This window comes from Kocuria coralli (assembly GCF_008831305.1).
Classification (GTDB): domain Bacteria; phylum Actinomycetota; class Actinomycetes; order Actinomycetales; family Micrococcaceae; genus Kocuria; species Kocuria coralli.
The window spans coordinates 1-48,187 of record NZ_ML708628.1; the positions used below are offsets into that span (position 1 = coordinate 1).

The 48,187-nt window shown below is 66.6% G+C and carries 45 protein-coding genes; 13 read left to right on the plus strand and 32 right to left on the minus strand.

Going from position 1 to position 48,187, the window contains the following annotated elements; all coding sequences use genetic code 11:
- Both FCK90_RS13370 and FCK90_RS13375 read right to left on the minus strand, forming a co-directional pair.
- The coding region (locus tag FCK90_RS13370; protein WP_158034808.1) for an ATP-binding cassette domain-containing protein at positions 1-423 on the minus strand (423 nt) is incomplete at its 3' end.
- Positions 420-1,511 (minus strand): ABC transporter permease, encoded by a 1,092-nt coding sequence (locus tag FCK90_RS13375; protein WP_158034809.1) that lies wholly within the window; start codon positions 1,509-1,511, stop codon positions 420-422. The genes FCK90_RS13375 and FCK90_RS13370, both read right to left, overlap by 4 nt.
- 149 nt (positions 1,512-1,660) lie before the next feature.
- On the opposite strand from FCK90_RS13375, the gene FCK90_RS13380 reads away from it, so the two are divergent.
- Positions 1,661-2,857: a sensor histidine kinase gene (locus FCK90_RS13380; protein ID WP_158034810.1), complete on the plus strand. Its 1,197-nt coding sequence runs from the start codon at positions 1,661-1,663 to the stop codon at positions 2,855-2,857.
- Complete coding sequence (locus FCK90_RS13385) at positions 2,854-3,474, plus strand: response regulator (RefSeq protein ID WP_158034811.1); 621 nt, start codon at positions 2,854-2,856, stop codon at positions 3,472-3,474. The genes FCK90_RS13380 and FCK90_RS13385 overlap by 4 nt, the downstream gene beginning before the upstream one ends.
- 52 nt (positions 3,475-3,526) lie before the next feature.
- On the opposite strand, the gene FCK90_RS13390 is transcribed toward FCK90_RS13385, so the two are convergent.
- The 12 genes from FCK90_RS13390 to FCK90_RS13450 all read right to left on the minus strand — a co-directional run bounded on the left by FCK90_RS13390 (position 3,527) and on the right by FCK90_RS13450 (position 19,021).
- Positions 3,527-5,005 (minus strand): class I SAM-dependent DNA methyltransferase, encoded by a 1,479-nt coding sequence (locus FCK90_RS13390; RefSeq protein ID WP_158034812.1) that lies wholly within the window; start codon positions 5,003-5,005, stop codon positions 3,527-3,529.
- Positions 5,002-5,973 carry an Abi family protein gene (locus FCK90_RS13395; RefSeq protein ID WP_246180375.1) on the minus strand — a complete coding sequence of 324 codons (972 nt, stop codon included), beginning with the start codon at positions 5,971-5,973 and terminating at the stop codon, positions 5,002-5,004. Before FCK90_RS13395 ends, FCK90_RS13390 begins: the two co-directional genes overlap by 4 nt.
- 92 nt (positions 5,974-6,065) lie before the next feature.
- Positions 6,066-6,959 carry a GIY-YIG nuclease family protein gene (locus FCK90_RS13400; RefSeq protein WP_158034813.1) on the minus strand — a complete coding sequence of 298 codons (894 nt, stop codon included), beginning with the start codon at positions 6,957-6,959 and terminating at the stop codon, positions 6,066-6,068.
- Positions 6,960-7,601: 642 nt separating this feature from the next.
- On the minus strand, positions 7,602-8,192 hold the full coding sequence (locus FCK90_RS13405) for a restriction endonuclease subunit S (RefSeq protein WP_158034814.1): 591 nt from the start codon (positions 8,190-8,192) through the stop codon (positions 7,602-7,604).
- Positions 8,189-10,984 carry a type I restriction endonuclease subunit R gene (locus FCK90_RS13415; protein WP_181954323.1) on the minus strand — a complete coding sequence of 932 codons (2,796 nt, stop codon included), beginning with the start codon at positions 10,982-10,984 and terminating at the stop codon, positions 8,189-8,191. The genes FCK90_RS13405 and FCK90_RS13415 overlap by 4 nt, the downstream gene beginning before the upstream one ends.
- Before the next feature lie 141 nt (positions 10,985-11,125).
- Positions 11,126-12,103: a class 1b ribonucleoside-diphosphate reductase subunit beta gene (nrdF, locus tag FCK90_RS13420; protein WP_158034848.1), complete on the minus strand. Its 978-nt coding sequence runs from the start codon at positions 12,101-12,103 to the stop codon at positions 11,126-11,128.
- Between the two features lie 106 nt (positions 12,104-12,209).
- Complete coding sequence (locus FCK90_RS13425; protein WP_158034816.1) at positions 12,210-12,761, minus strand: dihydrofolate reductase family protein; 552 nt, start codon at positions 12,759-12,761, stop codon at positions 12,210-12,212.
- 126 nt (positions 12,762-12,887) lie between these two features.
- Complete coding sequence (gene nrdE, locus FCK90_RS13430; RefSeq protein ID WP_158034849.1) at positions 12,888-14,993, minus strand: class 1b ribonucleoside-diphosphate reductase subunit alpha; 2,106 nt, start codon at positions 14,991-14,993, stop codon at positions 12,888-12,890.
- A gap of 74 nt (positions 14,994-15,067) precedes the next feature.
- Positions 15,068-15,577 carry a class Ib ribonucleoside-diphosphate reductase assembly flavoprotein NrdI gene (gene nrdI, locus FCK90_RS13435; protein ID WP_158034817.1) on the minus strand — a complete coding sequence of 170 codons (510 nt, stop codon included), beginning with the start codon at positions 15,575-15,577 and terminating at the stop codon, positions 15,068-15,070.
- 183 nt (positions 15,578-15,760) lie between these two features.
- Entirely contained in the window at positions 15,761-15,997 is a 237-nt protein-coding gene (gene nrdH / locus FCK90_RS13440; RefSeq protein WP_158034818.1) for a glutaredoxin-like protein NrdH, read from the minus strand.
- Positions 15,998-16,401: 404 nt separating this feature from the next.
- Positions 16,402-17,892: an aldehyde dehydrogenase family protein gene (locus FCK90_RS13445; RefSeq protein WP_158034819.1), complete on the minus strand. Its 1,491-nt coding sequence runs from the start codon at positions 17,890-17,892 to the stop codon at positions 16,402-16,404.
- Positions 17,893-17,926: 34 nt separating this feature from the next.
- Positions 17,927-19,021, minus strand: a complete 1,095-nt coding sequence (locus FCK90_RS13450; protein WP_158034820.1) for an App1 family protein phosphatidate phosphatase — start codon at positions 19,019-19,021, stop codon at positions 17,927-17,929.
- Positions 19,022-19,235: 214 nt separating this feature from the next.
- Here FCK90_RS13450 and FCK90_RS13455 point away from each other — a divergent pair, with 214 nt between their 5' ends.
- Positions 19,236-20,228: a fatty acid desaturase family protein gene (locus tag FCK90_RS13455; RefSeq protein ID WP_246180377.1), complete on the plus strand. Its 993-nt coding sequence runs from the start codon at positions 19,236-19,238 to the stop codon at positions 20,226-20,228.
- On the opposite strand, the gene FCK90_RS13460 is transcribed toward FCK90_RS13455, so the two are convergent.
- Positions 20,225-21,025, minus strand: coding sequence for an alpha/beta fold hydrolase (locus FCK90_RS13460; RefSeq protein WP_220433342.1), 801 nt, complete (start codon positions 21,023-21,025; stop codon positions 20,225-20,227). The two genes, FCK90_RS13455 and FCK90_RS13460, sit on opposite strands and share 4 nt — an antisense overlap.
- A gap of 201 nt (positions 21,026-21,226) precedes the next feature.
- On the opposite strand from FCK90_RS13460, the gene FCK90_RS13465 reads away from it, so the two are divergent.
- Together FCK90_RS13465 and ppk2 are read left to right on the plus strand one after the other, a co-directional pair.
- Positions 21,227-22,528, plus strand: coding sequence for a condensation domain-containing protein (locus FCK90_RS13465; RefSeq protein WP_158034822.1), 1,302 nt, complete (start codon positions 21,227-21,229; stop codon positions 22,526-22,528).
- 138 nt (positions 22,529-22,666) lie between these two features.
- Entirely contained in the window at positions 22,667-23,539 is an 873-nt protein-coding gene (ppk2, locus tag FCK90_RS13470) for a polyphosphate kinase 2 (protein WP_158034823.1), read from the plus strand.
- Between the two features lie 52 nt (positions 23,540-23,591).
- Here the strand turns inward: ppk2 and FCK90_RS13475 are convergent, their stop codons facing one another.
- The 7 genes from FCK90_RS13475 to FCK90_RS13505 all read right to left on the minus strand — a co-directional run bounded on the left by FCK90_RS13475 (position 23,592) and on the right by FCK90_RS13505 (position 30,234).
- The gene (locus FCK90_RS13475) at positions 23,592-24,464 is read right to left on the minus strand and encodes a Cof-type HAD-IIB family hydrolase (RefSeq protein WP_158034824.1); all 873 of its coding nucleotides are present in this window, start codon (positions 24,462-24,464) and stop codon (positions 23,592-23,594) included.
- An 83-nt stretch (positions 24,465-24,547) separates the two neighbouring features.
- Entirely contained in the window at positions 24,548-25,066 is a 519-nt protein-coding gene (locus tag FCK90_RS13480) for a methylated-DNA--[protein]-cysteine S-methyltransferase (protein WP_158034825.1), read from the minus strand.
- A gap of 10 nt (positions 25,067-25,076) precedes the next feature.
- Positions 25,077-26,582, minus strand: a complete 1,506-nt coding sequence (locus FCK90_RS13485) for an AlkA N-terminal domain-containing protein (RefSeq protein ID WP_158034826.1) — start codon at positions 26,580-26,582, stop codon at positions 25,077-25,079.
- Between the two features lie 74 nt (positions 26,583-26,656).
- Positions 26,657-27,826, minus strand: a complete 1,170-nt coding sequence (locus FCK90_RS13490; protein WP_158034827.1) for an alanine racemase — start codon at positions 27,824-27,826, stop codon at positions 26,657-26,659.
- 63 nt (positions 27,827-27,889) lie between these two features.
- Positions 27,890-28,474, minus strand: a complete 585-nt coding sequence (locus FCK90_RS13495) for a TetR/AcrR family transcriptional regulator (RefSeq protein WP_158034828.1) — start codon at positions 28,472-28,474, stop codon at positions 27,890-27,892.
- A 150-nt stretch (positions 28,475-28,624) separates the two neighbouring features.
- The gene (locus tag FCK90_RS13500; protein ID WP_158034829.1) at positions 28,625-29,107 is read right to left on the minus strand and encodes an RDD family protein; all 483 of its coding nucleotides are present in this window, start codon (positions 29,105-29,107) and stop codon (positions 28,625-28,627) included.
- 50 nt (positions 29,108-29,157) lie between these two features.
- Positions 29,158-30,234, minus strand: coding sequence for a DUF998 domain-containing protein (locus tag FCK90_RS13505; RefSeq protein ID WP_158034830.1), 1,077 nt, complete (start codon positions 30,232-30,234; stop codon positions 29,158-29,160).
- 84 nt (positions 30,235-30,318) lie between these two features.
- Here FCK90_RS13505 and FCK90_RS13510 point away from each other — a divergent pair, with 84 nt between their 5' ends.
- Complete coding sequence (locus tag FCK90_RS13510; RefSeq protein ID WP_158034831.1) at positions 30,319-31,563, plus strand: MalY/PatB family protein; 1,245 nt, start codon at positions 30,319-30,321, stop codon at positions 31,561-31,563.
- A gap of 75 nt (positions 31,564-31,638) precedes the next feature.
- Positions 31,639-32,400 (plus strand): SDR family NAD(P)-dependent oxidoreductase, encoded by a 762-nt coding sequence (locus FCK90_RS13515; protein WP_158034832.1) that lies wholly within the window; start codon positions 31,639-31,641, stop codon positions 32,398-32,400.
- A 75-nt stretch (positions 32,401-32,475) separates the two neighbouring features.
- On the opposite strand, the gene FCK90_RS13520 is transcribed toward FCK90_RS13515, so the two are convergent.
- From FCK90_RS13520 to FCK90_RS13555, 8 genes are all read right to left on the minus strand, one after another.
- Positions 32,476-32,847 carry a PTS glucitol/sorbitol transporter subunit IIA gene (locus FCK90_RS13520; protein ID WP_158034833.1) on the minus strand — a complete coding sequence of 124 codons (372 nt, stop codon included), beginning with the start codon at positions 32,845-32,847 and terminating at the stop codon, positions 32,476-32,478.
- Between the two features lie 19 nt (positions 32,848-32,866).
- On the minus strand, positions 32,867-33,931 hold the full coding sequence (srlE, locus tag FCK90_RS13525; RefSeq protein ID WP_158034834.1) for a PTS glucitol/sorbitol transporter subunit IIB: 1,065 nt from the start codon (positions 33,929-33,931) through the stop codon (positions 32,867-32,869).
- 1 nt (position 33,932) lies between these two features.
- A complete protein-coding gene (srlA, locus tag FCK90_RS13530) occupies positions 33,933-34,487 on the minus strand; it encodes a PTS glucitol/sorbitol transporter subunit IIC (RefSeq protein WP_158034835.1) in 555 nt (184 codons plus the stop codon).
- A gap of 2 nt (positions 34,488-34,489) precedes the next feature.
- Entirely contained in the window at positions 34,490-34,918 is a 429-nt protein-coding gene (locus FCK90_RS13535) for a transcriptional regulator GutM (RefSeq protein WP_181954324.1), read from the minus strand.
- Between the two features lie 26 nt (positions 34,919-34,944).
- Positions 34,945-36,846 carry a BglG family transcription antiterminator gene (locus FCK90_RS13540; protein WP_158034837.1) on the minus strand — a complete coding sequence of 634 codons (1,902 nt, stop codon included), beginning with the start codon at positions 36,844-36,846 and terminating at the stop codon, positions 34,945-34,947.
- 114 nt (positions 36,847-36,960) lie between these two features.
- Positions 36,961-37,761 (minus strand): sorbitol-6-phosphate dehydrogenase subunit, encoded by an 801-nt coding sequence (locus tag FCK90_RS13545; protein WP_220433343.1) that lies wholly within the window; start codon positions 37,759-37,761, stop codon positions 36,961-36,963.
- Positions 37,762-38,266: 505 nt separating this feature from the next.
- The gene (locus FCK90_RS13550) at positions 38,267-39,367 is read right to left on the minus strand and encodes a FecCD family ABC transporter permease (RefSeq protein ID WP_158034839.1); all 1,101 of its coding nucleotides are present in this window, start codon (positions 39,365-39,367) and stop codon (positions 38,267-38,269) included.
- Positions 39,364-40,416, minus strand: coding sequence for a FecCD family ABC transporter permease (locus FCK90_RS13555; protein ID WP_246180379.1), 1,053 nt, complete (start codon positions 40,414-40,416; stop codon positions 39,364-39,366). The genes FCK90_RS13550 and FCK90_RS13555 overlap by 4 nt, the downstream gene beginning before the upstream one ends.
- A gap of 202 nt (positions 40,417-40,618) precedes the next feature.
- On the opposite strand from FCK90_RS13555, the gene FCK90_RS13560 reads away from it, so the two are divergent.
- Both FCK90_RS13560 and FCK90_RS13565 read left to right on the plus strand, forming a co-directional pair.
- Positions 40,619-41,497 carry an ABC transporter substrate-binding protein gene (locus FCK90_RS13560; protein WP_246180380.1) on the plus strand — a complete coding sequence of 293 codons (879 nt, stop codon included), beginning with the start codon at positions 40,619-40,621 and terminating at the stop codon, positions 41,495-41,497.
- Positions 41,498-41,502: 5 nt separating this feature from the next.
- Entirely contained in the window at positions 41,503-42,363 is an 861-nt protein-coding gene (locus tag FCK90_RS13565) for an ABC transporter ATP-binding protein (protein ID WP_425481714.1), read from the plus strand.
- Here the strand turns inward: FCK90_RS13565 and FCK90_RS13570 are convergent.
- On the minus strand, positions 42,360-43,208 hold the full coding sequence (locus FCK90_RS13570) for an alpha/beta fold hydrolase (RefSeq protein WP_158034842.1): 849 nt from the start codon (positions 43,206-43,208) through the stop codon (positions 42,360-42,362). The two genes, FCK90_RS13565 and FCK90_RS13570, sit on opposite strands and share 4 nt — an antisense overlap.
- Positions 43,209-43,338: 130 nt before the next feature.
- Between FCK90_RS13570 and FCK90_RS13575 the strand changes: the two genes are divergently transcribed.
- From FCK90_RS13575 to FCK90_RS13585, 3 genes are read left to right on the plus strand one after another with little or no spacing between them, the layout of a single operon-like run.
- Positions 43,339-44,301: an alpha/beta hydrolase gene (locus tag FCK90_RS13575; RefSeq protein ID WP_425481713.1), complete on the plus strand. Its 963-nt coding sequence runs from the start codon at positions 43,339-43,341 to the stop codon at positions 44,299-44,301.
- On the plus strand, positions 44,298-45,854 hold the full coding sequence (locus FCK90_RS13580; RefSeq protein ID WP_158034843.1) for an alcohol acetyltransferase: 1,557 nt from the start codon (positions 44,298-44,300) through the stop codon (positions 45,852-45,854). The genes FCK90_RS13575 and FCK90_RS13580 overlap by 4 nt, the downstream gene beginning before the upstream one ends.
- Positions 45,851-46,516: a DUF6320 domain-containing protein gene (locus FCK90_RS13585; protein ID WP_158034844.1), complete on the plus strand. Its 666-nt coding sequence runs from the start codon at positions 45,851-45,853 to the stop codon at positions 46,514-46,516. Before FCK90_RS13580 ends, FCK90_RS13585 begins: the two co-directional genes overlap by 4 nt.
- Before the next feature lie 60 nt (positions 46,517-46,576).
- Here FCK90_RS13585 and FCK90_RS13590 read toward each other — a convergent pair whose 3' ends face one another.
- On the minus strand, positions 46,577-47,263 hold the full coding sequence (locus tag FCK90_RS13590; protein ID WP_158034845.1) for a TetR/AcrR family transcriptional regulator: 687 nt from the start codon (positions 47,261-47,263) through the stop codon (positions 46,577-46,579).
- Between the two features lie 151 nt (positions 47,264-47,414).
- Here FCK90_RS13590 and FCK90_RS13595 point away from each other — a divergent pair.
- The coding region (locus tag FCK90_RS13595) for a sugar phosphate isomerase/epimerase family protein (protein ID WP_158034846.1) at positions 47,415-48,187 on the plus strand (773 nt) is incomplete at its 3' end.

Below are 48,187 nucleotides of genomic sequence, written 5' to 3' on the forward strand. Positions count from 1 at the left end.
GTTCCTTGCGCCCACCGCTTGAATCCGCCGTTCCTCGACGCGGTCGCCGATTTCCGCGCGCCGCCTCGCGCTGCTCCTCCCGCCGAGCCTGGCCATGACCTCCAGTTGCTCGCGCGCGGTGAGCGCGGGCAGCAGGTTGGGCTGCTGGAAGACGATGCCGATCCGTTCGCGGCGCAGTGCGGTCGCCTCTTTCTTGGACAGCTGCGAGGCGTCGACGGCTGTGTCGTCGCCGATGAGCACCGCACCGGAATCGGGCCGGATCAGGGTGGCGGCGACGGCGAGGATGCTGGACTTGCCCGACCCGGAAGGGCCCGTGATGCCCGTGACCGTGCCGTTGTCACCGCGGAGGGTCACGCGGTCGACGGCGGTGATGCGGTTCTGCCCGTCGGGGAAGGTCAGGGTGACGTTCTGCAGCTGGATCATCGGTTGCTCCCGAGTGCGGTCAGAGGGTCGGCTTTGGTGACGGAGCGCAGCGCGAAGGCTGCGCCAGCAAGGCCCAGCGCGGCCATCACGGCGGCGGGGGCGAGTGTGGTCAGGGGGCTGACCACGAACGGCAGCGCCTGCCCGGCAAGGGCACCGAGTCCGAGGACGGCGAGGAGTCCCGCACCGATCCCGGCTGCGAGGACGACGAGCGCTTGCCCGAGGGAGTCGCGCACGAGCGAGCCGTCAGTGGCCCCAAGGGCTTTGAGCACGGCGATGTCACCTGCGCGCTGCATCGTCCAGACGGTGAAGAACGCGCCGACCACCAGAGCGGAGATACCGAAGAGCATCGCGATCATCAGTCCCAGCGATCCGATCTCGGAGCGGAAGGCCTCCAGCGCGGTGAGGCTCGACAACGGTGTCTCCGCGACGGTCCCGGTCCGGGCGCCGACGGCATCCCAGTCGGGGTCGCCGGTCACGGCGAGCACGGTCGCTGCGCCGGTTCCCCCGACGCGCTTGCTCGCCTCGCTCCACGCCGTGTGCGTCATGACGACGACGGGGGTATGGCTGTACCAGAGGTCGTCCCCGATCACGGCGACGGAGAACCGGGTTCCCGTGACCGTCACCGTGTCGCCGACCTGGACGTCGAGCGCCTCCGCTGCGCCCTCGGATAGGCCGACCTGGTCATCATGTGCCGGTGCAAGCTCGAACAACGGGTTCGGCTCGGAGCCCGCTGCACCCTGTGGCAGCCCGTACAGTGCGACTCCGGCAGGGTCGCCGGCACCATCGGCAGAGGCGCGCGACTGCGCGATGCCGATGGAAACGACCGAGTCGACCCCCTCGGCACGCTCCCAAACCTGCACAGTGTCCTCCTCGAGGGAGGAGGTCGCGTAGCTGGGGGTACCGCTTTCCGGCTGCTGCAGCACCAGGCGGTCGCCGGGCAGTTGCAGCACGGAGGAGACGTTCTGAGCGGCGAGGCCACCGGTGAGACCGGAGAGGAAGCCGACGAGCAGGGTGATCAGGGCGACGACGGCCCCGATGAGCAGGAACCGGCCGCGGGCGAACCGCAGCTCTCTCCAAGCGACGAACACGTGATGCCTTTCCGCTCGCACTCTCTGTGCGAGCTACCCGTCAACACTCCTTGCAGGGGGCATGGGCGGGCATCGCCTGAACCACTGGATTCCCGATCCAACTTTCGGTTGATGGCCGATCTGGCGTGCTCCCCTAGGCTTGAACCGCCATGTCGCACTCCACCCTCGCCCCGGTGTTCACCGGGCTCCGTTTCGGCCTGCACGCTCTCCTGATCGGCCTCACCGCGTTCGCCGTCATCCGCGCCTTTCTCGTGTCGTCTTCAGTCGCGGGGTGGACGCTGGTCGTGGGAGTGGCGTTCGTGGCGGTCTATCTGACGGGTGCCTGGGCGGCCCGGATGAACAGTCGGCCGAGGTTCCCACGGCCCGGCTTCGCCGTCGGGTGGGTGGCTGCCCTCACGGCCCTGTGGGCCGTGCTGGTGTGGCTCAGCCCCGAGGGCGCCTATCTCGTCTTCCCCTTGTTCTTCCTCTACCTCCATCTGCTGCCGGGCGCGGGTGGCGTGGCGGCCATCGTGATCGCCACCGTGTTCGCGATCTGCGCGCTCGGTCTGCACCTGGGTTTCAGTGTGGGCGGAGTCGTCGGTCCGCTCGTCGGCGCCGGGGTCGCGGTGCTGATCGGGCTGGCCTATCGCGCGCTCACCCGGGAAGCGAAGGAACGCGAGCGGCTCCTCGCCGAGCTCCTCCGTACCCGGCGGCAACTGGCCGACACCGAACGCGAGCAGGGCGCCCTGGCCGAGCGCGCCAGGCTGGCCCGCGAGATCCACGACACCGTGGCCCAAGGGCTCTCGTCCATCCAGATGCTGCTGCGCGCCGCCGAACGCGAGGCATCAGGGCCCGCCGCCGGCTACCTGGAACTGGCGCGTGAGACGGCGGCCGACAGCCTCGCCGAGACCCGGCAGATCATTCGCGAGCTGACCCCTGCCCGCCTCGACGACGGCCTCGCCGCAGCCCTTCGCAGGCTCGGTGACGAACAGGCCAGCCGTACGTCGATTCCGGTCGAGGTCGCGGCGGAAGAAGCCGATCTGCCGATGGACATCCAGACCGCGCTGCTGCGTATCGCCCAGGGCGCCCTCTCGAACGCCGTTCGTCACGCGGATGCCTCGCACATCGCCATCGAACTCACGACCTCGGGGGGCTCGGCGACGTTGGTGGTCAGTGACGACGGACGCGGCTTCGATGTGCCCGGTGCCGCAGCCGTGACCCATCGAGCGGACTCTTTCGGGCTGCAGGCCATGCAGGTTCGCGTCGAGCAACTGGACGGCACTCTTGATATCGCGTCGGCCTCCGGACAGGGCACCACGATCACCGCCGTACTTCCCCTTCCCCCAGAATCATGGAGACAGCTGTGATCCGTATCGTGCTTGCCGATGACCATCCCGTGGTCCGCGCCGGGCTTCGTGCCATGCTCGCCGGCGACCCCGACCTCGACGTCGTCGGGGATGCAGCCGATCCCGACGAGGCGATCGCCCTTGCCACGGATCTCGCACCGGATGTGGTGCTGATGGATCTGCAGTTCGGCACGGAACGGACGGGAGCGGACGCCACCCGGGACATCCGATCCCTTCCGGAGCCGCCCGCGGTGCTGGTGCTCACCAACTACGACACCGACGGCGACATCCTCGGCGCCGTCGAAGCAGGCGCCAGCGGTTATCTCCTCAAGGACGCCCCGCCGGACGAGCTCATCGCCGCGATCCGCGCCGCCGCCTTCGGTGAGACCGCACTCGCCCCGGCGATCGCGGGTCGCCTGCTAGCACGGATGCGTTCCCCTCAGCCCAGTCTCAGCACCCGCGAGACCGAGGTCCTCCACCTCGTCTCCGACGGCGCCACGAACGTCGAGATCGCGGCGCGTCTGCATATCAGCGAGGCCACCGTGAAGTCGCACCTCGTGCACATCTATACCAAGCTCGGCGTCTCCTCCCGCACGGCCGCCGTCGCCACCGCCCGGCGCACTGGTCTCCTCCGATAGATCAGTCGCGTACTGGCTGCCAAACGGTAAGTCGAGGATTCGGTATTCCTGACTACTCCGAGGTGCTGCCTTCCAATGTTGCGGCCACCGCCTCGAATTCGGCGAGTGCAGCAGTGAGGTCTTCGACGATCTCGCGCGCGATAACCTCAGGTGCCGGTAGCGAGTCGAGATCTTCGAGAGAATCGTCGCGCAACCACGTGATATCGAGGTTGACCTTGTCGCGTGCGATCAACTCGTCGTAGGTGAACGCCCTCCACCGCTCCGATTCCACGCGGTTGTCACGAGCGTCACCCGCCAAGTACGACTGCACGAATTCATCGAGATGTGCCCGGCGCAGCGCGTTCTGCTTGAGGGTGAAGTGCCGGTTCGTGCGCAGATCGTAAACCCAGAGCTTACGAGTCCACGGCGTCTCGCTCGCGGGCTTTTTCTCGAAGAACAACACGTTCGCTTTAACGCCCTGGGCATAGAAAATGCCGGTGGGGAGACGCAGGATCGTATGCAGGTCGAAGTCTGCGAGCAGCTTGCGGCGCAGCATCTCTCCCGCACCGCCCTCGAAAAGCACGTTGTCGGGCAGAACAACGGCTGCTCGCCCACCGATGTCGAGAATCGTCATGATGTGCTGCAGGAAGTTGAGCTGCTTATTCGAGGTCGTGGTCACGAAGTCAGCACGCTCGATCTCGGTGTCTTCTTTCGACTCCCGCCCATCAGCTCCGACCATCGTCATCGATGACTTGCGGCCGAACGGAGGATTGGAGAGCACCATTGAATAGCGCTCACCGGGGTCGGCAATCAGCGCGTCGCGCACGTCGATGAGCGATTCCCCGTCAGGAGTACCGATACCGTGCAGCAGCAGATTCATGGCAGCGAGCCGGGCTGTGCCATCAACGAGCTCAGTGCCATGGGCGAAGGTGTCTCGCAGGTGGTCACGCTGGATGGGTGTGAGGTCTGCGGCGTGCTGGGAGGCGTAGTCGTGGGCGACCAGCAGGAAGCCAGCTGTACCGCAGGCCGGGTCGATCACAGTGTCATCAGCAGATGGCTGGATCACATCAACAATCGCTTGGATCAGGTCACGTGGCGTGAAGTACTGGCCTGCTCCTGCGCCCTTATCGGATGCGCCCTTCGCGAGAAGCTGCTCGTACGCGTCACCCTTGAGGTCGCTGCTAGTCGCCGACCATTGTTCCTTGTCGATCAGATCGACGATGAGGCGCTTGAGTTTTGCCGGGTCTTGGATACGATTCTGGGCCTTACGGAAGATCACGCCGAGTGTGCCGGGCTGTTGCGCGAGCCCGACCAGGATCTTCGTGTACTCGAGTTCCAGAGCGACGCCCTCGGCATCGAGCAGCCGCTGCCAGGAGTACTCTTCGGGCACGATCTGCTGCGGCTTGAGCTTACGGGTAGCGCGCTCGTGCGCCATCTTGAGGAACAGCAAATAGGTGAGTTGCTCGATGTAGTCGAGCACGCCCACACCGTCGTCGCGCAGCAGGTTGCGGAACGAATCGAGCTTGTCGACCAGGCGACGGGAATCGGTCATTGCGGCCTCCTCGACCAGAATGGATCGTCGAACCAGTTATCGGGCACTCCCATACCGCTCAGCGGAACGTCGGGGCTTGCCTCGAAGAGATCATGTAACCGCGTACCCCACGTGGATCGCGGGGGGATCGTATGCAGGATCGTCTGGATAGAGACGAGCACGGGATACAGGCGCTGGCGTCTCCACGGTTCACCGGTGATGACGGTGGGGTCGTCGAGCCACACGATCGACCTTGATTTCGGGAGCGCCGGGTACACGCCGAGGCCGCAGTTCCACAGGCGCCCATGGTGGGCACAGATATTGCGAACACGCTGATAGCTCTTCAACCATGAAGACAGAACGGGGGCGACGACACCGAGCGATCGAGCAACCTTGGACTGCAGATCGCGCGGCGCAAGCGCATCAAATACGGCCCGTATAGTGCCGAAGCTCAGTTCCTCGAATACGACCCATGTCGGTGGGCGAACAGGTTTGTCGAAGTGGCCGACGTAGTAGTCCAGCGCTGAGACGAATCGATCGCCGCTCAAGCCGCTTTCCGGCCGCCGTGCCCGCTGGAGCCGCAGTATCTCGTTAACATCCGCAAGCAATTTTGAGTGGGTGGTGCGGGTCGTGAAGTGTCGGGAGTTCTCGTACCAGTGCGGCCCGTCGATGCGTGCTAGGTGGTCGCTGATCGACGCACGTAATGCGACCTCGATGCGTTCGATCGCGTCGAGCACGAGCAGGCGGAGCTTGCGGTCGAACACGTAGAGGCCGAGGACGTCATCGAACGTCGTGCCGGGCCGAATAATATCCCGCTCGCCCCCTTCGAAGCTACGCACGTACGCCGAGAGCCGGTAGTACCCGATGTGGCGGAGATAACGTAACGCCCGCTGCTCATCGGGGAGCTCAAGCCCCCGCGACTGCCATCGCGCGAGCAGCTCGCCCTCGGTCAAGGCAGGCTTGGAGTAGAAGCGTGAGGCCTCAGACATGAGAAAATCCCCCGGTTGCGCATCGTGGAGAGGCTCGGGGGATATTGTGCTTCCACCCTACACGGCCGCACCGGCCTCCGCCATCGTTCGCACTACTCATCGTCCACCCCGCGGCTCTCCCAGACGCCGAACGATCCCTCTGCGCTTACCCAGGCGACCCGGCCATTGCACGCACTCCCGAGCGCAATCGCACCGGCCGCTGAGGGGGAAGGGAACACGATGTCACGGCTTGTCCGGGCCATCTCCCCGTCCACCACAATGGAGCCGTCGGCGATCAAACCCTCGTGCTGAGCCCGGTAACTCGCATAAGCCTTCTGAGTACTCAGCGCATTTCCCACCCCGTGCCAGGTAGGGACGACAACAGACCCAGCGAGCATGATGAATTCCCCGTCGACCTGCTGGGCTCGTGCATCGACGCTCTGGCGTCTGTTCGTCAGGCTGAACACTGGAGATTCGGTGGTCTCGAGGTTCTGCTTGACTGAGCGGGCCCTGATGACGTTGACACCGAGCACAGGAAGCACGATCTGCAACTGGCCGAGGAAGTACTCCATGTCGGAGACATCCGCCTCGGGCAGCCGCGGACGGGGCGGCTCCGTGCCGTTCTCCAGTGACACCCGGCCCGCTTGGGTGGCGAGCTCGATGAGCCGAGATTCCAAGTAACGCACGTGCGACTTAGTCAGGTTCGTGTCTTTCGACGTGACGAGCACGGCCTGGTTCCAGAACGGCTTCTCCTTCGCGTGACTTCGCAACCGTGTTGCGACGACGTCGGCCTCGCCGATATAGCCGCGCGTGTCACCTACTGCCTCTTCATCTTCCCCGAGCAGCATGTACACACCGGTGCGCCCAGCCTCTTCGCGCCTCAAGAGTTCAGCAAGGTCAGAACGCCGCGCCGAGAGCACGCTGCCTGTCCAGTTCGTGATCTCCGCGGTCGTCAATCCGCCAGGGGTGCCGTCTACAAGGAAGAGTTTGACCTGCTTGCCGTTCATGCTTCCATTCTTCCGTCGACCACTGACACCGGCTGCGGAGAGCCGGTGAGGCGGCCTGAGAACGCTGCGGTGAGCAGGGAGCGTCGGAGTGCGGACCGGCGTTACTGGAGTTGCACAATAGTGCTCCTCTGCCGCGCATAGGACTCACGAAGCTCGTCTACCTCCGTCACCAGCTCTCGCTGCCGCTCAACCGACGGAACCGGAACAGCAAGTCTCTTCAGCTTCGAGACGCTTAGGGTGTGGAGCCCGCTGCTTGAGCTGGCCACATTAGACAGCGTCCTACGATTCTGCGGTGAGTTCCACACAGCCTCCAAGTACTCAGGTAGTAGCCCCGAGCCCGGTCGCACTCGAATGAGATGATTCTGGTGCACGCAATCCTCGATACTGTCATTCCAAAGCGCAGCGCGTCCGATCTGCGATGAGCTGCCATTGCCCTCTACTACCAAAAGATCGCCACGTTCAAGACGCAGCTTTTCCAGTTCTCCGTTGAAGAGTTCGACCTGATGCACCTCATTGAGGTCAAGACCGTTGGCGGTGACATTCGCTACACGCAGAAAAGCGTACGCGTTCAGCTTAGGAACCCGCTTTGGCTGCTTCTAATTACCGCCTTGAATCAGCGCAATATCCTTCAAGGGAAGCAGTCTACCATCCCGGCATGCTTGATAGCATCACTTGGTCAAGCGTTTGCAATCGCCTCTCAACCATGGACAGCGCGCCATCAGCGGTGTCGAGGTGGGAAAGATGGTCTTGGAGGATCGCGACGATGCGGCGCTGCTCCTCCAGCGACGGCAAGGGGATTTCGGTCTCAAGTAATCGCTTCCTAGACACACTTGCCTGATTGACATGGTTCGAGCAGATGGCCTCAAAATATCCGCTCATTTGCTGAAAATGCAAATAGCTCGCCAAGAACCTTGAATCGAGCCGATGGGTCGGAGATCGAAGACGAGTCATATGGTTTGAATAGGCCAATTCTTGCGCTGCGTTGACCCATGCGGTCTTCCCAACCCACTTTGGGCTATTCGTATTGTTGAAGAGCACGTCCCCTCGCTCGACCCGTTGAATACCTGATTCCGCGTCTACAAACTTACTTCCATCTAACGTAAGCGCGCCATGCGGTGTAATATTCATTGGTCGCAAGTGAGGCAGTTCACCCACACCCGAGTGCTTTCCTGAAGCAAATCCTATCTGGGCCTCAACGCCCAGGGAACCCAACGTATCTCGCTCCCACGTCACGCCGTGAGCTCCCGGTTGAGTTCCTCGATGAGGTCGCCGGCCCCGTCGCCGAGGTCACGCAAAGCACCGTCGATACCGCCGCGCTCATCGAAGGGAGCGTTGTCGAGGTCATCGGCGTCGATCCCTGCTGAGGACGCAATGATGCGCATCATCCGATCCAGCCACCACCGCTGCGAATCGGTGAACACAGCCCCCGCCTGCTCCTGTCGCGCTAGCCAATTCTCATACCGTTTTTCCACCTGCTCAGCGTAGGGCACGAGCGCATCGTCGACCCCAGCTTCAAGGCGCAGCAGCGAGATCAGATCGGTTGCCGCATGCCGATCGCGGTTCTCTGGGCGGCCCCGATACTCCACCTCAAGCGAGAGGTAGGCGCTCCAGATGATGTCGACCGTCCAGTTGTGGGGCGGGCGGGCAATGCGATCGGCAAGTTCTTGAATCTGCTCGAAGCAGATGCCGCGGCCCTTGGCCTCGAACATCAGCTCAATGGCGCTGATCTCGCTACGGTGCTGGGCTAAATACTCACGCCAGGAGGTGATCGTGTGCTCCGCCTTGTCGGGGTCGATCACGCCATAGGCATCGAGCACCTCGTCACGACTCACTTCATCGATGATCTGATCCTTGGCGCGCCGCAGTTCGATGATCCTCGTACGCAGGCCGGGGTTGGCCGCAAGTGGCTCGGTCGCAGCATCTAGCAACTCCTGGACCACCTCGGCCGGGTCACGATCCGGTGCTGTCGCGCACGCCGCAGCCTGTGCATCGGGATCGACGGCGTTCACAAGTGCCTGCACGACCTGATGCATTGACACCTCAGCATCGAAGACACCCGCAACCTCGTCCAGCTCGGCACGCTCTGCTGGGGTGAGCTGCCGATCCAGCGCGGCGAGGCGACTCGCAAGGGTCGCAGTCTCGCTCTCGGTGAGATTCAGAGCAGCGGCCCTATCAAGCAGTTTCTTCAGGCTGATCGACTTGTCGCGATTCAGGGGTGGTTCTACGAAGTCGTGTTCGGTCACGCCGATGGCATCCACGATCACGAAACGGGTCTTCGCGATGGCGTCGTCGGTGACGGCGCGGAAATCGGCGGGATCAAGGGTGCGTGCACCTCGGCCCTTCATCTGCTCGAAGTACTGCCCGCCACGCACGTCACGCATGAAGAACACGCATTCAAGCGGCTTCACGTCGGTACCGGTGGCGATCATGTCAACCGTGACAGCGACGTGCATTGCTGGGCTTGTACGGAACGTCTTCAGATGCCCCTTCGCGTCTTTGACGGAGTAGGTGATCTTCGCGGCGAAATCGTTGCCTTTGCCGAACACTTCGCGCACTGTCTGCACGATCTCTTCTGCATGGTTGTCGTCCTTGGCAAATATCAGCGTTTTGGGCACGGTACGACGGCCGGGGAAGATCTCTGTAAATAGCTGATTACGGAACGTCTCCAGTACAAGCCTGATCTGGTGCTTCGCCGTTACCGCGCGATCAAGCTGACTCGGGGTGTAGTCAAGGTCGGCGTCTAGACGCAAGAGTTTTTCCTCACGGGTGCTGCGATCCACCGTGGGTACATAGGTGCCGGCTTTGATGGTTTCGCCCTGTTGCGTGATTCTCGTTCTGATGCGGTAGATGTCGAAGTCGACGTTCACGCCGTCGGCAACCGACTGGGGGTAGGTGTACTCCGACACCAGGTTCTGCTGGAAGAAGCCGAAGGTCTGCTTGCCCGGGGTCGCAGTGAGGCCGACGATATGCGCGTCGAAGTACTCCAGCACTCCGCGCCACACGCCATAGATCGAGCGGTGGGCTTCGTCCACGATCACCAGGTCGAAGGCCTCAGGCGGCAGATCGGAACTATAACGGACCGTGACCGGTTCCTTGGGGCGAAACTCGTCGAGCCCTTGGTCGTCGGTGTCGGGAACACCCTCGTTCTTGATCGCCTTGAACACTCGCTGGATCGTTGAGATCGCAACCCTGGTCGAGTCGGGCATGCCACCGCGAGTGAGTTTGGTGACGTTGTACAGCTCGGTGAAGCGGCGGCCGTCGTCAGGCGTGCGATAGTTCTGAAACTCGCCTATGGCCTGATCGGCGAGGTTATTGCGATCCACCAGGAACAGTACGCGCTTGAACCCACCCCACTTCAGCAGCCGATAGGCCTCAGTGACCGCCGTATAGGTCTTGCCGGCGCCAGTAGCCATCTGCACTAGTGAACGGCCGTATCGTTGCTCGACAAGGCTGCGTTCAATCCCGGTTATCGCTTCGACCTGAGCCGGCCGAAGGGATGCCGCATCAAGCGTTGGGAGCACGCGCACACGCCCACGCCACGTCGGCGCCTGATCCTGGTGCTCGCCCGCCGCACGAACCGTTGCTGCGAGCGTTTCAGGTCTCGGAAAGGCGAAGATGCGCCTGGCACGCGGCTCAGGATCGAAGCCATTTGCGAAGTGCGTCTCGGTGCCAGATGCCTCGAACACGAACGGCAGACGCCCCTCCGAGTCGAGCGCCTTACGCCGCACATCGTCAGGCAATCCGTTCGCGTACATCGCCGACTGCCACTCAACACCGGAGAGTGGCGTGCCCATGGGCTTGGGTTCGATGACGCCGACCACAGCTTTGTCGACATACAACAGGTAGTCGACGCGGCCGTGGCCGGGCTTCATGATGACCTCCCGTACCGCGATGCCTCGTTGCGGTACGAAAAGGTTGAGTGCCCCACGGTCCTGCACCGCCCAGCCAGCGTCCGCGAGCTGGCGGTCGATCAGCACCCGCGCCCTCTGCTCCGCTGCCAGGCGCTCGTCTCCGGTCTCAGTCATCAGCATCGATCTTATCGAAAGCACTAATTCGCATACTGATATGACGGAGGAGTGAATCGTCCAACGTCCCTGAACCGAGAAACCTGAATCAGAAGATCCCAGCCGGTTTTAGCCCCTGATCAGATGTCGGCGGCACAAGACTTAGAAGTCCCAGTCCTCGTCGTCGGTGTTCACGGCCTTGCCGATCACGTAGGAGGAGCCCGACCCCGAGAAGAAGTCGTGGTTCTCGTCCGCGTTCGGCGAGAGGGCCGAGAGGATCGCGGGCGAGACGTCGGTCATCTCCTTGGGGAACAGCGCCTCGTAGCCCAGGTTGTTGAGGGCCTTGTTGGCGTTGTAGTGCAGGAACTTCTTGACCTCTTCGGTCCAGCCCACGCCGTCGTAGAGGGACTCGGTGTAGGCGATCTCGTTCTCGTAGAGCTCGTCCAGCAGGTCGTAGGTGAAGTCCTTGAGCTCCGCCTGATGCTCGGGGCTCTCCTTCTCCAGGGCGCGCTGATACTTGTAGCCGATGTAGTACCCGTGCACCGCCTCGTCGCGGATGATCAGGCGGATGATGTCCGCGGTGTTGGTCAGCTTCGCCTGCGAGGAGAAGTGCATGGGCAGGTAGAAGCCCGAGTAGAACAGGAAGGACTCCAGCAGGGTGGAGGCCACCTTCTTCTTGAGGGGATCGTCGCCCACGTAGCGGTCCATGACGATGTCCGCCTTGCGCTGCAGGAACTCGTTCTCCCGCGACCAGCGGAAGGCCTCGTCGATCATCTTGGTCGAGGCCAGGGTCGAGAAGATCGAGGAGTACGACTTGGCGTGCACCGACTCCATGAAGGCGATGTTGGTGTAGACCGCCTCCTCGTGCAGGGTCACGGCGTCGGGGATCAGCGAGACGGCGCCCACGGTGCCCTGGATGGTGTCCAGCAGGGTCAGCCCCGTGAACACCTTCATGGTGAGGTCCTTCTCCTCATCCGTGAGCGTGTTCCAGGACTGGACGTCGTTGGACAGCGGCACCTTCTCCGGGAGCCAGAAGTTGGCGGTCAGCCGGTCCCACACCTCGTCATCCTTGGGATCCTGGATGCGGTTCCAGTTAATGGCCTCGACGTGGTGGTGAAGCAGCTCCACCTTTTCGCTCATCATCGCGAACGATTCTCCTTGCTCGGAACCGGGTCCCGGCCATGGGTGGTGGCCGGGGATGTCCGTGGATTGTTTTCTGTCTCGACTCTATCGACGACGACGGCGCTCACCGCCGCAGCGCCCACCCCGTGTACGTCACACCGTTGCCGAAGCGCATCGAGGCGATCAGGTCCGCACCGGCGGCGGGCACGTCGTCGGTGAACAGCCTGCGGCCCTCCCCCTGGACGACCGGGTAGGTGAAGAGCCGCAACTCGTCCACCAGGCCGGCCTCCAGCAGGGCGTGGCACAGAGTGATGGAGCCCGTGCACACGATGTCCTGCCCGGGCTGCTCCTTCAGCCGCCGTACGGCGTCCAGGACATCCCCGCTGATCACCGTGGAGTTCTGCCATCCGGGATCGGTCATCGTGGAGGACACCACGTACTTGGCCACCGCGTTGAGCTGATCCGTCACCCCGGTCTGGTCGTCCGTCTGCTCGGGCCAGTAACCGCGGAAGTCCTCGAAGGTCTGCCGCCCCAGCAGCACCGCGTCGCAGGTCTCGTCCTGGCGGTGCATCTCCGCCAGGACGTCGGGAGCCTCGTCGGCCGGGTCGAACCAGTCCCCCAGCATCTCGACGCGTCCGTCGATCGTGATGTTCTGCGTGATCGCCAGCGTGCGCATAGTCTTCAACCTTTCCTCGGGCCGTACGGCCGCTGTATCGGATGCCTCCAGCGTAGGAACGTGCTGTCGTGGAGGTGTGTCCGATCATGCGGTCGTACCGTCCCCTGCCACCAGGGGACGAGACCCTCAGAGCATGCAGGACACGCAGCCCTCGACCTCGGTGCCTTCCAGGGCCAGCTGGCGGATCCGCGAGTAGTACATCGTCTTGATGCCCTTGCGCCACGCGTAGATCTGCGCCTTGTTGACGTCCCGGGTGGTCGCGGAGTCCTTGAAGAACAGCGTCAGCGACAGCCCCTGGTCCACGTGCTGGGTGGCAGCGGCGTAGGTGTCGATGATCTTCTCGTAACCGATCTCGTACGCGTCCTGGAAGTACTCCAGGTTCTCCATGTCCATATGGGGCGCCGGGTAGTACACGCGGCCCAGCTTGCCCTCCTTGCGGATCTCGATCGCCGAGGCGATTGGGTGGATCGAGGAGGTCGAGTTGTTGATGTAGGAGATCGAGCCGGTGGGCGGGACCGCCTGCAGGTTCTGGTTGTACATGCCGTGCTCGGCCACCTGGGCCTTCAGCTCGCGCCAGTCCTCCTGCGTGGGGATCTGCACGCCCGCGGCGTCGAAGATCTCCCCGACCCGGGCCGTGGCGGGCTGCCACTGCTGCTCGGTGTACTTGTCGAAGTACTCCCCCGTCGCGTACTTCGAGTTCTCGAAGTTCACGAAGGTCGCCCCGCGCTCCTTGGCGATGAGCATGGAGGCGCGCACGGCGTGGAAGACGACGGTGTAGAAGTACATGTTCGTGAAGTCCACACCCTCCTCCGAGCCGTAGTAGATGTGCTCGCGGCCCAGGTACCCGTGCAGGTTCATCTGCCCCAGCCCGACGGCGTGGGACATCGAGTTGCCGCGCTGGATCGACGGGACCGAGTCGATCTCCGACATCTCGGAGACGGCGGTCAGGCCGCGGATGGCGGTCTCCACCGTCCGTCCGAAGTCCGGGGAGTCCATGGTCATGGCGATGTTCAGCGAGCCGAGGTTGCAGGAGATGTCCTTGCCGACGGTCGAGTAGCCGAGATCGGCGTCGTAGACCGAGGGCTCGGAGACCTGGAGGATCTCGGAGCACAGGTTGGACATGATGATCTTGCCCTGGATGGGGTTGGCCTTGTTGACCGTGTCCTCGAACATGACGTACGGGTAGCCGGACTCGAACTGGACCTCGGCGATGGTCTGGAAGAACTCGCGCGCGTTGATCTTCGTCTTGGAGATCCGGGCGTCGTTGACCATCTCGTAGTACTTCTCGGTGACGTCGACGTCGGAGAAGGGCTTGCCGTAGATGCGCTCGACGTCGTACGGGGAGAACAGGTACATGTCCTGGTTCTTCTTGGCCAGCTCGAAGGTGATGTCCGGGATCACCACGCCCAGCGAGAGGGTCTTGATCCGGATCTTCTCGTCCGCGTTCTCCCGCTTGGTGTCCAGGAACTTGTAGATGTCCGGGTGATGGGCGTGCAGGTAGACGGCACCGGCGCCCTGGCGGGCACCGAGCTGGTTGGCGTAGGAGAACGAGTCCTCCAGCAGCTTCATGACCGGGATGACACCCGAGGACTGGTTCTCGATCTTCTTGATCGGCGCACCGGCCTCACGCAGGTTGGTCAGCGCGAAGGCCACGCCGCCACCCCGCTTGGACAGCTGCAGGGCGGAGTTGATCGAGCGCCCGATCGACTCCATGTTGTCCTCCATGCGCAGCAGGAAGCAGGAGACCATCTCGCCGCGCTGCTTCTTCCCCGCGTTGAGGAAGGTGGGGGTCGCCGGCTGGAACCGGCCGGTGATGATCTCCTCGACCAGCTTCTCGGCCAGCTGCTCGTCGCCGCCGGCCAGGTACAGCGAGACCATGACCACGCGGTCCTCGAAGCGCTCGAGGTACCGGCGCCCGTCGAAGGTCTTCAGCGTGTAGGAGGTGTAGAACTTGAACGCACCCAGGAAAGTCTGGAAGCGGAACTTGTGGGCGTAGGCCTGCTTGGAGAGCTTCTTGACGAAGTCGAAGGAGTACTGCTCCAGCACCTCCGCCTCGTAGTACTGGTGGTCCACCAGGTACTTCAGCTTCTCCTCGAGGTCGTGGAAGAACACCGTGTTCTCGTTGACGTGCTGCAGGAAGTACTGCCGCGCGGCCTGCCGGTCGGCCTCGAATTGGATGTTGCCGTCGGCATCGTAGAGGTTCAGCACCGCGTTGAGCTCGTGATAACCCATGCCACGGTATTTCTCGGGCACGGTGGGGTCGTCGTGCCCGGACTCGGCGATGCCGATATGTGAGGTGTGGGTGGTTACTGCCACAGGTTCATCAGTCCTTCATTAACGGTGGTGACGTCCGTGCCGGTGCCCATGAGCTCGAACTTGTAGAGCACGGGCACCTCGCACTTGGCGGCTATCTTGTCGGCGGCGAGGCAGAACTTGTCGCCGAAGTTGGTGTTGCCGGCCCCCAGGACTCCGCGCAGGAGCTTCCGGTTGGTCTCGACATTGAGGAATTTGATCACTTGCGGTGGGACGGCCCCGGATCCTTCGGGCCGGCCATAGGTGGGCACGGCCAGGACGTACGGCTCCTCCATGACCGGAGGCTCCTCCCGGGTGCGCAGCGGCAGCCGGACCTTGCGCGCCCACAGCTTCTCCACGAACCGGTGGGTATTGCCCGAGACGGAGGAGAAGTAGACGACGACGGGGTCGCTCGCGCCGCGCGGGAGCTCCTCCCGCCGGTCGTCGTGCCCCTGATCCTGCCCGTGCTCCGGCGCCCCGTCGCGGTGACGGGCTTCCTCCAGGAGGGCTGACAGGGCGGACATACGAGATCACTTCCGTGGCTGCTGTATAGGTAAAGACATGAGGGACGGGCTTTGTACCCGCGATTGGGGTCCCCGGAGGCCGCCGCCGACGGGAGCCGGGGACGGCAACGGCCCGGATGCTCGTCCACCGCGCCATCATGCTCGGTTACGACTGCTGCACCGGGCCGGTCCGGAGATCCCTGGTCAGGCCGAGAGGCGCACGCGCAGCGAGGAGATCTTGTCCGGGCGGAACCCGGACCAGTGCTCGTCACCGGCGATGACGACGGGCACCTGCTGGTAACCCATGGCGACCACGCGATCGAAGGCGTCCTGGTCCTCGGTGACATCGATGACGTTGTAGTCGATATCGCTCTTCTTGAGTGCACGATAGGTGGCATTGCACTGGACGCAGGAGGGCTTGGAGTAGACGGTCACGGACATGTCGGGAGTCCCTTCCTGTGGGGGTGGTCTGTATCGCTGCGGGGAGAAGCCGGCCGGGGAAGTTACGTGCACCACCAGGGCTGGCAGGCGGACCGGTCCGCGTAGGTGGACCTCTCTCCTGTGCTGAGCACCGATACTACATCTAGTAGTGGGTACTGGTTACAACCCCTAGATGTCGTGTCTTGTTCCTCTTCTCGTCATCCTCATCCCATCCCCAGCCGGGCCCTCGTTCATCCACAGGGAGGGGCGTTGCCCTCCCGCGTGATCGCGCGCAACCGGCGCTACGGCACCCCCGTCATCCACACCTGTGGACGACCCGGCGAGGGCTCCTGTGCACCGGATTTTTGCTTTGGGAAACTTTTCCGCCAGCGTGTCGGGGCACCCGCCCGCGCCCCGATCGATACCTAGCGCTTTCCGCCCAGCAAGCGCCCGATCAGCCGCGACGGTGACGGCATTCCCATGGCCAGCCGTGCTCCGCGGGCCTTGAGTGCCGAGTACGGCGGATAGACCATCTTCAAGGTGTCCGGCTTGAGCGGCTTGTCCAGGACGGCGCGCTCGTGGCTGAAGGTCCTCAGGGAGTACTCGCCGTGATAACTGCCCATCCCGGACTCCCCCACACCGCCGAAGGGCAGGTGCGGGTGTGCCAGGTGGACCAGCGGCGCGCCGATCGCCATCCCGCCTGAGGAGGTATTCCGCCGGAAGCCGTCGCGCACGGCCTCATCCTCGCTCAGGACGTAGAGGGCCAGGGGCTTCTCCCGGGCGTTGACCGCGTCGATGGCCGCCCGGTGGTCTTCCACGGGCACCAGCGGCAGGACGGGGCCGAAGATCTCCTCCTGCATGAAAGGCCCGTCCTGCGAGCTGCGGATCACCGTGGGGGCCAGATAGCGCTCATCCTCCCGGCGTTGCCCGCCGGTCACCACGTCCTCCGGGTCCACCTGATCCAGGAGTTCCGTGAGCCTCCCGAGATGCCGGGCGGTGGCGATCCGCCCGTAGGAATCCGATATCGAAGGATCCGGCCCGTAGAGCCTGCCGATCGCCGCGATCAGCAGCGGTTCCAGCGCGGTCAGCACCTCCGGCGGTCCCATGACGTAGTCGGGGGCCACGCAGGTCTGCCCGGCGTTGACGAACTTGCCCCACGCGATGCGCGCGGCCGCTACCTCGAGATCGGCCGTGCCGTCCACCCAGGCCGGAGACTTCCCGCCCAGTTCCAGGGTCACGGGGGTGAGGTACTCCGCCGCGGCCCGCATGACCACCCGCCCCACCGTGGCATTGCCCGTGTAGAAGATGTGGTCGAACCGGTGCTGCAGCACCCGGGTGGTCTCGGGCACCCCGCCCGTGACGACGCCGACGCAGTCCCCCAGGAACTCGCGCAACCCGTCGGCCAGGACCTCCGCCACCGCCGGCGCCACCTCCGAGGGCTTGACCACCACCGTGTTCCCCGCCGCCAGCGCCCCGGCTAGGGGCGAGAGCACCAGCTGGACGGGGTAGTTCCACGGGGCGACGACCAGCACGGTGCCGAGGGGCTGCCGATCGGCCCAGGCCCGTGACGGCACCAGCGGCGCCGAGGACGGCACGGCACGCGGCCGCTGCCAGGACGGCAGGAGCTTGCGCAGGTGCGCGATCTCCCCGAAGACGGTGCCGATCTCCGTGCCCCAGGCCTCCGTGGCGGATTTGCCGAGGTCATCGGCCAGTGCCGCCAGGAGCTGATCCTCGCGATCGCGCAACATCGCCTCGAGCCGGTCCAGCCGGTCCAGGCGCAGTTCCAGCGCGCAGGGCAGGCCGAAGCCCTCCCGTGTCCGCCGGATGGTGGCGTCGATCTCCCGTCGCTCCGGTTCCCGCAGGCCGTCGACCGCGGCCAGTCGGGTGTCGGGCACGGTGCTGATGCTTTCTTCCATGCCCCCACGGTAAACGCGGGGGCGGACAACCGGGCTAGAGCAACCCGGCCTCGGAGAGCTTCTCGGAGATCGTGGCCCCGTCGTTCGCCTCGATCAGCGGGATTCCCTCCGGGATCCGCGGCCCGTCCTCAGCCAGGAACTGGCCCGAGGCCAGCACCGCTTCCGCCGTTGAGAGATTGCGGATCACGACGGCGGCCACGTGCTCCGGGTAGCGCTGGGCGAATCCGCCGTAGATCTGCGGATCGTGCTGCCCGTCGTCGCCGATCAGGATCCATTTGATGTCGGGGAAGTTCTGGGCCAGGTGCTCCAGGTTCTCCACCTTGTGCCGGGCACCCGAGCGGAACCACCGGTCCGTCGTCGGGCCCCAGTCCGTGAGCAGGAGCGATCCGGACGGATAGGCGTTGCGGGAGAGGAACCGGCGCAGGGTGGGGGCCACGTTCCACGCACCGGTGGAGAGGTAGATGAACGGCGCGCCGGTGTACCTCCTGGACAGCCGCTCCATCAGGACGGCCATGCCGGGCGTTGGGGCGCGGGCGTGCTCGTTGAGCACGAAGGAGTTCCACGCCGCGAGCATGGGACGCGGCAGGGCGGTGACCATGACGGTGTCGTCGACGTCGGAGACCACGCCGATCCGCTGCCCGTCCTCCACCACGGTCACCTTCGAGGTGGCCCAGGAGGAACCCTCCGTGCGCAGATGGGCCTCGTGGACGCCGGGTTCCAGGGAGATCGCCAGATCCGCGTCGATCACCCCGCCCTTGTCGGCCACCAGGCGGAAGTCCTTCCCGCCCAGGTTCACGTCCACGTGGGCGAAGGTGATGGGCAGGGAGGTGAACGACCGCCACCCGCGGATCGAGGACTCGTCCTCGTCCGTGGGATCCTCGGGACCCGTGGTCTTGAGCAGGGCGCGGCCCAGGATCCGCACGCGGGTGGTGGAGCCGTACCCGTCGAACGCGACCATCACGGGGATGTCCCCGCGGCGCTTGGCGCGCCGTTCCCGGCCCAGCGCGAACCGCTGTTCCAGGCGGTAGCCGAGGTTCAGCGCCTCCTCCGTGACCTGGTCGACGGTTTGCCGCAAATCCGTGGCCAAGTCCACAGGCTGTTGATCATGCTCTGGGCGAAAGTGCGACATGGCGAGCAGTCTTTCACATCCCCAGGCCCGTGACAGACTGAGGCCAGGTCGCGAACTCGCGCGTCCTTTCATGAATGAGGACGCCATGAACCACGCTATTTCTCCCTCGGGGAGTGCTCGAAGTTCCACTTCAAGTTCTACCTCTCGCCGCCGGCCCACCCCGCATCTCTCCGATTTCACGGAACTGACGGCCCGTGTCAAGGACAGGGGGCTCTTGCTTCGCAACTACCGGCACTATTGGACCAAGCTCATCCTGCTGCCCGCCCTCGGGCTAGGCCTCCTGGCACTGTTCGTCCTGCTGGGTGACACCTGGTGGCAGATGGCGTTGGCCGCCACCCTTGCCCTGCTCATGACGCAGATCGCCTTCCTGGGGCACGACGCAGCTCACCGGCAGATCTTCAAGTCACCGCGCTGGAACGAATGGACGGCCATGGTCTTGGCCAACCTGTTCGTGGGCATCGGGGTCAGTTCCTGGACGGGTAAGCACAACAAACATCATGCCGCGCCCAACAAGCTCGGATCCGATCCTGATATCTCCTCCGAGGTACTGGTCCTCAATCCGGAAGACACTCCGGAGCGGGGCTCCCGCACCATCAACCGCTGGCGGCGCGCCCTGGCCCGGCTCCAGGTGTGGTACTTCTTCCCTTTGCTGACCCTGGAAGGCCTGAACCTGCACTACAAGGGTTTCAAACGGCTCTTGAGCGCCGCCCCCGTCAAGCACCGCGGTGTGGAGCTCACCTTTTTGATCTTCCGCCTCGCCAGCTTCATCGCTATCGTCTTCATCGTGCTGCCCCCGGGTAAGGCGGCCTTGTTCCTGGCCGTCTCCTGGGGCCTGTTCGGGTTCTACCTCGGCATGGCCTTCGCCCCGAATCACATCGGGATGCCGATGGCTCCACGCAATGTGACCATCGACTTTCTACGCCGCCAGGTTCTCATGAGCCGGAACATCTCCGGCGGCCGGGTGACCTCGTTCCTAATGGGTGGTTTGAACTACCAGATCGAACACCATCTCTTCCCCAGCATGCCCCGGCCCAACCTTCGGCACGCAGCGCCTCTGGTGCGCGAGCACTGCCAGGGACTCGGCATCTCCTATTACGAGACACCTCTATGGCGCGCATACGGAGAGGTGGCCTCCTATATCAGGCAGGTCGGCCGAGGTGGAGTGGACGTGTGGCAGTGCCCCCTCTCCCAGCAGCTCGGCCGCTAGCCCGCGGGACGGCCCTCGATACTGGTGACGAACGTCCTCGCATAGTGCGGCCACAGCGCGAATTCCTCCGGCTGCGATGCGATGTGCAACGTATCACCGGGCAGGACCTCGCGCAGGATCCGGGAACTCGAGATCGGATGGGCGGCGTCATCGGACCAGGCCAGGATCAGGTTGGGCACCCGGATCCCGGCGAGCTCGCCGGGATCCGGCAGATCCGTAGCCGCAGCCCCTCGCAGCACCGCCGGCAGCAGGTGCTCCGGGATCCGCGGCGGGTGATGCTCGCGATCCTCGACGGCGGGCGGGCGCGGCACCGTGCGGGTGGCCCGGGTGTAGGCCTCGATGCCAAGGGACTCGATCAGCTCCGCGCTCTCCCGGTAGATACCGGCCTGGCCGCGCCGGGTGGACCACGCGGTCGAGGGCACGCACAGCGTGAGCGACGTGAACCGGGCGGGGTCCGCGAGCGCCGCGTAGAGCAGCGTGGCCGACCCCATGGAGGGGCCGATCCCGTGGACGGCCTCGCCGGGGAAGACCTCGTCCAGGAGGGCCAGGAGATCCCGGGCGAGATTGGACCACAGCCAGTCGTCCACCACGGGCTCGCCCGTGGAGAGACCGTGCCCGCGGGCGTCGTAGCGCAGGATGCGGGCGCCGGGGACGAAGGCGGCGAGGTCCAGGCCGCCGTCGGCGTTGGAGGGCCGGTCGGACATCAGCCCGTGCAACTGCACCACCGCGGGCCCGCCGCCGCCGGGGTTGGTCAGGTCGTAGGCCAGGCTGCAGCGTTCTAGGTCCAAGGTGGGCATGGGGATACGGTACGCGGCGCGCCGGCCCGGCCCTGCGCAGCGGCTCCGGGCAATTGTTTCCGGCAGGTCAAACCTTCTGCGTCCAGACCTCCGCGGGGCCTTCCAGCGTTGATACTGAAGCACCGGCACCTGCCCTCGACACCCGTGGGCGGTGCATCCAGCTATCACGACGATCGGCACGGCGACGACGAGGAGGCTCTCATGAGGCTGACCAACATCACCCACGCGAGGTTGCCCGAAGGCCCGGTATCCAGCTGCTCGCTGGTGGTCACCGAACTGGGCCGGGAGGTCCCCGTCTCCTTCGACCAGGGCATGCACGCCGGCGGCGGCCCGCGTCCCGGAACCTGGATGGCGGTGTCCTTCACCCTCCCCGGACCGGCCACACGCGACGAACTCGGCGGTGCGTGGCGACGTGTGGCCTATCGGCACCACACGCTGCGCACGGTCTTCGAGTCCGACGACGTCTCGCACCTGCGCCTGCGGGAGATCCCCGGTGAGCCGGTGGTCCAGTGGCACGATCACGCGTCGTCGCCCGACGGCGCCCGTCAGGTCCTGGGAGCGGTCCTGGACGAGGGCTGCTCCCCGTTCGCCAGGCCGCCGCACAAGCTGTGCTTCATCGACGCGCCGGAAGCCCCCACGGTCATCCTGGCCGCGGATCACTGTCATGTCGACGCCTGGTCCCTGCCCCTGCTGGCTCATGATTTCCTCGCGGCGCTGGAGGCCGAGAAACAGGGCATGCCCCTCCAGGAGACGGACCAGGCGGCATCCTTCGCCGAGCACACCACCGAGCTGGCCGGGCGCCCGGCGCCGCCACCCGATATCACCGCGCGCTGGCGCGAGATCCTGGCCGACGGCGATGGCACCATGCCGGTCTTCCCTCTGCCCCTGGGAGAGGTGGATCCCCTTCCGCAGGAGACGGTGACCACCCGCGACCTCCTGGACGCGGCGGGACTGGCGGCTTTCGAGCAGCACGCCCAGGGCTTGCAGCAGCGGCCCCTGACCCTGCTGGTCTCCGCCATGACCCGCGCCACGGCCGACCTGGCGGGCCGGCCCCTGCGCGCGGTGCTGCCCGTGCACTCCCGCACGGACGAGCGGTGGCGCGACGCAGTCGGGTGGTTCATCACCAACTCGGTGCTGGTCTCCTCCGATCCGGCGCTCCCCGCTTGCCGTTCCGCCGTCAGGGAGGCCCTGGCTCTCGGGTCGCACGCGCTGGAACCCATCATGCGCCCGTACGGGGGCATGCCGGTTCCGGCGGGGATGTTCATGATCTCCTACCTGGACTACCGCCGCCTGCCCGCTGCCCTCCCGGCGTCGCTGAACGCCCAGCACGTCTCGGCCTCCGCCCCCACCAACGGGGTGCAGGTCTGGTTCGTGGCCGCGGAGGACGGCCTCCACCTGCGTGCCCGGTACCCGGACACCCCCGAGGCCAGGGAGTCCGTATCCCGGTGGCTGACCGCCGTGGCCGACCACCTGGTCACCGCGGTCATCCCGGAAGTCTGCTGAAACTCGGCAACTGACCTGGTTCATGGTGCCCGCGGCCGATAATGTTCCGTCATGGCTACAGACACCGCAACGGATATTGCTGCTGATTCAACCGATCTTGACACCAAGGGTTCCTCCCGGCCCAAGAAAAAGAAACGCATGAACAAAGCGGTGTACGAAGCCGAGCTATTGCGCCTGCAGGCCGAACTGGTCGAAATGCAGGAGTGGGTCAAGGCCACCGGACAGCGCGTCGTGGTCATCTTCGAGGGCCGGGACGCCGCGGGCAAGGGCGGGGCGATCAAGCGCGTCACGGAGTACCTCAACCCCCGTATCGCGCGGATCGTGGCGCTGCCGGCACCCACGGAGCGGCAGAAGTCCCAGTGGTACTTCCAGCGTTATATCGAGCATCTGCCGGCGGCCGGGGAAATCGTGCTGCTCGATCGCTCCTGGTACAACCGTGCGGGCGTGGAACGGGTGATGGGTTTCTGCTCCCCGCAGGAATACCGCCGTTTCCTGCGCCAGTGCCCCATCTTCGAGCGCATGCTGGTGGAAGACGGCATCATCTTGATCAAGTACTGGTTCTCCGTCTCGGGCGACGAGCAGTACAAACGATTCAAATCGCGGATGTCCGATCCCATGCGGCACTGGAAGCTCTCCCCCATGGACCTGGAGTCGATCACCCGCTGGGAGGAGTATTCCCGCGCCCGTGACGCCATGCTGGTGCACACCGACATCCCGGAGTCGCCGTGGAACTTCGTCGAGGCGGAGGACAAGCGGCGCGCCAGGATCAATATGATGGCCGACCTGCTGGGACGAGTGCCCTGGACCCGGGTGCCCACCCCCCAGATCACGCTGCCCGATCGGCCCTCGACCAACGGCTACCGCCGGCCCGATCGTTCCCTGCAGCACGAGGTGGCCGACCACTCGAGCCAGGTGGAGCAGGAGAAAGCGGCCGAGGCCGGAACCTCGGGGGACGCGAAGAAGGGCAAGAACGGCAAACGCGGCAAGTCGGGGAAGGCCAAGAAGTCCTAGCGCGCCCCGGGACTGAGGCCCTGGGCAGCACCGCGGCTCTTCGACAACGCCCTCACCAGGAGGCCGTGCGCCGCTCCCCTGCCCGGGGCTCCTTGCCCAGCACGGGTTCCTGGTCCAGGACCTTTTCGAGATAGGCGAGCACCCCGGCGTCGTCATTCGAACCGACCACGGTGTCGGCCCGGTCGCGGATGGACTGCGGCGCATTGCCCATGGCCACTCCGGTTCCCGCCAGGGCGAGCATCTCGACGTCGTTGCCGCCGTCGCCGAAAGCCACCATGTTCGCCGGGTCGATGTCCAGGCGTCGGCACAGCCACTCCAGTGAGGTGCCCTTGTTGACCCCGGCAGCGATGAGGTCGATCGACCCGTGCCCGCTGGAGACCGGGACGATACCGCTGGGAAGCTCCCTGCCGAATCCGTCGAGCAGCGACTCCGTGCGCTCCGGCGGGCAGATGAGGGCGAGCTTGACGATGTCCTCGTCGACCTCGTGCCAGGAGGTCACCACCCGGGTGCGCACGTAGTACTTCCGCACCAGGGCGAGCATCCGGGGATCGATGGTGCTCAGCGCGTAGGCGGAGCGGGCCCCGCAGGCCAGCACGTGGACGTCGCGGTGCCCGGTTACCGTCTCCAGGGCGCTGAGGGCGTCGTCGCGATCCATGGCCCTCACCCGCAGGAGGTCGGTGTCGGTGCCCACCACCGCGCCGTTCTCCGCGACGTACAGGGTCTCGGGGAAGCCGTCGAAGTACCTCTTGAGCTGCCAGTACTGGTTGCCGCTGGCGACGGCGAAGCGCACTCCCCCGGCCGCCAGGCGATCGTTCACGCGGGCGAAGCGCTCGCGGTCGAAGGTGCTGGTCGAATCCAGGAACGTGCCGTCCATGTCGACGGCCACCAGCTCGAGGCCCATACCGTTGTTCGCCCTTCCAGTCATGGTCCGTCATGATCCTTCATGACCCGGCACGACGATCGCCGGAGTCCACGGCCCGAGCCTAACGCCGTCGGGCGGCGCCGCGCTCATACATGAGCGGCTGCCATCCGCTCGCGTTCCAGGAGGGCGCACTTGACCTCGGTGCCCCAGGCGAAGCCGCCCGGTGTCCCGTCGGTGCGCAGCACCCGGTGGCAGGGAACGAACAGGGCGGGTGCATTGCGAGCGCAGATCGACGCCGCCGCACGCACAGCCCGGGCCGCCCCGATCAGCGTCGCGAACTCGGTGTAGTTGAGCGACCCGCCGGGCCCGATCGTGCGCAACGCGGTCCAGCCCCGCTGCTGCAGGTCGGTGCCGTGCTGTCTCACGGGGACGCTCCCGGCCGCCGTGAGGTCGCCGGCGTAGTAGGCGATGACCGCCTCCGCGGCGTCCGTCGTTCCCTCGATGAGTTCGAGAGGGCGGATCGCCGGATGAATGCGATCCCGCACCGCCTGCCGATCGGCAGTCCACCCCGAGGCGAGCACTCGCTGCCGGTCGTCGGCGATCAGGGTGAACGCCCCGTCCGGGGTCTCGATGGTCTGCACGGTTGCCGTTGTCTTCTCGGTCATGGGGTTCTCCTCAATCATGTGCTCGACGTCGTGCATCGTCTCGGTCTCCGCTGGCCGCTCGCCAGAGGTGGGCCGTGAGGTAGCTGCGCCAGGGCGCGGTCCTCATGGACCATTCGCTCAGCGGCTTCCGGTCGACGGGCAGCCCCGCCGATTTCGCCCCGGCGCGCAGGGCGCTGTCGCCGGGCAGGAACACGTCGGGATCGCCGAGGATCCGCATGCGGACGTAATCGGCGGTCCAGGGGCCGATCCCGGGGCGGGTCAGCAGCGCGGCCCGCTGCTCGGCGCCGTCGTCGGCCACCCCGAGCGCCAGAGAGCCGTCCGCGAGCACCCCGGCGGCCTGGGTGACCGCGCGGATGCGTGCGGCCGGCCCGCGGAGCACCTCGTGGCCTCGATCCGCGATCGCCTCCATCGTCGGGAAGAGCAGGTGAGGCTCTCCCTCTGGAGCTTCGACGGGCCGCCCGAGGGCCCCGACGAGGCGGGTCAGGACCGTGCGCGCGGAGGCGACCGATACCTGCTGCCCAATCATCGCCCGGATCAGCATCTCGTGCGGATCCGCCGCCCCCGGAACCCGGATGCCGGGAGTGCCCGCGACGAGCGGTGCGAGCAACGGATGCCTCGAGAGCGCCGAGTCGACGGCCTGCGGATCGGCGTCGAGATCGAAGAGACGCCTGACGCGGGTCACGAGCGACCCGAGGTCGGCCAGCTCCGTGACCCGTGCCCGGAGGCGTACACGCCCCGGAGACTCCCCGCCCTTGCCCGGGTCGGCACGCAGCTCGAACCAGGCGGGGCCGCCGGGCAGTGCCAGCGTGCGCGAGAAAGCAGACGTGGTGGCCGCCTCCATGCCCGCCACGGCTCGTGCGGCCATCCACCGGAACACCCCGCTCGCGTCGAACGGCTCCCGGACCGGGAGGACCAGGTCGATCGCGCCGGGCACCGGACCGGGACCCCGACGACGTGCCCGCAGCTCGGTCGGCGTCATGGCGAACACCTCGCGGATGGTGTCGTTGCACTGCCGAACGCTGCCGAACCCGGAGGAGAACGCGACGTCGGCGACTGAGAGGTCCGTGTCCGTGAGCAGCATGCGGGCGGTATGCGCCCGTTGCGACCGGGCGAGTGCCAGCGGGCCCGCCCCGAGCTCCACGGTGAGCAAGCGGGTGAGATGCCGCGGTGAATAGCCGAGCCGGGAGGCGAGCGCCTGGACCCCATCGCGCTCCACGGCGCCGTCGGCGATGAGCCGCATCGCCCGGCCCACGGTGTCCCACCGCAGGTTCCACTGCGGCGACCCGGGTACCGCTTCGGGCAGGCACCTCTTGCACGCCCGATAGCCGGCCTCGTGCGCGGCGGCGCTCGTGGCGTAGAAGGTCACGTTCGCGCGTTTCGGAGTACGGGCCGGGCACGACGGGCGGCAGTAGATGCCGGTGGTGCGCACGGCCATGATGAACTGTCCGTCGAAGCGGGCATCGCGCGCCTCGACCGCGCGATAGCGCTCGTCGAAGCTTGCGGGTGCCGTCGTCATGCACTCAGCATGGCACGCGCCGGGCCGGTGTACTCGCGGAAATCGGACATGGCACTCAGGCCCGCAGACCGGGCTCAGCAGCCTCGGGCGGCGATGTCCCACACGTCGATCAGCGTCTCCCCGCTGACCGCATAGACGATGTCGAAGAGGTTGATCGAGGGGTCGAGGTGCGGCACGACGCACTCCAGGCGCGCGCCGGGCTGCGGAGGCGAGGGGTCGGTGAAGTCCAGCCGGCCGTGCTCGTCGCCGGTGGGGGTGTAGGACGCGCTCTCCAACGTGATGCCGGGCGGGACACGCGTCAGACGGGGCGGGTGGCCGTACTTGCTGGCGAACCGTTTGTCTCCGGCATCCGCGGTGGCGTGGGTCGGCCAGTTGCCGCTCAGCACGCTGGACTGCACCGTCACCGCCGCGGAGAACGGCCAGCCGGCCCTCCCCGGCGAGTACGGCAAGGCCAGGTACTCCACGTCCATCAGCGCGTAACTACCGCACTGCATCTCGGTCAGGACGGGCTCCTCGAGTTCGAGTGCGAGCGATCCGGTGCTTCCGCCGCTGATGATCGGCGACGACGGCAGCGCCTCGCTCAGGGCCTCCCGGTAGCGGGCGAGATCGCTGCGGAACTGCGCATGCCCTTCCGCCCTCCGCTGGGGATCGTGCAGGTGGGAGAGATGGCCGGCATAGAACTGCAGGCCCTTGAGCGCTAGCGCGGAGGATCTTCGAACGGCTTCCGCGAGCTCCCGGGCCGCGGGGATGGAGGCGCACCCGGCCCGGTGCCGTCCCGCGTCGATGTCGATGAGCACGCCGGCGGTGCACGCCCGTGCCTCCAGGGCTGCGTTCAGACGTTGTGCAACGGGAACGCTGTCGACGACGAAGGTCACGTCCTGGGCGTGCGCACGCAGGTCAGCGCCCCGGGCGATATTCGTTTCGGATGCCAGGACGGAGGTGAGCAGCACCGAGGTGCCGAGCGGCGCCAGCTTCTCCGCTTCGCCGACCGTGGCCGCGCTGAACCCGGCGGCGCCGTGCTCGAGTTGCAGACGGCAGATCTCCAGGCACTTGTGGGCCTTGAAATGCGGCCGCAGCGTCAAGGAGGACCCCGCCAGCAGCCGGTCCATGGCGGAGAGGTTGGATTCCATGACATCCAGGTCGAGAACCAGAGCCGGAGTGGGCAGGTTCTCGCGCGAGCCCGGAAGGCCCACCAGTGCCGCGATGTCCGGGGCCACCTGCGCGGTGATCGGCTCTCGAGTCAAAGGTCACCTCTCTCCGGAGTCAAACGTTCGTCCTATGTCGGTCCCCCGCGTTTCACACGCACATCACACGACGGCGGCGACGACTTTCGCCAGCGCCGTCCTTCCCTCCGAGGAGGTGATCCTGCCGAGCACGATCGCCCGGGCGATGCCGTCGGCGGCCCCGAGGATGGCCTGCATGGAACCCTCGGGCAGGTGCCCTGAATCGGTGAAGGGTTCCAGCGCCCGGCAGCATCGGGCGCTGAAGGCCGCGTCCGCCTCTTCACGGAGGTCTTCGAGCTCGGCGGAGCCCGACAGCGCGCCCGCGATGCCGGGCAGTTCGGTGCTCTCCGCGTCGATGCAATCGATGTAGGCGTCGGAGATGATCCGCGCCACCGTGGCACGGTCGGCTTCCGCCGTGCTGAGCGTCCTGTCCAGGGCCACGTGGGTTCGAGCTTTGAACTCACCGTAGAGCTCGGCCAGCACCGCCGGCCGGGTGCCGAAGTGCTGATAGACGAGCGGCTTGGTCACCCCGGCGTGCTCCGCCAGCCGCGCGAGCGTGAGCGCGTCGCTGCCCTTCTGGCGGATGAGCTCCCGCGCGACCTCCAGCAATTGGGTGTGCCGCTCGGCGTACGTCATCCGCGTCCGGGTCTCGGCGGTGGTCTCGCCCATGGTGAGTCCTTCGGGTATATGTTAACTTACTATTAGTAACTTACACTTGGTAAGTCGTCGGCTTCATTCACTGTACCCGGAGGGAAGACTCCATGCATACGCCGGGTATCCACGTCGGACCGGCAGAGCGCGAGGCACTCTCCCATCAGCTCAAGCCCTGCGGAAGACCACCCGGACCGGTTCGCTGTAGCCCACGTCCGCCGCGCCGCCGTTGCTGAAGGCATCCACGAGGAACAGGATGACCCACAAAGGCAGCAGTCCCGCCCCGATGTATCGCCATGCACCCCGCCAAACGCCCACTCGCCGTCCCGTCCAGGCGCGTAGGGACACCACGCCCGCCATCGCCTGGCCGGGGGAGGCCATGCACCCGTAGAGCACCCCGAAGAACACCAAGGAAGCCAGGTACCCCAGGACGGTCAGGACGATGACGACTCCCGGGTCGTCGATACTTATGAGCCCCACCGCCGTCCACACCATCGTGACGATCGCGACCAGTCCCCCGTCGATCAGGCGCGCCGCCCACCGATACCCGCTCGGAGCCATGGAGTGCGGGCGGCCATGACGGGACACCACGTCCTGCTCCGGAGCGGCGTGTCGCGAGGGCGTCGAGGTCTGGTGCATGCCGGGGGTCACAGATGCAGCATACGGATAACTACGGATAACTCAGGGCGATGACGGAAGGACTACGCCCCCCGGCTCCCCGGGTGACGGAGCAGGCGCGGGCGGGCCGAGGGCCTCGACTCGTCCGGTGCGAGCGCGCCGAGAAAACCCAGCAGGGCCTGCACCCAGACGAAGACCAGCCCGATCACCACCGCCTCGAAGCCGGTGAGCGAATAGATGTCGAAGACCAGCCACAGCAGCGCCGCGACCACCAGGCCGACGGCGAGTCCCGCCGTCGTCGCCCGGAAGGCGGGGATCGGGCCGGGCAGCGTCGTCGTGGTCACGGCGGCCGCCACGACGACGAGTAGGAGCGCCGCCGACGCGACGATGTCGTGGGTGAGATGGGCGCGGTGCAGGGGGAACACCCCGACCAGCGCCAGCATGAGCCCGGCCGCGGCGAAAAGCCCGACGATCCAGGCAATGCGGCGGAGGGCCTGGTCGCCGAGGAGACGGTGCAGGTCACGGCCGACGTAGGACCCCAGGGTGGCCAGCAGCAGCCCCCCGACCATGAGCGTGCCGTTGAAGGCCCAGGCGTTCGCGTCGTCTATGCCCAGCTGCGAGAAGTTGAGCTCCCACCACCGGGGGTCGGCGGCGGTGAGCATCGCGAACAGCGTGCCGGTCACGATGAAGGCGAACAGCAGCCCGGCGAGATCGCGGGTGCGCAGCCGGATCCCCGAGGCGAACGCGAAGGAACCGCCCGCGGCCGAGGCCGCACCGGTGAGCAGTCCTCCGCCGAGAGGCGCGATCTGGAGGCCGCTGAGCCCGACCGCCAGGATCTCGCCCGCGCACAGGACGGCGAGCCCGCTGACTCCTGCCACCGCAGCGCCGACGGCGACTCCCGAGACGTGCGAAACCGTCGCCTGCCACAGCGGCATGCCCTCCGTCTCGCCGTGCCGGTATCGCAAGGCGCTGACCGTGAACGCCGCCGCCGATACGCTTGCCGTCACGATCGCGGCGGGCACGCCGATCGAGCCCTCACCCGCCAGCGGTCGCGCCACGCCCCACAGCACCGCGGTGCCGGCAATGGCCCCGAGCAGGAAACAGGTCCACCCGGCCCAGACCAGCCGGGCCTGGCGCGCGACCGGATCGTCCTCTCTCATGCTCCCATCGAACCATGTCCGGCCCGCCTCCGGGTGACCTCGGACACACCGGGTCCCGCTACCGGCCGGTCCTAAGCTGGGACCATGACCTCCGATCTCCCCAGCCCCGGCGTCGCCGGACCCGACCTCCCCAACCCCCTCGAGGCTCTGTCCCTGGACCAGCTGCGCACCAGGACCAGCGAGAAATGGCGGCGGTATTCCGACGACATCCTGCCCCTGTGGGTGGCCGAGATGGACGTGGTGCCCGCCAGGCCGGTGATCGACGTCGTCCACCGCGCCATGACGACCGGCGACACCGGCTATCCGTCCGGTGATGTCTACGCACAGGCGCTCCAGGAGTTCGCCAGCCGGCGCTGGGACTGGGACGGCTTCGAGACCGACCGCACGGTCACCGTTCCCGATGTGATGAACGGGATCGTGGCGGCGCTGAACGTGATCGCGGACCCCACCGACGCGGTGATCGTGTGCTCACCGGTGTATCCGCCGTTCTACGCCTATGTCCGGCGCACCGGGCGCAGGGTGCTCGAAGCCCCGCTCGGGCCCGACGGGCGCATGGATCCCGAGGCCATCCGCGCGGCCTTCGCCGAGGCCAGGACGACTTCAGCGAATCCCGTCCTGCTCCTGGCCAACCCGCACAACCCCACGGGTGTGGCCCATCGCCCGGACGAGCTCGCCGCGGTGGCCGGACTCGCCCGGGAGTACGGCGGCCGCGTGATCTCGGACGAGATCCACGCGCCCCTGGTCCTCGACGGCTCGCGCTTCACTCCCTTCCTGAGCGTGCCCGGTGCCGAGAACGGGTTCTCCGTGTTCTCGGCCTCGAAGGCCTGGAACCTGCCGGGGCTCAAGGCCGCCGTTCTCGCCGCGGGGCCGGAGGCCGCCGCCGAGATCCGCCGGGTGCCGGCCACGGTGACCGCCGGTGCGAGCCATCTGGGGATCCTGGCCCACACCACGGCACTCCGGGAGGGAGGCGACTGGCTGGAGGCCCTCCTGAAGGGCCTCGGCGCCAATCGCGACCTGGTCTTCAGCCTGGTGCAGCAGCATCTGCCCGGGGTGAAGGTACGCCGGCCCGAGGCCACCTACCTCGCCTGGCTGGACTGCACCGGCCTGGAACTGCCGGACGCCCCCGCGGACAGCCCCGCCCGCCGTGAGGGCCTGAGCGGTCCGTCGGCCTTCTTCTTCGACCGGGCGGGCGTGGCCTTGAACGACGGCGCGGCCTTCGGCACCGGCGGCCGGGGATGCGCCCGGCTCAACTTCGGCACCTCGGCAGCGATCCTCCACGAGGCGATCGACCGGATGGGTCGTGCGCTGGAGTCCTGCTGCCGGGGCTGAAGTCGGTGGAGCAGTCGCACGATGAAGATGCACGATGAAGACGCACGATGAAGACGAAGATGAAGGAGACCATGGATGACTCATGACCTGTCGGATCGCACCGTGCTGGTGACCGGATCCGCCCGCGGTCTGGGCTGGACCTATGCCCGGGCCTTCCTGGACGCCGGCGCCCGGGTGATCCTTCACGCCTCGAGCGAGGGCTCCCTGGAGCAGGCCCGGGAGAAGGCGGCGGCCTTTCCCACTGAACAGTGGCGCACCTGCAGCTTCGACGTCTCCGACGCCGAGCAGGTCGAGGCGGGCGTCGCGGAGTTGAACGCGGCGGGGTGGGCGCCGTCCGTCCTGGTCAACAACGCCGGCATCCAGCGCCGCGGCAACCTGCTGGACCTGGATGCCACGGTCTGGGACAAAGTGATCGGGGTGAACCTCTCGGGCGCCTTCTACGTGGGTGCAGCCGTCGGGCGGCTGATGCGCGAGGCGGGCCACGGCAAGATCGTGAACATCGGATCGGTGACCACCGAGCGTGCCCGCAAAGGGGTGGGCCCCTACACGGCCGCCAAGTGCGGCGTCCACGGGCTGACCCAGGCCATGGCCGTCGACTTCGCCGAATGGAACATCCAGGTCAACACGCTTTCCCCTGGATACTTCCGCACGGAGATGAACACCGCCCTCGTCGACGATCCCCAGTTCGACCGGTGGCTGCGCGACAGGACGCCGGCTGACCGGTGGGGTGAACCGGAGGAGCTCGTCGGGGCCATGCTGTTCCTGTGCTCCGGTGGCGCTGACTTCGTGACCGGCCAGAACCTCGTCGTCGACGGCGGGATCGTCTCCTCGCTCTGAGGACCAGTGAGCGAAGGAGCCCGCCCCAGTGGGGCGGGCTCCTTCGTCATCGGCCGCTGTCGGCACCCGATGCGATCAGTCGCGGATCGTGATCTTCGAGCCGACCTCCATCTGGGGCAGCGCCGCGCCGTCGGGTGCGGAGAGGTAGATCGTGCCGCCGAGCTTGGCCCGGGTCGACCCATCGAAGTTGAGGGTGACGTGGCCCAGATCGGTGAGGTTCTTCTGGGCGACGTCGCCCACCGCGGTCACGGGGAACTCGGTGCCGTCGATTTCGAGCGTCTGCCCGGCCTCGAGCGATCCTTCGTACGGGGTCTGGTCGATGATGTAGCAGAATTCCCGCAGCTCCGGGGGTGCTTCGGAGCCGAAGAGGACGATCATGCCCTGCGAGGCGAAGCTGGCCGCTTCGGGGCCGATCTCCCGGACCTGGGTGCTGTAGTGGGTGCTCACGGTGTGCGCCTTTCGGATATCAGTTGTCGGTCGAGTAGAGGCCAACGCTGGCGAGCCAGGCGATGGCGACGCGCGGTGCGCCGTTGAGGAACCGGGAGTACAGGATGGCCGGCACGCCGACCTCCACCGTCTCCGGTTCGGCTTCGGCCAGGCCCAGGCCCACGGGGATGAAGTCGCAGGCGTTCTGGGTGTTGATGGCGAAGAGCGCGGGCAGGGCCAGGTGCGGTGGCACGTTGCCCCGTGCGATCTCGTTGCCGATCAGCGTTCCGATGATGCCGCCGATCACGCCACCGGGACCCAGCAGCGGGGACAGGAACGGCAGCGAGCAGATGAACCCCAGCACGATCAGGCCGATGCCGTTGCCCGCCAGGGGCTCCAGCAGATGGGAGAAGAAGGTGCCGAATCCCGAGGCGTTGATGATGCCGATGAGCATCGCCACGAAGCCCATGAACGGGATCACGGAGTTCAGCATCGTCTGCACGGCATCGCGGCTGGCCTGGAAGAAGATCGACACGACTCGGCCGGCTCCGAGGCCGATCCGCTCCAGAATCGACTTCTTCTTCTTGGCGGCGATGGTCTCGGAGATCTTCTTGTTCGTGGCGTAGGTGCCCGTGGACTCCGCCCCGGCGTCATCGCCGGACCCTGCAGCGCCCTCCGCGGTGGCCTCGGCCGCAGCAGCGGAGGCTCCCACGGTGGCGGCCTCGGCCTCATCGGCCAGCGAGACCTGCGCCCCGGAGACCGCGGAGACGTAGAGGTCCTCCGTGATGTACTGCGCCAGGGGGCCGGCCTTGCCCGTCTGCATGACGTTGACGGTGTGGATGCCTTTCTTCGGGTACAGCCCGCAGCGCAGCGTTCCGCCGCAGTCGATGACGGCCAGGAAGGTCTCGTCGTCGGGGACCGAGGTCTTGAAGCCGTTGACCGGCTCCGCCCCGGACAGCTCGGCGATCCGGTCGACCACCTCGGGCCGGGCGCCGCCGCCGACGATGTAGACGATCTTGTTGCGCTTCTCATCGGGCGTGACGGTGTAGGGGCCGCCGAACCCGCCGGGGCCCTTCTTGATCGTGATCGGACGATAGGTCCTCATCTCAGGCCACCTCGAGCTTCGGTTCGGTGCTGAGCTTGACGCCCTGCTGCTTGCTGACCCACTTCACGCAGAGGTCGGTGACCCAGCCGCCGAGGAAGTTCAGGACCAGGCCGAGCAGGAGGTAACGGATCGCCAAGGGTCCGGTGCTCAGCCCGAGACCCGTGATGCCGGTGGCGATGCCCAGCCAGACGAACAGCTCCGCGGGGTTGATGTGCGGGAAGACGCCGTTGCTCGTGTGGCAGAACTGCCCCGCCGAGGCGAAGTAGCCCGGCTTGTAGCGCTCCGGCATGAAACGGCCCAGCGAATGGACCATGGGGTTGGCCAGCATGAAGGCGCCGAGGAACGGCAGCACCATGTAGCGCAGGAGCACGTTGCGGCTCGCACGTGCGGCCAGCCAGTTCACCCGGTCCTCGCCGATCAGCTGGATCAGCGAATTCATGGCGATCAGCAGCATCAGGACCAGGGGGACAATGCTGCCCATCCAGTCGATGAAGGTCTCAGCTCCCGCTTGGAAAAGTCCGATGAACCATTCCGCCGCGTTGACAAAGAATTGCATGGTCACACCTCCTTTGGTGTTCTTCTTGAGGGGAACTTCTCTCCCAGCCGGGCCCAGGCGCCGGCTGGTTCCTTCGGGACGCCACCGGTCACGAAGACCAGATAGTTGTCCGAGGCGTTGACGATGGCTCGCCGAACGGATTTGGGGTAGCGCGAAAGATCCATCTTGTGGAGGTGGAGCACGTTCATGCCGACCAGCTCCGCGAGGGGGCGGAACCTGGAGAACACGGTCACCCCCGAGAGGAGCCGCGCGTCCTGGATGCACCCGCTCTCCGTGACTCCGCACATGACGATCGCTCCGGAGTTCAGCAGCCGCTTGTGCTTGCCGATCGCGATCCGGTTCTTCCTGCGCATCTCGATGTAGGTGACCGCAAGGTTCTTCTCCTGGAAGAAGGAGAGGACCATGCTGATCCCGACGACGAGTGCCAGCATGACGAGGACTGTCCAGACGTGGTCCATTATTTTTCCCTCAGCAGTTCTGTCGCTTGCACTGCCATCACCGTGCGGAAGCGCGCTGCGCTGTCGGCGGCGATGATGGCGGAGACGGCGTCCTCGTCCTGTGCGAGTCCGACGATTTCTTCGTAGAGGCCCAGCAGCAGGGAGCTGGATTCGTCACCCGCCGCATCCGGCACGGCCAGCAGCACGATGACGAGCCCCTGGCCGGCGTCGGAGACCCCGACCGAGAGCAGGAGGTCACCGGTGGGGGCGACGACGTGCGGGAATGCCAGGCGCGGGAAGAGCCGCATGGTCGAGCGGGCCTCCCGCTCGTGGACGGCCTGGATCAGCTCCGGGCCGGCCAATCCGCGGCGGCTGAGCTCCCCGAGCAGCTCCTCGAGCGCCTCGCCGTATTCCTCACTGCTCAGGCGCACGAACGCCTGGGGCTCCACCAGGGTCCCCAGCCACGACGCGCCGCCGAGGGCCATCCGGCGGGACCACCCGCGTCTCATGGCCAGCGCGCCGATCTTCCGGCGCAGCTCGCTCACATCGAAGACCATCCCGACCCGGACGGTCGGGAGCTCACCGGCGTCGAACGAGCACTGCCGGTGGGCGACGGCCAGGTCGAACTCCTGCTCCGAGAACTCGTGGAGGTCGGACTCCGAGATCGCCGTGACCGCCCCGTAGGCACCGACCGCCTCCACCACCTGGAGCCGCAGCAGCTCGCCCTCGGCTTTCCCGTTCGCGTAGACGGCGGCGATGCGCAGCGGCTCGCCGGCATCGGTCCGGGTGCGGTTGACGAAGATCTGGAAGTAGGCGGCCAGCAGTGACACCTCGGCCTCTTCGACCTCACGGCCCGTGGCGCGCTCGATCTCCGACTGGGCGATCGTGGCCACCCGGTGGGCCAGCGGATAACGGTCGCGCAGGAGCGCGGCGCTGCCCTGCGTCACCTGGATGCCGTACTGCACGCGGTTGAGCAGGAAACCCAGGTGCGCCAGGAACTCCTCCCGCAGCTGGGTCGCCTTCAGGTCGATGCCCATGTCGTCATGGATCCGCGCCATGATCGCCCGGTACAGCTCCTCGTGCGTCTCCACCGCCAGGAAGCTCTCGAAGGCCAGGGGGTCCTTGGGCCCGCGCATGCCCACGAGCGGCAGCGTCATGAAGAGCGCTTCGTACTCGGAGGCCTCCAGGGAGAGCCAGTCGGTCGCGAGGCCGGCGAGCCGGGCGCCGTGAAGGACCGCCTCGTTCTCCGTCAGGGGTTCGAGCGAATCGTCCGCGCCTTCCATCGTGAAGCCGTCGCGCAGCCGCACGAACATGATGGTGAACCACGATGAGACGCTGTCGATCGCCGCGACCCCCAGCTCGATCTCCTCGCACACCGCCACGACGTCCTGCACGAGCCGGTCGGGCACGGGAGAAGGGTCGAGCAGGGGCGCGGAGAAACGATCGAGCATCGCCAGCCGGATGTGCAGCTCCGTTCCGCGCAGGGCGACGCCGGCATTCGTCTTGCCGACGATCTCGAGTCCGTAGGCGCGGACGACCTCGCGCAGCCTGTTCAGATCCGCGTTGACCGTGGAGCGGGAGACGTTGATGGACCTGGCGATGACGTCGGCGAAGACCGGCCCCTTCCGGGAGGCCAGCAGATGGAAGACGGCTGCCTGCCTCGCGGCGGGATCGTTGAGATCGGTGCCCTCGGGCACCAGGGACATCTTGAAGTGCCTGTATCCCTCCGGGTCGAGGACCTCCAGGCGGCGGGAGCCCTCGATCTGCACGATCTGCGCCACGCCGTCGAGTTCGAGGTTGAGCGCCGCGATCTGGTTGGCGATGGTGCGGGAGGAGACGCCGAGCAGCTCCGCCATCTCGGTGAGGGTTCCGCTCAACCGCGATTCGAGGACATCAAGGATGTGACGCCTGTGCACCGTCATCTCCCCCACCTCCACTTCTGCACCATCAACCTGCACCTTCACGTTGAGCCCGGCAATGCGCCGTCGGCTCGCGTCCTCAGTCCCCGCCGCCGGTCCGCCCCGCGGACCGCGCCGTCATCCGCGCGACTTGCCGCCGGTCACCGCATAGGTCGTGCCGGTGATGTAGGAGGCGCGGTCGGAGACCAGGTAGGTCACCAGGTCGGCGATCTCGCTGAGCTTCCCGGGGCGGCCCAGCGGGATCGTCTTGGCGTAATCGGGCGTGAGGTTGTCGACCGTGGTGTTGCGCGTGTAGGCCAGGGCCTCGTTGTAGGCCGGGGAGGTGAGGCCGGTGGGCTCGTTGATACCCGGGGCCACGCCCACGGTACGGATCCCGTACTTGCTCAGTTCCTTGCCCCAGGAGCGGGTGAACGAGTTCACGGCCCCCTTGGTCGCGGAGTAGACGCTCTGCCCGTCGGAGCCTTCGACGCCGGCCTCGGAGGAGATGTTGACGATGACCCCGCCGCCCTTGGCCGCGAAGATCCTGGCGGCCTGCTGCCCGACCAGGAAGACGCCCTTGACGTTGATGTTCATCATCAGGGCGAAGGAGGCGTCGTCCAGTTCGTACTCGGGGCGCTCGCCGCGCACGTCGACCAGCATGCGGGGCAGGTTGATGCCCGCGTTGTTGACCACGCCGTCCAGGGAGCCGTAGCTCTCGACGACGGCGTCCAGAGCTGCCACGACGCTGTCGCGATCGGTGACGTCGCAGTGCACGTCAAGATGGTTCTCCCCGTCCGCGGTGACGCCCTCGGCGCTGATGTCGAGGTTGGCGACCCGTGCACCCGCAGCCTTGAGGCTGTCGGAGATGCTCTTGCCGATGCCCGAGCTCGCCCCCGTCACGGCAATGACCCTTCCATCGATTCCCAGCCAGGTCGCCATCATCGTCTCCTTCGACGTTCGTCATACTGAATTGGGCACAGAGAATTCCCCGGAATAAGGGGTCCCCTGTCGTCGGTGTTCAACATACCCAGACGCTACGGTCTCGGGAAGCTCGATTAGTGGGAGGTTTTTCTGCCGTCGTGAATTTCGCCGTCACGGCTCGGATAGAGTCTTGGCGCCAGACGGTCCGACAGCGACATGACGAGATGGAGGCATGGCGGAACAGCGCCCGGTCCGCGCCTGTCTCTGCGGCCCGCCTGCCCCAGCGTGCGCGTTGCAGGCGAGGGAACCCTGCACATGCAAGCCACCGGGTGCATGCGATATCTACGATGAACTATCGATTCTTCGCCCCCGCCGCAGCGTCAACAGAATACACTCGATAGTTATATTTTATGCGCCTCTTATGCATCATCTTTTATGATGATTCCGGGAAGAATTTATCACATCGATTTCCTCCGCCCGGCAGAGCCGGGGCACGGCGCGGTAAGGATTGTTCAGGGCGTTTCTACCCAGGACTCCGGGAAGGCCGTGCCGACTGCTGCCGGGAAAACACCAGGAGCCAGATGAGATAGGCACCGCCCACGGCGGCGGTGACCAGGCCGACCGGGATCTGGAAGGGGCTCAGCACCCGCTGGGCGGCGAGATCCGCGATGATCAGCAGCAGGGCACCCATCGCCGTGGAGGCCAGGACGGAGACCCCCGGCGAGCGCGAGAGGCGACGCGCCAGCTGCGGTGCAGCCAGCGCAAGGAATCCGATGGGCCCCGCCGTGGCAACGGCTATCGCCGTGAGGGCCACTCCGATCGTCAGGGCAGTCACGCGTGTCCGTGTCAGTCCGAGGCCGACCCCCGCCGCGGTGTCGTCCCCGAGTTCGAGGATGCGCAGATTGCGCACGTGCAGGAGCGAGGCGGGGATGGCGATCGCGGCGACAAGGACCAGCGGCAGAAGCGGCTGCCAGGAAATGGCATTGAGACTTCCGTGCTGCCACGCCTTGGCGACCTCAGCCTCTTCGATGGCCGAGCGGCTGAGCAGGTAGTCGTTGACGGAGGCGAGAATGGCGGAGATGGCGATGCCGCCGAGAACCAGTCGATCACCGCTGAGGCCGCGACGCAGGCTGATGAGCACCACGGCAAGTGCTGTGATCGCACCACCCACGATGGTGCCCGCTCCGATGGTCATGGACGTGACGGAGCCGCCGAGGAGGATGATCAGCAGGCCGCCGGTTGCCGCACCGGTCGTGAAACCGATGATATCGGGGCTGCCCAGCGGATTCCGGGACACCGACTGGAAGATCGCCCCCGCGGCCCCTAGCGCGGCGCCGACGAGCAAGGCCGCCAGGACACGGGGAAGCCTCTGGTCGAGGACTATGAACCGGTCCAGGTCTGAACCCGTTCCCAGCACGAGCGTACGAAGGGCCTCTACAGGGGTGAGATGGTAAGCGCCGGTGACGACCGTCAAGGCGGCGACGAGCAGCGCCACCACGCTGAGGCCTGCTACGACGGCGAGCGTCCGCCGGTGCAGGAGGAGACTGCCGAATCGGGGAAGGCGGACACACCAATAGCCAGGAGGCAGGTATCGAGCGCCGGCTCTCGTTCTCGTCGTGCTCATGAAGACCGCCTCCGCATGATCAGCGCCAGGAGCACCGGCGCACCGATGAAGGCGGTGACGAGACCGACTTCCAGCTCCCCGGGAGGCGCCACGATCCGGCCGATGATATCGGCGGCGAGAACAAGCGCGGGTCCTGCAATCAGGGACAGCGACAACAGGACCCGTTGCTCCACGCCGACGACAAGCCGCAGCGCATGAGGCACGACCAGTCCCACGAAGGCAATGGGACCGGCCGCAGCGGTCGCCGCCCCGCAGAGCAAGGTGATGGAGGCGAACGCAAGCCCGCGGATCACCGCGAGCCGCACTCCCAGCGATGTCGCCTGCTCGTCGCCGAGGGCGAGGGCATTGAGCATGGGCCCGCAGGCGAGGGCGAGGACGAGTCCGACGAGGACGAACGGGGTGATCGCCACGAGGGGCTCGGTGCCACGCTCGGCGACCGAACCGATGACCCAGAACCGGTACGAGCTGAACACCTCGGTGTTGAACATCGTCATGATCCCGGTGAGCGATCCCAGGCAAGCGGTCAGCGCAGCGCCGGCGAGCACCAGGCGCGCGTGATCGCTGGCGTGCGTCCGCCGGATGCTGATGCCGTAGACGAAACCGGCGGCAAGTGCTGAACCCAGGAACGCGAACCACAGATTGGTGCCGATGCCGGTCGCGCCCAGGACGGTGATGGATAGGACGACGACGAAGGCAGCGCCCGAGTTGACTCCGAGCAGGCCGGGCTCAGCCAGGGGGTTGCGAGTGAGTGCCTGCATCATCACGCCGGCCACGGCCAGCGCCGCTCCGACGAGGACTGCCAAGACCGTACGGGGCATGCGCAACTGCCATACGATGATCGACTCCCGGGAACCGTCCATGGTGGTCAGCCCATGCCAGACGTCGGGAAAAGACAGCGGCTTGGAGCCGATGGCGAGACTGAGGAAGAAGAGCAGGACGACGATGCCGGCGCCCAGGAGGAACACCCCTGCGGCAACGCCGCGTCGACGCCGCGGAGCCTCCCGGTGACGGTCCTCCACGACGTGCTCCCGGGAGGACGTCAGACTCAATGGACTCATGTTAGGTTATGCTAACCTACCCGCCATGACTAGGACGGTCCTTGCTCGAGGCGCGAGCACATCTCGATGGTTTGCCGGGTTACTCTCCATCTCCCTTGCGGGGGCTCTTCTGGCAGGGTGCGCCAGCGATACCGCCGATGACGGCGCTTCGGCTGGAGCAACGAGCACGGAAGAATATACGACGCCCAGGACGATGCCCGAGGGGAAGGGCAGCGGGGAATCCGACGGCACGTTCTCCCGCACGGTGAAGCATTTCCAGGGGGAAACGACCTTGGAGGCCGAGCCCGAACGCGTCGTGGTGATCTCCACCGGGCAGGCGGACGTCATGCTCACCCTGGGAATCGTTCCGGTCGGCTCGACCTCTGGAGACGGGGCGGAGATGATTCCGCCCTACCTGTCCGATGCATTCGCCGACGACAGCGCCGCTCTGGAAGAGGTCACGTACGTCGGTAGCAGGTTCGACCCGGATATCGAAGCGATCGCGAACACCGATCCCGATCTGATCGTCATGAACAACGCCGGCAAGGACGCCACTGCCATGTACGAAGGGCTCAGTGAGATCGCCCCCACTGTCGCCACGCAGGGAACCGGCCTGTACTGGAAGCAGGATTTCCTCCTGCTCGCCGATTCGGTCGGGAAGACCGAGCAAGCACAGGACTGGCTGGACGAGTTCCACGCTGATGCAGCCGAGTTCGGGGACGGAGTCAGCGATGACCCCACGGTTTCGTTCCTCCGCAAGAACGGTGACCGCTCGCGGGTCTTCGGCGTAGCGTCCTTCACCGGGTCCGTGGCCGAAGATGCGGGTCTCGCACGGCCGGAGAGCCAGACCTTCACCGACGAGACCTCAGTGGACATCAGCGCCGAGCAACTCGATCAGGCCGATGCCGACTGGATCTTCTACGGCGTCCAAGGCGGCGATGAGACCGAACTGACGTCTGCGCCGCTGTGGCCGACGCTGGAGGCGGTCAGCGCAGGTCAAGCAGTCGAGGTCGACGACGATGTCTTCTACCTCAATGTCGGCCCGACCGCAGCCCGCGGAGTGCTCACCACCCTCGAGGACGCACTCGGGTGACCGCAGTGCACAACGCACCGCAGTACGGGGGTGAGTTCGAGGTCACCGAGGTGACCCTCTCCTACCCGAATCGAGAGACCCCCGTACTGCGAGGCGTGTCTGCACAGATCGAACCGGGATCGATGACGGTGATCGTCGGACCGAACGCTTGTGGAAAGTCGACTCTCCTGCGCGCCCTCGGACGCATCCTCCAGCCCGGCGAAGGGACAGTGGCGCTGGACGGCAAGGCCGTTCACAGCTACGGGAGCAAGGAGTTCGCCCGGGAGGTCGGTTTCCTGGCCCAGTCGGCGATAGCCCCGGATGCCATAACGGTAGGAGACCTGGTGGCAAGGGGGCGCTTCCCCCACCAGGGGATGTTCCGTCAGTGGTCGGAAACAGACGAGCAAGCCGTCCTGAAGGCCCTGGAGAGCACTGGCACGCTGCCCCTCGCCGACCGGGAGGTCGCCGACCTGTCCGGAGGACAGCGGCAGAGGGCCTGGATCGCCATGGTGCTGGCTCAGGAGACCCGGGTGCTGCTCCTGGACGAGCCGACGACTTTCCTGGACCTATGCCACCAGATCGAGATCCTCGAGCTGTGCCGCGAACTCAACCAGCGTCATGGCACGACCGTGATCGCCGTACTGCACGACCTGAATCAGGCCGCTCGTTATGCCGACCAGATCATAGCCATGGCCGAGGGCCGGATCGTCGCCCACGGTCGCCCTGAAGAGGTCATCACCAGCCAGACCGTCGAGGCGATCTTCGGCGTCCATTCGAGGGTCATGGCGGATCCGGAGACCGGCACGCCCTTGATCGTTCCGGTCGCCGGCCCTTACAGCCGCAGAGTCGGGAATTCCGTACCGGAGGAAGCCGGTCAGGGCACCTAGCGCCCGCTCTCCGCCAGGAACTGCCTGATGACCAGGCTGATGAGCCCGGGGCGCTCCGCCACGAGCCCGTGCGTCGCGCCCGGCAGGATGCAGAGCTGCGCCTCGGGGATGGACGAGGCGATCAGGAGGCTGTGGTCCGGCCGGATGACATCGTGATCCCCCGACATGACGAGCGTGGGAACACTGACCTCCGCGAGGCCCGCCGGGTCGATCCGGGGCTCCGTCTCCCACAGGCGGGAGAGCTTGCCCAGGACGGTGTCCGCATGCTCGGGGCCATCGGGTGAGAGACGGTCGTAACGCGCCCTCTCGATGTCGATTTCGGCATCCAGCCCGGCATCAACCTCGGCATCCGGGTCGGCATTCGTATCGGTGCCGTTCCCCGCGCCGCTCTCTTCGCTGTCCCTCCCCGGGGCGATCTCCGTCGTCGAGGGCTCCACGGCCGGCGGGTTACCGCGCCCCAGCGCATGGTCGAATGCCGACGGGTCGAGGTTCGCGCTGATCGCGACCAGGGAGCGGAGCCTGTGCGGGTGGTCGCGGGCCAGCAGGAGGCCGATGATCGCACCGTCGCTGTAGCCGACCACGTGCGCGGATTCGAGTCCCTGGGCGTCGAGATAGGCGAGGGCCTCGGCCACGCCCCGCTCATAGCTGTACTCGCCGTCGATGTCCGCGGACCGGCCGTGGCCGGGCCGCTCGAAGGCGAGCACCCGGTAGGTGTCCGCCAGCGAATCCGCCTGCTCCTGGAGGGACTCGAGGGAGCAGAACCCGCCGTGCAGCAGGAGCACGGGGTCACCCGAGCCCTGCACCTCCGAATACAGCTCCTCACCGTTGATCTGGAGGTATGCCATGGCTGTCCGTCTCCTTGGATCTCGCGCCCGCCCCGCTGCTGAGACAGGGCATCCACCGCAGCGTACCCCCTGGGCCCGGCACCTAGGATTGGCACATGGAACATGTCCCCCCTGAGATCGTCACCCGCCCGTGAACCGGCTTTTCCGCGCGGTCCTGGGCCTGTTCGCCGCCCCCCGGGTCAATATGCGCGAGGACTACGAGAAGATCCGGCATCTCCGGCGCCAGCTGGCCGCCCGGCCGGTGCTGCGGTACCGGATCCTCGACAGACAGGCCACGTTCGACGGCGGAGGCCAGGTTCCCGTGCGGGTCTTCCAGCCCAAGGAGAAGCGGCGCGAGGAGGTCCTGCTCTTCTTCCACGGCGGCGGCTGGGTCACGGGGGACATCGAGAGCTACACCCCGGCGTGCGCCACGATGGCGGATCTGACCGGCTGCGTCGTCGCCTCCGTCGACTACCGACTGGCCCCGGAGAACCCGTTTCCCGCGGGGCTCGAGGACTGCTACCGCATGGCCCGGCTCCTACTGGACGAACCGCAGCGAGCGGGGGCGGAGGACGCCGGCAAGATCGTGCTGGTGGGAGACTCGGCCGGCGGGAACCTGGCCGCCGCGGTGTCCCTGCTCCTGCGTGAACGGGGCCATCGCGGGGCCGCCCGTCAGATCCTGCTCTATCCGGTCACTCACTGGGATCACGATCCGCAGACCTCGCCGTTCGCCTCGGTGCGCAATCACGGCAGCGACTACCGGCTGACCAACATGGAGGTCCAGGACTACCTGGAGCTCTACGTCCCCGACCCCGGGCGACGGCAGGATCAGCTCGTCTCTCCGCTGATGGCCACCGATCTCTCCGGGCAGCCGGAGACCCTGCTGATCACGGCCGAGCTGGACCTTCTGCGCGACGAGGGCGAAGCCTATGGCGAAGCCCTGCGGGAGGCCGGGAACCGGGTGCGGATCCACCGGGTGCCCGGTGCGCTGCACGGATTCATCGCCCTGCCCCGGTTCTCCCGGTCCCTGCGCGAGGCCTATGAGGTGATCAATACGTTCCTGGATGGAGACCCCGCCACCGGCGAGCGCCCAGCCCAGGAGGCCGCGAAGTGACCCGCCGGGCCTGGGTGCGGCTCGACAACGCCTCCAATATCTTCCTCGCTGCCAGGAGCGACGCCGATCCCAAGGTCTTCCGCCTCAGCGCCGATCTGCTGGAGCACGATGTGGATCCGGAACTGCTGCAGGAGGCCCTGGACACGACCTACGACCGGTACCCGCTCTACCACGCCGTGCTGCGCCGAGGGGTGTTCTGGTACTACCTGCAGGACAGCGACCTGCACCCGGTCGTCACCGCGGAGCACGAGCCCACCTGCGCGCCCATCTACCAGGCGGATCGGCGCAGCCTGCTCTTCCGCGTGCTGTACCACCGCCGGCGTATCGTCCTGGAGGTCTTCCACGCCCTCTCCGACGGCACGGGGGCACTGTGGTTCCTCTCGGACCTGATCAGCGCCTACGTCCGACTGCGGTACCCCGAGGACGGACCACCGGACGAGGGTGCGGACCCGGTCGGCGCAGCGCCGGGTCGAGAGGAGCGAGGCGGCATGCGCATCCGACCGGGAGCCGAGCGGGCACCCGAGGATACGGCCGGACAGCCGCATGGGCTCACCACCGACAGCTTCGCGCACTACTTCCGCCGTCGTCGTGCGACCGCTCCGGGCCCTGCCTTCACCCGCGAGGCGACCCCCGCTCCCCTGACGGTGGAGGAAGCCGCCCTGCCCTCGTCCGGCGGAGCGGCGGCACCCGGCCGCACGCCTCGCCCGGCGGGCACGAAAGCCGACCACGTCAAGAAGGTGCACCGCGTCAGGGGCAGCCGGGCCCCGGACAACCGCACGCGGGCCGTCGAACTCACCATGCCCGTCAAGGACGTGCTGGCTCTCGCCCGCGCGGAGGGGGCGGCCCTCACGATGTATCTGACGGCGCTGTTCTTCGAGTCCGTCCGCCTGTCCTCGGGAGGGCTGGACGATTCACGCACGCTATCGGCGTCGGTGCCGGTGAACCTGCGTCAGTTCTTCCCATCGACCTCGGCGAGGAACTTCTTCGCGACCGTCCGGGTGGAGCACACCTACGGCGAGGGCCCGGACGATCTGGGCTCGATCTGCAGGCAGCTGGAGGGCCAGTTCCGCCCGAAGGCCACCCCGGAGTCGCTCGAGCGGAAGCTGCGCACGTTCATCCGGTTCGAGCGGATGCCCGCCCTGAGGATCGTGCCGCGGCCCCTCAAGGACGTGATCCTGGGTCTGGTCAACCGGGCGAGCAACCGCGGCCTGAGCGTTGCCGTCTCGAACCTGGGCAGGGCGGGCTTGCCGGAGCCCGCCGGCTCTCATGTGAGGAGGGTGCTGTTCCAGGTCTCCGCCGCCCGCCCCCAGTTCTGCGCCATCTCCCACGGAGACCTGCTCACGGTCAGCTTCACGTCGCCGTTCACGGAGACCGACCACATCAGGGAGTTCGCGAGGCTGCTCACGTCCAGGGGCGTCGACGTGACGGTGGCGGCAGCCCGGGTGACCGAGGCGGAGCTCACGGGAACCGCGCCCACCGAGGACGAGCTCGCCGAAGACGAGTTCGCCGAGGGTGAGCTGACCGAGGGCGAGTCCGCGGAGGCCGGGCGATGAGACGCTGCCCGGCCTGCGCCGTCGACGTCGAGGGAACCTGGACCCGCTGCCCGCTGTGCGCGACCGCCCTCACCGGCGAGGCGGTGGAGAGTCCGCTGCCGGATGTGCCCCTCAGATTCTCCCGGCGCCGCGTGCTGAGAACGCTCTTCCTCGCCTCGATCGCGGTGATCCTGGTGTCCTTCCTCTCCCAGCTGCTGTTCAACCGCGGACTGGCCGGGATCGGCGTCCTCCGCTCCGTGTGGCTGGGTGTCAGCGCCATGTGGCTCGTGGTGCTGATGGCGATCCGGAAGCGCCGCAACGTGGCCAAGGGCACCGTGTACCTAGTCGTGCTCATCGGCCTGGTCTGCGTGTACTGGGACTACCTCAGCGGCTGGCACGGATGGTCGCTGACCTACGCGGTGCCGGTCGTCTGCGGATCCTCGATCATCGCCCTGCTGATCACCGTCCGGGTGATGCGGATCGAGGTGGGCGAGCACATCCTCTACAGCGGACTGACGATGCTCCTGGGCCTGGCCCCCATCGGCTTTCTCGCCTTCGGCTGGGTGAACGACCCCCGGCCGTCGGCGGTCTGCGGGGTCCTCAGCCTCCTGGCTCTGGCCCTGCTGCAGGTGGCCAGCGGGCCCGAGGCTCGCCACGAGCTGGCCAAGCGGCTGCATCTGTGAGCGCGGGGGCCGCGCCTTCGAGAACGATATACGTCGCCTGAGCCCTCAGCCGCAGGAGCCTCAGGGGGCCAGCAGGACGGCGAAGGTCTCGAGGGTGCGCTGCAGGTCCAGGTCCGGCTCCAGGAGCCATTGGATCTGGAGTCCGTCGGAGGCTCCTACGATCAACGCCGCGACGAGCCCCGGGTCGACGTCGCCGCGGATGCGCCCCTCGTCCTGCTCCACGCGGAGCCGTCTCTCCAGGTCGCCTCGCACGCGGTCGAACCGGCCGGTGAAGAAGTCCCTGCCGATCTGACTGTGCGCTTCGAGCGAGGCCGCCACCAGCGTCGAATACAGCTGCACCAGGCCGGGCACCTCGACGTTGAGCATCGCGGAGCGCACGATGACGCCGACGGCGGAGTCCGCCAGACCCGCGCCGGCCGTTCCGTTGCGCTTGCCCTCCGCGTGCTCGTAGACCGCCACCAGCAGTTCCTCGCGCGAGTCGAAGTAATGCAGCAAGGCGGCGTGGGAGACGCCGATGGCCTCACCGATCCGGCGCAGGGACGTGCCGTCGGCACCGCGCTCCCGGAACACCTCGATCGCCCGGTCCAGGATCTCCTGCCGCCTGGCGACCCCCTTGGCGTACTTGCCGGGGCGACCCAGGACGCTCGCCTGCCCGCCCTTCTCCTTCGTTCCTGCAGCTTTTCCCGCAGGCTTTCCCGCACTTTCCCTCTCAGTCTCCGTCTCCCGGTCCCCGCCTGCGCTCGTCATGCTGCAAACATAACGCAGCAAAAACCTCCACTCGGTGGTGTTTGGTGCTAGTGTGCTTTTCACCACACTCCCGGCGCGACGATGCGACGTCCGATCGTCCAGCTCCTCGTTGCCGCCGTCACCATCGTCAACGCACGAAAGCAGGTCAGTCTTGACGCTCCCCATCGCATCGGTCCAGCTGTATTCGCTGGCTGACGAGTTCTCAGCCGACATGGCGGGCTCTCTCGACAAGCTCGCCGGAATCGGCCTGAAGAACGTCGAGGCATTCGACTTCGTGCGCCGCCCGGCCGAGTTGCGCGAGGCCTTCGACGCCAGCGGCCTCGCCTCTCCCACCGGCCACGCTCCCCTGCTCTCCGATGAGCTCTGGACCCCCGACGGCTCGATCCCCACGCCCGCTCCCGAGGTCGTGTTCGAAGCCGCCTCCCAGATCGGCATGAAGACGGTCATCGATCCGTTCGTCCCGGTCGATCGTTGGCTGACGGAGGACGGCGTGAAGGACATCGCCGAGCGCCTCAACTCCGTGGCCGATCTGGCCCAGACCTACGGGCTCACTGTCGGCTACCACAACCACTCCCAGGAGTTCCTCGCCTCCTTCGACGGCAAGACGGCCTTCGAGCTGTTCGTCTCCCTGCTCGACCCGCGCGTGGTCATCGAGCTCGACCTCTTCTGGGCCCTGACCGGCGGGCAGGACGTGCCCGCACTCGTCGAGTCCCTCGGCGAACGGCTCGTCGCCGTCCACGTGAAGGACGGCGTGGCCCCGGCCAGCAACCCCTTCGCCCCGGACGCCCCGGCGTTCGGCTCCGCGAGCCTCGACCAGCGCCACGCCGGCACGGCCGACGTGCCGCTGGCCGAATCGCTCAAGGCCGCCTCGAACGTGCAGTACGCCGTCATCGAGTACGACTGTCAGTCTCTTTCTACCCGGTT

Excerpts from the sequence above, each read along its gene's own strand:
- FCK90_RS13485 (WP_158034826.1), bottom strand. The coding sequence starts at position 26,582 with ATGACGACGGCACCCGCAAGCTTCGACGAGCGCTATCGCGCGGTCGAG.
- FCK90_RS13450 (WP_158034820.1), bottom strand. The coding sequence starts at position 19,021 with ATGTCGCACTTTCGCCCAGAGCATGATCAACAGCCTGTGGACTTGGCC.
- srlA (WP_158034835.1), bottom strand. The coding sequence starts at position 34,487 with ATGCAATTCTTTGTCAACGCGGCGGAATGGTTCATCGGACTTTTCCAA.
- FCK90_RS13570 (WP_158034842.1), bottom strand. The coding sequence starts at position 43,208 with ATGGCATACCTCCAGATCAACGGTGAGGAGCTGTATTCGGAGGTGCAG.
- ppk2 (WP_158034823.1), top strand. The coding sequence starts at position 22,667 with ATGAACAAAGCGGTGTACGAAGCCGAGCTATTGCGCCTGCAGGCCGAA.
- FCK90_RS13395 (WP_246180375.1), bottom strand. The coding sequence starts at position 5,973 with ATGTCTGAGGCCTCACGCTTCTACTCCAAGCCTGCCTTGACCGAGGGC.
- nrdF (WP_158034848.1), bottom strand. The coding sequence starts at position 12,103 with ATGAGCGAAAAGGTGGAGCTGCTTCACCACCACGTCGAGGCCATTAAC.
- FCK90_RS13515 (WP_158034832.1), top strand. The coding sequence starts at position 31,639 with ATGACTCATGACCTGTCGGATCGCACCGTGCTGGTGACCGGATCCGCC.
- FCK90_RS13510 (WP_158034831.1), top strand. The coding sequence starts at position 30,319 with ATGACCTCCGATCTCCCCAGCCCCGGCGTCGCCGGACCCGACCTCCCC.
- nrdE (WP_158034849.1), bottom strand. The coding sequence starts at position 14,993 with ATGGGTTATCACGAGCTCAACGCGGTGCTGAACCTCTACGATGCCGAC.
- FCK90_RS13415 (WP_181954323.1), bottom strand. The coding sequence starts at position 10,984 with ATGACTGAGACCGGAGACGAGCGCCTGGCAGCGGAGCAGAGGGCGCGG.
- FCK90_RS13550 (WP_158034839.1), bottom strand. The coding sequence starts at position 39,367 with ATGAGCACGACGAGAACGAGAGCCGGCGCTCGATACCTGCCTCCTGGC.
- FCK90_RS13590 (WP_158034845.1), bottom strand. The coding sequence starts at position 47,263 with ATGACGAGCGCAGGCGGGGACCGGGAGACGGAGACTGAGAGGGAAAGT.
- FCK90_RS13425 (WP_158034816.1), bottom strand. The coding sequence starts at position 12,761 with ATGCGCACGCTGGCGATCACGCAGAACATCACGATCGACGGACGCGTC.
- FCK90_RS13380 (WP_158034810.1), top strand. The coding sequence starts at position 1,661 with ATGTCGCACTCCACCCTCGCCCCGGTGTTCACCGGGCTCCGTTTCGGC.
- FCK90_RS13475 (WP_158034824.1), bottom strand. The coding sequence starts at position 24,464 with ATGACTGGAAGGGCGAACAACGGTATGGGCCTCGAGCTGGTGGCCGTC.
- srlE (WP_158034834.1), bottom strand. The coding sequence starts at position 33,931 with ATGAGGACCTATCGTCCGATCACGATCAAGAAGGGCCCCGGCGGGTTC.
- FCK90_RS13445 (WP_158034819.1), bottom strand. The coding sequence starts at position 17,892 with ATGGAAGAAAGCATCAGCACCGTGCCCGACACCCGACTGGCCGCGGTC.
- FCK90_RS13505 (WP_158034830.1), bottom strand. The coding sequence starts at position 30,234 with ATGAGAGAGGACGATCCGGTCGCGCGCCAGGCCCGGCTGGTCTGGGCC.
- FCK90_RS13585 (WP_158034844.1), top strand. The coding sequence starts at position 45,851 with ATGAGACGCTGCCCGGCCTGCGCCGTCGACGTCGAGGGAACCTGGACC.
- FCK90_RS13390 (WP_158034812.1), bottom strand. The coding sequence starts at position 5,005 with ATGACCGATTCCCGTCGCCTGGTCGACAAGCTCGATTCGTTCCGCAAC.
- nrdI (WP_158034817.1), bottom strand. The coding sequence starts at position 15,577 with ATGTCCGCCCTGTCAGCCCTCCTGGAGGAAGCCCGTCACCGCGACGGG.
- FCK90_RS13480 (WP_158034825.1), bottom strand. The coding sequence starts at position 25,066 with ATGACCGAGAAGACAACGGCAACCGTGCAGACCATCGAGACCCCGGAC.
- FCK90_RS13560 (WP_246180380.1), top strand. The coding sequence starts at position 40,619 with ATGCCCGAGGGGAAGGGCAGCGGGGAATCCGACGGCACGTTCTCCCGC.
- nrdH (WP_158034818.1), bottom strand. The coding sequence starts at position 15,997 with ATGTCCGTGACCGTCTACTCCAAGCCCTCCTGCGTCCAGTGCAATGCC.
- FCK90_RS13545 (WP_220433343.1), bottom strand. The coding sequence starts at position 37,761 with ATGGCGACCTGGCTGGGAATCGATGGAAGGGTCATTGCCGTGACGGGG.
- FCK90_RS13460 (WP_220433342.1), bottom strand. The coding sequence starts at position 21,025 with ATGCCCACCTTGGACCTAGAACGCTGCAGCCTGGCCTACGACCTGACC.
- FCK90_RS13400 (WP_158034813.1), bottom strand. The coding sequence starts at position 6,959 with ATGAACGGCAAGCAGGTCAAACTCTTCCTTGTAGACGGCACCCCTGGC.
- FCK90_RS13465 (WP_158034822.1), top strand. The coding sequence starts at position 21,227 with ATGAGGCTGACCAACATCACCCACGCGAGGTTGCCCGAAGGCCCGGTA.
- FCK90_RS13495 (WP_158034828.1), bottom strand. The coding sequence starts at position 28,474 with ATGGGCGAGACCACCGCCGAGACCCGGACGCGGATGACGTACGCCGAG.
- FCK90_RS13535 (WP_181954324.1), bottom strand. The coding sequence starts at position 34,918 with ATGCTGGCACTCGTCGTCGGGATCAGCATGGTCCTCTCCTTCTTCCAG.
- FCK90_RS13540 (WP_158034837.1), bottom strand. The coding sequence starts at position 36,846 with ATGACGGTGCACAGGCGTCACATCCTTGATGTCCTCGAATCGCGGTTG.